General features: G+C 65.0%; 53 protein-coding genes and 1 pseudogene (1 of these 54 running past the window's edge). 32 read left to right on the top strand and 22 right to left on the bottom strand.

Translation table 11 applies throughout. The features are described from left to right. From urtD to AC07WS_RS17880, 4 genes are all read left to right on the top strand, one after another. On the top strand, positions 1 to 27 hold the 3' end of the coding sequence (gene urtD, locus AC07WS_RS17895; protein WP_494730387.1) for an urea ABC transporter ATP-binding protein UrtD. Its footprint begins 783 nt before the window's first position; the window shows 27 of its 810 coding nt (coding positions 784-810); the start codon falls outside the window, past its left edge; it ends in the stop codon at positions 25 to 27. A gap of 5 nt (positions 28 to 32) precedes the next feature. Next, positions 33 to 731, top strand: a complete 699-nt coding sequence (gene urtE, locus AC07WS_RS17890; protein WP_494730386.1) for an urea ABC transporter ATP-binding subunit UrtE — start codon at positions 33 to 35, stop codon at positions 729 to 731. 135 nt (positions 732 to 866) lie between these two features. Beyond that, a complete protein-coding gene (locus AC07WS_RS17885; RefSeq protein ID WP_494730385.1) occupies positions 867 to 1,715 on the top strand; it encodes a hypothetical protein in 849 nt (282 codons plus the stop codon). Between the two features lie 86 nt (positions 1,716 to 1,801). After that, positions 1,802 to 2,398, top strand: a complete 597-nt coding sequence (locus AC07WS_RS17880) for a trimeric intracellular cation channel family protein (protein ID WP_494730384.1) — start codon at positions 1,802 to 1,804, stop codon at positions 2,396 to 2,398. Here the strand turns inward: AC07WS_RS17880 and AC07WS_RS17875 are convergent. The 7 genes from AC07WS_RS17875 to AC07WS_RS17845 form a co-directional block, all read right to left on the bottom strand. After that, positions 2,340 to 3,293, bottom strand: coding sequence for a response regulator (locus AC07WS_RS17875; protein WP_494730383.1), 954 nt, complete (start codon positions 3,291 to 3,293; stop codon positions 2,340 to 2,342). The two genes, AC07WS_RS17880 and AC07WS_RS17875, sit on opposite strands and share 59 nt — an antisense overlap. After that, complete coding sequence (locus AC07WS_RS17870; RefSeq protein ID WP_494730382.1) at positions 3,277 to 6,693, bottom strand: hybrid sensor histidine kinase/response regulator; 3,417 nt, start codon at positions 6,691 to 6,693, stop codon at positions 3,277 to 3,279. The genes AC07WS_RS17875 and AC07WS_RS17870 overlap by 17 nt, the downstream gene beginning before the upstream one ends. A gap of 65 nt (positions 6,694 to 6,758) precedes the next feature. Continuing rightward, entirely contained in the window at positions 6,759 to 7,430 is a 672-nt protein-coding gene (locus AC07WS_RS17865; protein ID WP_494730381.1) for a flagellar brake protein, read from the bottom strand. Between the two features lie 226 nt (positions 7,431 to 7,656). Next, entirely contained in the window at positions 7,657 to 8,406 is a 750-nt protein-coding gene (locus AC07WS_RS17860; RefSeq protein WP_008449305.1) for a pseudouridine synthase, read from the bottom strand. A gap of 31 nt (positions 8,407 to 8,437) precedes the next feature. Then, positions 8,438 to 11,005, bottom strand: a complete 2,568-nt coding sequence (locus tag AC07WS_RS17855) for a [protein-PII] uridylyltransferase (RefSeq protein ID WP_494730380.1) — start codon at positions 11,003 to 11,005, stop codon at positions 8,438 to 8,440. 22 nt (positions 11,006 to 11,027) lie between these two features. Further along, complete coding sequence (gene map / locus AC07WS_RS17850; protein WP_494730379.1) at positions 11,028 to 11,849, bottom strand: type I methionyl aminopeptidase; 822 nt, start codon at positions 11,847 to 11,849, stop codon at positions 11,028 to 11,030. Positions 11,850 to 12,010: 161 nt separating this feature from the next. Beyond that, entirely contained in the window at positions 12,011 to 12,838 is an 828-nt protein-coding gene (locus tag AC07WS_RS17845; protein WP_494730378.1) for an MHFG family PEP-CTERM protein, read from the bottom strand. A gap of 367 nt (positions 12,839 to 13,205) precedes the next feature. On the opposite strand from AC07WS_RS17845, the gene rpsB reads away from it, so the two are divergent. From rpsB to AC07WS_RS17755, 18 genes and pseudogenes are all read left to right on the top strand, one after another. After that, positions 13,206 to 13,958: a 30S ribosomal protein S2 gene (gene rpsB / locus AC07WS_RS17840; RefSeq protein ID WP_117011326.1), complete on the top strand. Its 753-nt coding sequence runs from the start codon at positions 13,206 to 13,208 to the stop codon at positions 13,956 to 13,958. A 117-nt stretch (positions 13,959 to 14,075) separates the two neighbouring features. Then, complete coding sequence (tsf, locus tag AC07WS_RS17835; protein ID WP_494730377.1) at positions 14,076 to 14,987, top strand: translation elongation factor Ts; 912 nt, start codon at positions 14,076 to 14,078, stop codon at positions 14,985 to 14,987. A gap of 154 nt (positions 14,988 to 15,141) precedes the next feature. Further along, complete coding sequence (gene pyrH / locus AC07WS_RS17830) at positions 15,142 to 15,858, top strand: UMP kinase (protein WP_161091779.1); 717 nt, start codon at positions 15,142 to 15,144, stop codon at positions 15,856 to 15,858. A gap of 28 nt (positions 15,859 to 15,886) precedes the next feature. Next, the gene (gene frr / locus AC07WS_RS17825) at positions 15,887 to 16,447 is read left to right on the top strand and encodes a ribosome recycling factor (RefSeq protein ID WP_116988648.1); all 561 of its coding nucleotides are present in this window, start codon (positions 15,887 to 15,889) and stop codon (positions 16,445 to 16,447) included. Between the two features lie 115 nt (positions 16,448 to 16,562). Further along, complete coding sequence (gene uppS, locus AC07WS_RS17820; protein WP_494730376.1) at positions 16,563 to 17,315, top strand: polyprenyl diphosphate synthase; 753 nt, start codon at positions 16,563 to 16,565, stop codon at positions 17,313 to 17,315. Then, the gene (locus AC07WS_RS17815) at positions 17,315 to 18,154 is read left to right on the top strand and encodes a phosphatidate cytidylyltransferase (protein ID WP_494730375.1); all 840 of its coding nucleotides are present in this window, start codon (positions 17,315 to 17,317) and stop codon (positions 18,152 to 18,154) included. Before uppS ends, AC07WS_RS17815 begins: the two co-directional genes overlap by 1 nt. A gap of 10 nt (positions 18,155 to 18,164) precedes the next feature. Beyond that, entirely contained in the window at positions 18,165 to 19,358 is a 1,194-nt protein-coding gene (gene ispC, locus AC07WS_RS17810) for a 1-deoxy-D-xylulose-5-phosphate reductoisomerase (protein WP_494730374.1), read from the top strand. Continuing rightward, positions 19,355 to 20,746 (top strand): RIP metalloprotease RseP, encoded by a 1,392-nt coding sequence (gene rseP / locus AC07WS_RS17805; RefSeq protein ID WP_494730373.1) that lies wholly within the window; start codon positions 19,355 to 19,357, stop codon positions 20,744 to 20,746. The genes ispC and rseP overlap by 4 nt, the downstream gene beginning before the upstream one ends. Before the next feature lie 53 nt (positions 20,747 to 20,799). Continuing rightward, the gene (bamA, locus tag AC07WS_RS17800; protein ID WP_494730372.1) at positions 20,800 to 23,136 is read left to right on the top strand and encodes an outer membrane protein assembly factor BamA; all 2,337 of its coding nucleotides are present in this window, start codon (positions 20,800 to 20,802) and stop codon (positions 23,134 to 23,136) included. 48 nt (positions 23,137 to 23,184) lie between these two features. Then, positions 23,185 to 23,709 carry an OmpH/Skp family outer membrane protein gene (locus AC07WS_RS17795; protein WP_494730371.1) on the top strand — a complete coding sequence of 175 codons (525 nt, stop codon included), beginning with the start codon at positions 23,185 to 23,187 and terminating at the stop codon, positions 23,707 to 23,709. 24 nt (positions 23,710 to 23,733) lie between these two features. After that, the gene (lpxD, locus tag AC07WS_RS17790; RefSeq protein ID WP_494730370.1) at positions 23,734 to 24,789 is read left to right on the top strand and encodes a UDP-3-O-(3-hydroxymyristoyl)glucosamine N-acyltransferase; all 1,056 of its coding nucleotides are present in this window, start codon (positions 23,734 to 23,736) and stop codon (positions 24,787 to 24,789) included. 4 nt (positions 24,790 to 24,793) lie between these two features. Continuing rightward, positions 24,794 to 25,306 (top strand): 3-hydroxyacyl-ACP dehydratase FabZ, encoded by a 513-nt coding sequence (fabZ, locus tag AC07WS_RS17785; protein WP_494730369.1) that lies wholly within the window; start codon positions 24,794 to 24,796, stop codon positions 25,304 to 25,306. A gap of 2 nt (positions 25,307 to 25,308) precedes the next feature. Further along, positions 25,309 to 26,097, top strand: a complete 789-nt coding sequence (gene lpxA / locus AC07WS_RS17780) for an acyl-ACP--UDP-N-acetylglucosamine O-acyltransferase (RefSeq protein WP_494730368.1) — start codon at positions 25,309 to 25,311, stop codon at positions 26,095 to 26,097. 19 nt (positions 26,098 to 26,116) lie between these two features. Then, the gene (gene lpxB / locus AC07WS_RS17775; RefSeq protein ID WP_494730658.1) at positions 26,117 to 27,253 is read left to right on the top strand and encodes a lipid-A-disaccharide synthase; all 1,137 of its coding nucleotides are present in this window, start codon (positions 26,117 to 26,119) and stop codon (positions 27,251 to 27,253) included. Between the two features lie 10 nt (positions 27,254 to 27,263). Next, positions 27,264 to 27,905, top strand: a complete 642-nt coding sequence (gene rnhB, locus AC07WS_RS17770; RefSeq protein ID WP_176360880.1) for a ribonuclease HII — start codon at positions 27,264 to 27,266, stop codon at positions 27,903 to 27,905. Beyond that, positions 27,902 to 28,687, top strand: coding sequence for a TrmH family RNA methyltransferase (locus tag AC07WS_RS17765; RefSeq protein WP_494730367.1), 786 nt, complete (start codon positions 27,902 to 27,904; stop codon positions 28,685 to 28,687). The genes rnhB and AC07WS_RS17765 overlap by 4 nt, the downstream gene beginning before the upstream one ends. Positions 28,688 to 28,719: 32 nt before the next feature. Continuing rightward, a complete protein-coding gene (locus AC07WS_RS17760; protein WP_494730366.1) occupies positions 28,720 to 29,922 on the top strand; it encodes an EAL domain-containing response regulator in 1,203 nt (400 codons plus the stop codon). Between the two features lie 375 nt (positions 29,923 to 30,297). Continuing rightward, positions 30,298 to 30,504, top strand: a pseudogene (locus AC07WS_RS17755) (catalase); the annotation flags it as partial. 1,137 nt (positions 30,505 to 31,641) lie between these two features. On the opposite strand, the gene ppsR reads toward AC07WS_RS17755, so the two are convergent. Then, positions 31,642 to 32,490: a posphoenolpyruvate synthetase regulatory kinase/phosphorylase PpsR gene (gene ppsR / locus AC07WS_RS17750; RefSeq protein ID WP_494730365.1), complete on the bottom strand. Its 849-nt coding sequence runs from the start codon at positions 32,488 to 32,490 to the stop codon at positions 31,642 to 31,644. 154 nt (positions 32,491 to 32,644) lie between these two features. Here ppsR and ppsA point away from each other — a divergent pair, with 154 nt between their 5' ends. From ppsA to AC07WS_RS17730, 4 genes are all read left to right on the top strand, one after another. Then, entirely contained in the window at positions 32,645 to 35,074 is a 2,430-nt protein-coding gene (ppsA, locus tag AC07WS_RS17745; protein WP_494730364.1) for a phosphoenolpyruvate synthase, read from the top strand. A gap of 157 nt (positions 35,075 to 35,231) precedes the next feature. Continuing rightward, complete coding sequence (locus AC07WS_RS17740) at positions 35,232 to 35,654, top strand: NfeD family protein (RefSeq protein ID WP_494730363.1); 423 nt, start codon at positions 35,232 to 35,234, stop codon at positions 35,652 to 35,654. Positions 35,655 to 35,676: 22 nt separating this feature from the next. After that, the gene (locus AC07WS_RS17735) at positions 35,677 to 36,627 is read left to right on the top strand and encodes an SPFH domain-containing protein (RefSeq protein ID WP_494730362.1); all 951 of its coding nucleotides are present in this window, start codon (positions 35,677 to 35,679) and stop codon (positions 36,625 to 36,627) included. Positions 36,628 to 36,639: 12 nt separating this feature from the next. Then, the gene (locus AC07WS_RS17730) at positions 36,640 to 37,056 is read left to right on the top strand and encodes a DUF4259 domain-containing protein (protein ID WP_494730361.1); all 417 of its coding nucleotides are present in this window, start codon (positions 36,640 to 36,642) and stop codon (positions 37,054 to 37,056) included. A 48-nt stretch (positions 37,057 to 37,104) separates the two neighbouring features. On the opposite strand, the gene AC07WS_RS17725 is transcribed toward AC07WS_RS17730, so the two are convergent. From AC07WS_RS17725 to AC07WS_RS17700, 6 genes are all read right to left on the bottom strand, one after another. After that, a complete protein-coding gene (locus AC07WS_RS17725) occupies positions 37,105 to 37,722 on the bottom strand; it encodes a PEPxxWA-CTERM sorting domain-containing protein (protein ID WP_494730360.1) in 618 nt (205 codons plus the stop codon). Between the two features lie 132 nt (positions 37,723 to 37,854). Beyond that, the gene (locus AC07WS_RS17720) at positions 37,855 to 38,910 is read right to left on the bottom strand and encodes a TIGR03118 family protein (RefSeq protein WP_494730359.1); all 1,056 of its coding nucleotides are present in this window, start codon (positions 38,908 to 38,910) and stop codon (positions 37,855 to 37,857) included. Between the two features lie 67 nt (positions 38,911 to 38,977). Further along, positions 38,978 to 39,682 (bottom strand): TorF family putative porin, encoded by a 705-nt coding sequence (locus AC07WS_RS17715; RefSeq protein WP_494730358.1) that lies wholly within the window; start codon positions 39,680 to 39,682, stop codon positions 38,978 to 38,980. Next, complete coding sequence (locus AC07WS_RS17710; RefSeq protein ID WP_494730357.1) at positions 39,679 to 41,013, bottom strand: S8 family peptidase; 1,335 nt, start codon at positions 41,011 to 41,013, stop codon at positions 39,679 to 39,681. The genes AC07WS_RS17715 and AC07WS_RS17710 overlap by 4 nt, the downstream gene beginning before the upstream one ends. After that, positions 41,010 to 41,678 carry a zf-HC2 domain-containing protein gene (locus AC07WS_RS17705; RefSeq protein ID WP_494730356.1) on the bottom strand — a complete coding sequence of 223 codons (669 nt, stop codon included), beginning with the start codon at positions 41,676 to 41,678 and terminating at the stop codon, positions 41,010 to 41,012. Before AC07WS_RS17705 ends, AC07WS_RS17710 begins: the two co-directional genes overlap by 4 nt. 17 nt (positions 41,679 to 41,695) lie before the next feature. Continuing rightward, entirely contained in the window at positions 41,696 to 42,280 is a 585-nt protein-coding gene (locus AC07WS_RS17700; RefSeq protein WP_494730355.1) for an RNA polymerase sigma factor, read from the bottom strand. Between the two features lie 112 nt (positions 42,281 to 42,392). Here AC07WS_RS17700 and AC07WS_RS17695 point away from each other — a divergent pair, with 112 nt between their 5' ends. Further along, positions 42,393 to 43,235, top strand: a complete 843-nt coding sequence (locus AC07WS_RS17695) for an NAD-dependent protein deacetylase (RefSeq protein WP_494730354.1) — start codon at positions 42,393 to 42,395, stop codon at positions 43,233 to 43,235. Between the two features lies 1 nt (position 43,236). Here AC07WS_RS17695 and AC07WS_RS17690 read toward each other — a convergent pair whose 3' ends face one another. From AC07WS_RS17690 to smpB, 3 genes are all read right to left on the bottom strand, one after another. After that, entirely contained in the window at positions 43,237 to 43,797 is a 561-nt protein-coding gene (locus AC07WS_RS17690) for a FlgO family outer membrane protein (RefSeq protein WP_494730353.1), read from the bottom strand. Next, positions 43,797 to 44,567, bottom strand: a complete 771-nt coding sequence (locus AC07WS_RS17685) for a YajG family lipoprotein (protein ID WP_494730352.1) — start codon at positions 44,565 to 44,567, stop codon at positions 43,797 to 43,799. The genes AC07WS_RS17690 and AC07WS_RS17685 overlap by 1 nt, the downstream gene beginning before the upstream one ends. Before the next feature lie 110 nt (positions 44,568 to 44,677). Then, positions 44,678 to 45,127: an SsrA-binding protein SmpB gene (gene smpB, locus AC07WS_RS17680; RefSeq protein ID WP_494730351.1), complete on the bottom strand. Its 450-nt coding sequence runs from the start codon at positions 45,125 to 45,127 to the stop codon at positions 44,678 to 44,680. Positions 45,128 to 45,202: 75 nt separating this feature from the next. Here smpB and AC07WS_RS17675 point away from each other — a divergent pair, with 75 nt between their 5' ends. Both AC07WS_RS17675 and AC07WS_RS17670 read left to right on the top strand, forming a co-directional pair. Then, positions 45,203 to 45,637, top strand: coding sequence for a type II toxin-antitoxin system RatA family toxin (locus AC07WS_RS17675; protein ID WP_494730350.1), 435 nt, complete (start codon positions 45,203 to 45,205; stop codon positions 45,635 to 45,637). Beyond that, a complete protein-coding gene (locus AC07WS_RS17670; protein ID WP_494730349.1) occupies positions 45,627 to 45,908 on the top strand; it encodes an RnfH family protein in 282 nt (93 codons plus the stop codon). The genes AC07WS_RS17675 and AC07WS_RS17670 overlap by 11 nt, the downstream gene beginning before the upstream one ends. A gap of 3 nt (positions 45,909 to 45,911) precedes the next feature. On the opposite strand, the gene AC07WS_RS17665 is transcribed toward AC07WS_RS17670, so the two are convergent. After that, complete coding sequence (locus tag AC07WS_RS17665) at positions 45,912 to 47,138, bottom strand: esterase/lipase family protein (protein WP_494730348.1); 1,227 nt, start codon at positions 47,136 to 47,138, stop codon at positions 45,912 to 45,914. Positions 47,139 to 47,256: 118 nt separating this feature from the next. Between AC07WS_RS17665 and AC07WS_RS17660 the strand changes: the two genes are divergently transcribed. After that, complete coding sequence (locus tag AC07WS_RS17660) at positions 47,257 to 48,105, top strand: hypothetical protein (protein ID WP_494730347.1); 849 nt, start codon at positions 47,257 to 47,259, stop codon at positions 48,103 to 48,105. 6 nt (positions 48,106 to 48,111) lie between these two features. Here AC07WS_RS17660 and gntR read toward each other — a convergent pair whose 3' ends face one another. From gntR to AC07WS_RS17640, 4 genes are all read right to left on the bottom strand, one after another. Further along, positions 48,112 to 49,140 (bottom strand): HTH-type transcriptional regulator GntR, encoded by a 1,029-nt coding sequence (gntR, locus tag AC07WS_RS17655; RefSeq protein ID WP_494730346.1) that lies wholly within the window; start codon positions 49,138 to 49,140, stop codon positions 48,112 to 48,114. 64 nt (positions 49,141 to 49,204) lie between these two features. Next, the gene (locus tag AC07WS_RS17650) at positions 49,205 to 49,705 is read right to left on the bottom strand and encodes a DUF4124 domain-containing protein (RefSeq protein ID WP_494730345.1); all 501 of its coding nucleotides are present in this window, start codon (positions 49,703 to 49,705) and stop codon (positions 49,205 to 49,207) included. 121 nt (positions 49,706 to 49,826) lie between these two features. Next, a complete protein-coding gene (locus AC07WS_RS17645) occupies positions 49,827 to 51,242 on the bottom strand; it encodes a PA domain-containing protein (protein WP_494730344.1) in 1,416 nt (471 codons plus the stop codon). Further along, entirely contained in the window at positions 51,239 to 52,375 is a 1,137-nt protein-coding gene (locus AC07WS_RS17640) for a choice-of-anchor J domain-containing protein (protein ID WP_494730343.1), read from the bottom strand. The genes AC07WS_RS17645 and AC07WS_RS17640 overlap by 4 nt, the downstream gene beginning before the upstream one ends. 400 nt (positions 52,376 to 52,775) lie before the next feature. Between AC07WS_RS17640 and guaB the strand changes: the two genes are divergently transcribed. Next, positions 52,776 to 54,248, top strand: a complete 1,473-nt coding sequence (gene guaB, locus AC07WS_RS17635) for an IMP dehydrogenase (protein WP_494730342.1) — start codon at positions 52,776 to 52,778, stop codon at positions 54,246 to 54,248. 69 nt (positions 54,249 to 54,317) lie between these two features. After that, the gene (gene guaA / locus AC07WS_RS17630; protein WP_494730341.1) at positions 54,318 to 55,928 is read left to right on the top strand and encodes a glutamine-hydrolyzing GMP synthase; all 1,611 of its coding nucleotides are present in this window, start codon (positions 54,318 to 54,320) and stop codon (positions 55,926 to 55,928) included. Positions 55,929 to 56,066: the final 138 nt, after the last annotated feature.

The raw sequence follows: 56,066 nt of genomic DNA, 5'->3' as shown, positions 1-56,066 counted from the left end.
GTGATTGAAGTTTATCTGGGGCGCTGACGAATATGCTGCAAGTCGAAAAAATCAATCAGTACTACGGCTCCTCGCACACGCTGCGCGGCGTGTCGCTGGAACTGGAGCGGGGCAAGTGCATGGCGCTGTTGGGCCGCAACGGCGTGGGCAAGACCACGCTGCTCAAATGCCTGATGGGCGTTCTGCCCGTATCTGCTGGCGCGGTCAGGCTGGAAGGGCGCGACATCACGCGCATGGCGCCGCACCAGCGCGCGCGGGCCGGCATCGCCTACGTGCCGCAGGGACGCGAGATCTTCGCGCGGCTGACGGTGGAGGAGAACCTGCTGATGGGCCTCGCCACGCACAGCGGCAGGAAGGCGTCCACCATCAAGGGCGAGGTGTACGAATTGTTCCCGGTGTTGAAGGACATGCTGCACCGGCGCGGCGGCGACCTGTCCGGCGGCCAGCAGCAGCAACTGGCGATCGCGCGGGCGCTGCTGGCGGAGCCCAAGCTGATTATCCTCGACGAGCCGACCGAAGGCATCCAGCCCTCCATCATCAAGGACATCGGCAACGTGATCCGGCTGCTGCGCCAGCGCGGCGACATGGCCATCCTGCTGTGCGAGCAGTACTTCGATTTCGCCCACGAACTGGCCGACCAGTTCATCGTGCTATCGCGCGGCGAGGTGGTGGCATCCGGCCCGCAGACGGCGATGAGCGACCCGGAAGTCAAGCGCCACCTGGCTGTCTGAAGGTTGCGGGGCGTGCCTGCGCGGCGCCATTGATTGGCGTTGCCTCGGTGGGGCGTGAGACAAGCCGTGAGAAAGCGTGCATTTTGGTGCTTGTATTTTATGCTACATTTCTCGTCTTGCCACATTGAAGAAACCATGAAACCGCAACTGACGCGTTATGTATTTTTGCTGGTGCCACTCTTGCTGGTTGTGTTGTACTGGACGTCGAGTCGCCCTCCCGGCGATACGGGAGCGTTCACGCAGCGTGCGCCGGACCATGCCACACTCGCGGAGGCCCGTCCGCGCGTCCAGCAAGGCCTGCCCTCCATGCCCATGCCCGACCTGCGCCGCAGCCTCTCCCAGCAGGTGGATCAGTTGATCGCCACCGGCCGGCCAGCGGACGCCTACGACGCTTTCTGGCTGGTGCAGACCTGTATCAATTTTCAAAGCACCGGCCACACGGGCGTCCCCGACGGGGACTTCATGCGGCCGCCGAACGACGCCGAGAAGTTTGCGAAAAAACTGCTGTGCGCGGATTTGACCGAGCGGATGAAGACCGCGCGGTTGGAGCATCTGGCCGTGGCGGTCAAGGCCGGCGTCGATAGCGCGGACCTGGGCTTCCTGCAAGCCGGCCCGTTCGGCGATCCGTCGGCGTTGACGTCGCGGCCCGACGATCCCTTGGTGCTGGCGTGGAAGGCGGAGGCGCTTGGCTACCTGGAGGCTCAGGCCCAGCAGGGCCGCATCCACAGCATGATTGCGTTGGTTGGCGAGTACAAGGAGGACGCCGAACTGGCAAAGCAGCATCCGCTATCGGCGTTGCGCTTTGCGACCGCGGTACACGGCTACTATGAAAGTCTGCTTTACAGCGCTCCGGCGTCGATCGCCAATCCGCTTCCGGACGAATTCCTGCAGCAGTTGTCGCAGGGGCTGACGCCGGAACAGGTCAAACTCGCGACCGCGCAGGGCAAGCAGCTGCTTGAGCGCGTCATGAAACCGGGCCACTAGACAATCGCCCGGAATTTGGCCGCTGCTACGATTGCTGATAAAGTGTCGGTCCCTTTTTATTTGTCAGGTTTGCCGTGGAGTTGCGTTTGCTTTTTTATATCCTCGATCTGATCGGCGTTGCCGTCTTCGCCGCCAGTGGCACGCTGGCGGCGATGGCTTCCCATCTGGATTTGTTGGGAGTGATGGTGCTGGCCGCGATGACCGCCATCGGCGGCGGCACCGTGCGTGACCTGCTGCTGAACCGCCATCCGGTCTTCTGGATCGAGGACCCCAAGCCACTGCTGGTGATCGTTGGCTCGGCCATCTTCACCATCGTCTGGGTGCAGGTGCTGCCGATACCGACCGACGCCTTGCTGATCGCCGACGCACTGGGGCTGGCGCTGTTCGCCATGTCCGGCGCCAAGGTGGCGGAGGCGCAGGGCTGCCGCGCGCTGATCGTCATCCTGATGGGCACACTCACCGGCGTCGGCGGCGGTTTGGTGCGCGACATCCTGGCCGCCAAGGTGCCGTTGATACTGCGCCAGGACATCTACGCGACGGCGGCCATCGCCGGCATCCTGCTGTACATCCTGCTGAAGAAGGCCGGCATGCCGCCGCGCTGGGCCTTCGGCGCCGGCCTGGTTTCTATCGTGGTGGTGCGCCTGCTGGCGATTCAACTGGGCTTGCGTCTGCCGTCGTTCTGAGCCGCAGCTTGCCCATCGCGACCGCCGCCGCCGAGGTGCGCGTTTCCACACCCAGTTTGACGAATACGTGTTCCAGGTGCTTGTTCACGGTGCGCGGGCTGGTGCCCAGGATGTCGCCGATGTCGCGGTTGGTCTTGCCCTTGATGACCCAGTTGAGCACCTCCGATTCGCGCTGCGTCAGTTTGAAGGATGCCATCAGCTTTTCGATCTGCGCGCTGTCCGATTCCTCGCGCAGCACGATCATCCACTGCTCGTTTTCGCTGAACTCCGCGGCCGAGAAGATCAGGCGGCGGCTGGCCCGCTGCAGCGTCAGCGGCGGATGCGACTGGCCCTGGCTGTGCGCCAGCTGCGTCGCCGCCAGCCACGCCGTCAGTTCCGTGTCGACCGAATAGCCCTGCATCAGCGTGCGCGCCAGCGGCGTTTGCCAGACGATCTTGCCGTCGCGCGGCGTCATCGCGATCACCGCGTTGCCGAAGGCATCCAATGCGCTGCGGGCCTGGTCCATCAGGCGCGCCGTCTGCATGTGGGCGGCGATCCGCACCAGCACCTCGCTGGTGCGCAGCGGCTTGCTGACGTAGTCGTTGCCGCCAGCCGCGAAGGCCGCCACCACATGCTCCGCTTCCGTCAGCCCCGTCATGAACACCACCGGAATGTGGCGCGTGGCCAGGCTGGCTTTTAGATGGCGGCAGGTTTCGAAGCCGTCCATGCCAGCCATGACGGCGTCTAGCAGGATGATGTCCGGCTGCGCCTCGGCGGCGCGCTGCAGGGCCGTCTCGCCGTTGTTCGCCACCAGCACCGTGTAGCCCGATTCGTCCAGCGCGTCGTGCAGCACGGCCAGGTTTTCCGGCACGTCGTCCACCACCAGGACGACGGCGCGGTCAGTGTTGAAGTTCATCGTTCTGGTTCTTTCGGAGGTAGTCGGCCATCGCGTCCAGCTGGAAGCGGGCGGCGTAGTTGCGCATGGTTTGAGTGAAGTGCAGGTAGCGCCCATCGAGCGCGCTGATTTCATCGAGCTTGTTCTGGATGCCGCGCACGTAGCCGATGCGGACCAGCTCATTCAAGGCTTGCAGGTGTGCGGTGGGCGGCAGCACCAGCTGCTTGAGCTCCGGCGCGGTCAGGCCGCCCGCCACCTCGATGTTGATGGACGGCTGCGTGATCCATTCCAGCGACAGGCGCTGGCCTATCCAGTCCAGCAGCTCTGCCACGTTGACCGGCTTGACAATGAAGTCCGCCGCCGTGATTCCGGCCGCGTTTTCCATGCCCTTGTCGAAGGCGTTGGCGGAGACGATGGCGATCGGCACCTGCGACAGCTGGCGGCGGCGCAGGATGTAGCTGGCCTCCCAACCGTCCATCGCCGGCATGGCCAGGTCCATCAGGATCAGGTCCGGCTGGAAAGAGGCGTGCAGGTCCAGGCATTCCAGGCCGGATTCGGCCAGCGCCACCTCGAAGCCCAGCGGCTGCAGGATGTTGAGCAGCATCTCGCGGTCCACCCGCTCGTTGTCCACCACCAGGATGCGGCGCCGTGTGCCGCGATAGCCGCTGCGCTGCGCCGCCGGCTGCTCCATCTGCCGCAGCTCGCGGGCGGATGCGTGCACGCTGGGCAGGAACAGGCGGATGTGGAACACGCTGCCTTGCCGCGGCGTGCTGCGGATATTCAGTTCGCCGCCCATCAGCTGCGTGAGCATCTTGGAGATCGGCAGGCCAAGGCCGGTGCCGCTGGCGTTGGCGTGCGCGCTGGCGCTGCCGCGCGAGAAGGGCTCGAAGATATGGTCGATCTCCTCCTGCAGGATGCCGGGGCCGGAGTCCTCGATTTCGAACGAGGCCATCTCGCGCGCGTACTGCAGCCGCAGCACGATGCCGCCATCGCTGGTGAACTTGACCGCGTTGCCGAGGATGTTGATGAGGATCTGCCCGAGCCGCTTGCGGTCGGCGCGCACGATGCGCGGCAGCACGCCGGTCAGCTCGTAGCGGAAGGCCAGGCCCTTGTTGGCCGCCTGCAGTTCGAACATGCGCACGATCTGGCCGATGAAGTCGGGGAAGTTCAGCTCCTTCATGTCGAAGTTGAATTTACCGCCTTCGATGCGGGCGATGTCCAGCGTCCCTTCGATCAGCGACAGCAGGTGCTCGCCGCTGCTGCGGATCACGCGGATCGCCTGCTGGCGGTGCTCCGGTATCGACGGGTCGTTGTCCAGCAGCTGCGCGTAGCCGAGGATGGAATTGAGCGGCGTGCGGATCTCGTGGCTGATGCCGGCGATGTAGCGGCTCTTGGCCTGGTTGGCCAGGTCGGCGGTCTTCTTGGCCTGCTGCAGCTGGGCGTCGGTCTGGCCGTGCAGCTCGATCTCGCGCGTCAGCAGGCCGGTCTGGCGGTTCGACTCCTCCTGCGCCACGCGCCGGCTCTCGCTGGTCAGCACCAGCCACCAGGCCACGATGCCGCTGGTGAGCAGCAGCGCCGCGAAGATCTTGAAGAACACCAGCCGCAGTTGCGGCAGCAGCGCGGCGTCGCCGGCCGGCAGCACGGATTGTTCGTGGTAGTAGATCAGGCCGAGCAGCGCGCCGAAGAACAGCACCGTCACGATCATCAGCAGCAGGTAGTGTCCCAGCCCGCTGCTCAGGTAACGCCACAGCGATCTGGGCAGCATCGCCTTCATCGCCGCCTGCCATTGCGACGACACCTTTGCGTGCGGCTTGCAGATGTCGTTGCAGCGCGCGTCCAGGCAGCAGCACAGGGAACAGATCGAGCCTTGATAGGCGGGGCAGTGCGCCATGTCCTCGGACTCGTACTCCTTCTCGCAGATCACGCAGGTCTTGCTGTGCACGTGCACCGGCTTGCGGGCGATATAGTACTTGCCCTTGGTGGCGACGGCGATCAGCGGCGAGGCCACGAAGGCGGTCAGCAGCGCGATGAAGGCGGAGAAGGCCTGCGCCTGGTGGCCGAACAATCCCATGAACGCCGCCACCGACAGCGCGGACGCCAGCAGCATGGCCCCGACGCCGACCGGGTTGATGTCGTACAGGTAGGCGCGGCGGAACTCGATGCCCTTGGGGCTCAGGCCCAGCGGCTTGTTGACCACCAGGTCCGCCACCACCGCCGTGATCCACGAGATGGCGATGTTGGAGTACAGGCCGAGCACCTGGTCGAGCGCCTGGAACACGTCCAGCTCCATCAGCAGCACGGCGATCAGCGCGTTGAACACGGCCCACACCACGCGCCCCGGATGGCTGTGCGTGAGCCGCGCGAAGAAGTTGGACCAGGCCAGCGAGCCCGCATAGGCGTTGGTCATGTTGATCTTGACCTGCGAGATCACCACCAGCAGCGCGGTGGCCAGCAGCGCCGCCGACGGGTTGGCGAACACCTGGCCGAAGCCGGCCAGGTACATCTGCGTCGGGTTGACGGCCTGCGCCAGCGGCACCGCGCTGCTCACTGCCAGGAAGGCCAGCAGCGCGCCGCCCAGCATCTTGGCGATGCCGAGCAGTATCCAGCCCGGCCCCGCGATCAGCACGCCCATGTGCCAGCGGAAGCGGTTGGTGGCGGTCTTCTGCGGCATGAAGCGCAGGAAGTCGACCTGCTCGCCGATCTGCGTGATCAGCGCCACGCCGACCGCCGTGGCGGCGCCGAACATCAGCACGTTGAAGTGGCCGTTCTCGCCGGAGCGGCCGGCGTAGCGCAGCAGCTGCGGCAGCAACTGCGGCTGCTTGTGCAGGATGGCGATGAAGGGCAGGGCCATGAGCACCAGCCACACCGGCTGCGTGAGCATCTGGATGCGGCTGATCAGCGTGACGCCGTGCGTCACCAGCGGGATCACGATCAGCGCGCTGACCATGTAGCCGAGGTAGAGCGGCAGGTGGAAGTACAGCTCCAGCGCGTAGGCCATGATGGCCGCCTCCAGCGCGAACAGGATGAAGGTGAACGAGGCGTACACAAACGACGAGATGGTCGAGCCGATGTAGCCGAAGCCGGCGCCGCGCGTCAGCAGGTCCATGTCGACGCCGTAGGTGGCGGCGTAGTAGCTGATCGGCAGGCCGGTGAGGAAGATGATCAGGCCGACCGCCATGATGGCCCACAGCGCGTTGATGAAGCCGTAGTTGACGGTGATGGTGCCGCCGATCGCCTCCAGCACCAGGAAGGAGATCGCGCCGAAGGCCGTGTTCGAGACCCGGAACACCGACCATTTGCGGAACGCGCGCGGCGTGTAGCGCAGCGCGTAGTCCTCGATGGTTTCGCTGGCCACCCAGGTGTTGTAGTCGCGCCGGATCTTGACGATGCGTTGCGTCGGTTCGGTCTCTGTTGTTGTCATGCCGGGCCCATAAAAAAAGCAGCTGTTTAAGCTGCTTTTTTAAGCAAGTTGCATGCCCGGCAAGTTCAGCGCTGTTTGGCGTGGTTGAGTTTGTCCAGCAGGCGGGCCAGCTCTTCCTGCATCGACGGCGACAGGTTGAGGAACTGGCAGCCGATCTGCACCTGCTCGCCCAGCAGGAAGGAGCGGAAGGTGCGCGATAGGCGGATCTCCAGGTCGGCGATCATCACCGAATCCGGGCCCAGCTCCAGCCGCACGCGCTGCAGCTTGCGGCCGACGTACAGGCCGACGCAGTCGCGCGGCGGCGCCCGCATGCCGACGCCGCCGGCCGAGAAGTCGTACAGCTGCAGCTCGTAGGGCTTGCCGTTCAGGACAAACGAGGCCATGTAGTAGATGCCCAGCGGGGTTTCCAGCCGGGTCGAGGCGCGGCGGTTCAGCACCTGGCATTTGAGCGGGAACTCCAGCGGGATCAGCGTCGGCTGGCCCGGCGTGCAGGCCCAGTCCGGAGAACTGAGCTTGAACTGGATCTTGGCCGAGCGCAGCCAGGCCACGAACACGGCGTCGCCGGGCGGCAGGAATTCGCCCTCGTTCAGTTCCAGCACAAAGTAAGGGTTCTCGGGGTCGACCGACTTGATGCGCGCCATCACCACGTTGGTGGTGCTGGACGGATAAATCGAGATCGGGTCGCCGTTGTCGGCGAGCAAAGTCAGGGAATCGCCGATGTCATGCTCATCGGTCATCTCGTGCGGCTTCGAACCCGCCGGTATGGGTTCCACAGCATCTTTTAGGCTGGGCGGGCCGCGGCGAAATTCATTCGGTATAGGATCGTTCACGACGGCATATCTCTTTGGTAATGACTCTACGATGCGAGGTCGATCCACACAGTTTACAATCTATTCGCGCTCTTGGCTTGCTAAATAGCAAGAATATTTAGCTCACTGTGCGTTCTGGTCCACGCCGGCCTGATCAGAACTGTTCTTCGGGGCGCAGATAGCGCCACTGGCCCACCGGCAGGTCGCCCAGCTTGACCTTGCCGATGCGCACACGTTTCAAACCGACAACCTTGAGGCCGACCATGTCGCACATGCGGCGGATCTGGCGTTTCTTGCCTTCGCGCAGCGTGAAGCTGAGCTGGTCGTCGTTCTGCCAGCGCACCTTGGCCGGCAGCAGCGGCTTGCCGTCCATCCACAGGCCGTGGTTGAGCTTTTTCAGGTCGCTGTCCGGCAGCTTGCCCGGTTTGGTGTATTCGACGCGCACCAGGTATTCCTTGTCGACGTCGGTGGTCTCGCCGATCAGGTGTTTGGCCACGCGGCCGTCCTGGGTCAGCACCAGCAGGCCGACCGAGTCGATGTCGAGGCGGCCGGCCGGCACCAGCGAGCGCAGCTGGGTCGGGTGGAAGATCTCCGGCGACGGATCGTCCGGCCAGCGGTTCTCCGGCTTGACCAGCACCACGGCCGGCTGGTAGCCGTCCTCGGCCTGGCCGCTGACGTAGCCCATCGGTTTGTTGATCAGTACGGTGACGCGCTTGGACTGCTCGGCGGCGGCCTGGCGCTCGACGGTGACGCGCTGGCTCGGGTAGATCTTGGTGCCGAGTTCGGAGACGACCTGGCCGTCCACCCGTACCCAGCCGCGCGCTATCCACTCGTCGGCCTCACGGCGCGAGCACAGGCCCAGTTCGGACATGCGTTTGGACAGGCGTAATAATTCTTCGGACATGATGCATTTTCTATGAAAGGTGAAGCTAAGTTTATACCTTGATCGCGTCCAGCAGGTCGGTTTCGAGCTGGATCTGGCTGCGGGCGTTGTTGAGTGTGGCGCCGTCGATGAGGAACACGTCCTCGACGCGCTCGCCCAGCGTCATCACCTTGGCCGTGTGCAGGTTGATCTTGTACTTGGTGAGCACGTTGGCGATCGAATACAGCAGGCCGGTGCGGTCGTTGGCGGCCACCGACAGCAGGTAGTACTGGCCGCGCTCGTCCGGGCGCAGGTCCACCGTCGGCTGGATCGGGAAGGTGCGCGACAGCCGCGACAGCCGGCCCTTGCCCGGCGCCGGCAGCGGTTCCGGATTGGTCAGCAGCGCGCACAGCTCGTGCTCGATCAGGCTGATGATGTCGCGGTAGCTCTTGGCGAAGCTCTGCTCGGTCACCAGGAAGGTGTCGAGCGCGTAGCCGTGGCGCGTGGTGTGGATCTTGGCGTCCAGGATGCTGAAGTTCTTGCGGTCGAAGTAGCTGCAGATGCGCGCGAACAGGTCCGGCTGGTCCTTGATGTAGACCGCGATCTGCAAGCCCTCGCCAATCGGCGCCAGGCGGCACTTGACCACCGGCTTGTCGCTGGTGAAGCGGTCGTACAGCGCGCGCGTCTGCCAGGCGATGTCGGAGGCGTCGTGGCGCAGGAAATAGGCGACGTCGAGCTGCTTCCAGAACGCTTCGTGCGCGTCCGGCGGCAGGCCGTACAGGCGCAGCGTGGCCAGCGCCTCCTGCTGGCGGTTCTTCAGTTCGTGGTCGGCGCTGTGCGGCTCGCCGCCCAGCACGCGCAGCGTGATGCGGTACAGGTCTTCGAGCAGCTTGGCCTTCCACGCGTTCCACACCTTGGGGCTGGTGCCGCGGATGTCGGCCACCGTCAGCAGGTATAGCGCGGTCAGGTGGCGCTCGTCCTTGACCACCCTGGCGAAGGCGGCGATGACGTCCGGGTCCGACAGGTCCTGCTTCTGCGCCACCTGCGACATGGTCAGGTGGTTCTCGACCAGGAATACCACCAGCTCGGTGTCCTCGGCGCTCAGGCCGTGCTCGACGCAGAACTGTTCGGCGTCGACCGTGCCCAGCTTGGAGTGGTCGCCGCCGCGGCCCTTGGCGATGTCGTGGAACAGCGCGCCCAGGTACAGCAGCCACGGCTGCGGGAAGTTGGCCATCAGCTGGCTGCAGAACGGGTATTCGTGCGCGTGCTCGGCCATCGTGAAGCGGCGCATATTACGCACCACCATCAGGATGTGCTGGTCCACCGTGTAGACGTGGAACAGGTCGTGCTGCATCTGGCCGACGATCTTGCGGAAGTTGGGCAGGTAGCGGCCCAGGATGGACAGGTCGTTCATGCGGCGCAGCGCGTGGATGATGCCCACCGGCGCCTGCATGATGCGCAGGAACAGCGCGCGGTTGACCGGATCGGCGCGGAAGGCGGCGTCGATCTTGAAGCGCTCGTGCCACAGCGCGCGCATGGTGCGCGAGGTCATCCCTTGCAGCGAAGGGCGCTCGGTCATCAGCACGAAGATCTCCAGCATCGCCGACGGCGTGGTGGCGAAGGTGTCGTCGTCGCTGATGTCGATCAGGCCGTTGACGTCGTTGAAGCGCTCGTTGATGCGCACCGCCTCGCCCGACTTGGGGAACAGCCGTTCCTCGATGTTCTGCAGCAGGATGGTGTTCAGTTGCGTGACGGTCTTGGCGGCCCAGTAGTAGCGCTGCATCAGGTACTCGCTGGCGCGGCGCATGTTGACGCCGCTGCCGGTGGCCTGCAGGCCCAGCGACTCGGCGATCGCGGTCTGCACGTCGAACACCAGGCGGTCCTCGCGGCGGCCGGCGTGCAGGTGCAGGCGCACGCGGATGTCCTTGAAGGCGCGCTCCTTTTCCATCAGCTGCTTGGCCTCGGTCTGCGTGATCAGGCCGCTGGTGGCCAGCGTGCGCCACGAGTTGGCCAGGCCGGCGGCCTTGACCATCCACAGGATCACCTGCAGGTCGCGCAGGCCGCCCGGGCTTTCCTTGCAGTTCGGCTCCAGGCTGAAGGCGGTGTCCTCGTACTTGGCGTGGCGCTGGCGCATCTCCAGCACCTTGGCGTGGAAGAAGGCGCGCGGGTCCATCGCCGCCTGGTAGCGCTGCTGCAGTTGCTGGAACAGCGGCTCGTCGCCGACGATCAGGCGCGCTTCCAGCAGGCTGGTCTGCACGGTGATGTCGGCCGCCGATTCGCTCAGGCACTCGTCCACGGTGCGGATGCTGTGGCCGATCTCCAGGCCCAGGTCCCACAGCAGCTGCACCAGTTCCTCCAGCTTGGCGGTTGTGGCGGCGTCCGGCGCCTGTTCCAGCAGGATCAGCAGGTCGACGTCGGAATAGGGGAACAGCTCGCCGCGGCCGTAGCCGCCCACGCCGACCAGCGCGGTGTTGGCCGGCAGCCGGGCCTCGTGCCAGGCCGTGGTCAGCACCGCGTCCACGCTCTGGCGCAGGCTGCGCAGCAGCTTCTCCGGCATGCCGTCCGCCTGGAAGCCGGCGATGACGACCTGGCGGTCGGCCTTCAGCTGGCGCTTGAGTTGTTCGCGCAGTTCCTTCTTCATCGCCGCGGCTGGCATCCCGGACCTATGCCGCGACGGCAGCGGCGTTGGTAATGAACGCCGGCGGCGGCGGGCTGCCGGCCGACAGCGTCAGCACCTCGTAGCCGGTCTCGGTGACCAGGATGGTGTGTTCCCACTGGGCCGACAGGCTGCGGTCCTTGGTTTTGATGGTCCAGCCGTCGCCCATTTCGCGGATCTCGCGCTTGCCGGCGTTGATCATCGGCTCGATGGTGAAGATCATGCCCGGCTGCAGCTCGTCGAGCGTGCCGGGGCGGCCGTAGTGCAGCACCTGCGGTTCCTCGTGGAAGATCTTGCCGATGCCGTGGCCGCAGAACTCGCGCACCACGCTGTAGCCGGCCTTTTCCGCGTGCTGCTGGATCACGTGGCCGATGTCGCCCAGGCGGGCGCCCGGCTTGACCTTGGAGATGCCCAGCCACATGCACTCGTAGGTGATGTCGGACAGGCGCTTGGCCAGGATCGACGGTTCGCCGATGAAGAACATGCGGCTGTTGTCGCCGTGGTAGCCGTCCTTGATGACGGTGATGTCGAGGTTGACCACGTCGCCGTTCTTGAGCACCTTGTCGCCGGGGATGCCGTGGCAGATGACGTCGTTGACCGAGGTGCAGATGGCCTTGGGGTAGGGCGTGTAGCCGGGCGGGCAGTAGTTCAGCGGTGCCGGGATGGTGCCCTGCACGTTGACCATGTATTCGTGGCAGAGGCGATCCAGTTCGCCGGTGGTCACGCCGGCCTTGACGAAGGGCGTGATGTAGTCCAGCACTTCGGAGCCCAGGCGGCCGGCCACGCGCATGCCAGCGATATCTTCGGCGGATTTAATGGAAATAGACATAGTGGATCGCAATCAGCAAAGTAAACGGTAAAAACGCAGGCGGCGAGCGGATCGGATCGGCTCGCGGCGTGCAAATATGTTGAAATTATAAACGACGCGGGGCGGCCCCGCTCGGGAATGCAAGGGTGGTGCCCGGCGCGGCGCACGGGCACCCGTGGGATTCAGTCCGGTTGGCGGCGCTGGCGGCGGCGCGCGGCCACGCCCAGGATGCCCAGGCCGGCCAGCAGCATGGCCCAGGTGTCGGCTTCCGGCACGGCGGTCGGGCTCGGCGAGATGCCGTCGCCGTCGCCGCCCGGCAGGAAGGGCGGCAGCGGGCGCGGGTCGATGATGACCAGGTTGCCGTCGGGGTCGGTCTCGAATTCGAACGTTTCAGGCAGTTCATACTCTCCGACGCCCGGTTTGGCCTGCTTGGCGGCGTCCAGGGCGGCTTGGCGTTGCTGGCGAGCACGGTCGGCCAGTTCTTTTTCGGTCAATTCCTCCGGCTCGTAGGGTTCGGCGTCGACCAGGCCCAGGTCCTTGTCGCCCAGTTTGTTGCCCAGCTTGGCCACCGGAGGCGGCGCCACCACCGGCGCCTTGGCGACGGCGTCCGGCTTGCGGCTGATGCGGCTGACGTTGCCGCAAATCTTGGGCACCAGGATGCAGTGCTGGTCGACGCAGTAGACCGCGCCCGGTTCCTGGCGCTGCGCGCTCCATTTGCTGCGGGTGACGGTGGCGCACACCGAGGCGGCGCCGAAGTGCATGTCGCGGATGGCCGGATCGTACTTGTTCTTGCCGTTGATGCCGTCGCGGGTGATGGTGACCTGGTCGTCGGACTGGCCTTCTTCCATGCGGCGCTTGAGCGTGCTGCGCACGGCGGCCGGGATGTCGGTGTAGCGGTCGATGGCGGCGGAGGTCTGGCCGGTGTAGGGGTTGACACCCGGATGATCCCAGGAGCAACTAGGCTGGACAGTGGAGGCTGCGGCAAGCGTCACGGCTAACAGGATGGACATGGGGTTGCTCCTTCATCAAGGATTTGAGTCTTGCAAATCAATATCTATTAATCATATGTAATTTTAGTTTTCAGCATGATATTACAAAATCATTACTTATGCTCAAAAATTTAAGCTTGGAAATTGATATGCAACAAGCGGGTGCAAAATTTTGGCGTGGCGCACCGATTTGGGGCGCGAGGGCGGCGCAGGCGTGTGGTGCTTGCCTAAGTGGCTGTTTTCAGGGTAGAATCTCGGGTTGCTTGAATTCGGTTTGAGCAATGTTGCAAAATCAAGTTGTTAATTTTTATTAATAAACGCGAATCCGGTCGACAAGGGTGCCTCTATGGTGACTGATCGGATTCCAGACCCAACCCTGGAGTTTAATATGTCCGTAACTATGCGCGAAATGCTGGAAGCCGGTGTCCACTTCGGTCACCAAACCCGTTTCTGGAACCCAAAGATGGCTCCGTTCATCTTCGGTCACCGTAACAAGATCCATATCATCAACTTGGAAAAGACGATGGGTATGTATCAAGAAGCGATGAAACACGTGAAACAGGTCGCTTCGAACCGTGGCACCATCCTGATGGTCGGCACCAAGCGTCAAGCCCGCGAAATCATTGCTGCCGAAGCGGCACGCGCAGGCGTTCCTTTCGTCGACCAGCGTTGGCTGGGCGGCATGCTGACCAACTTCAAGACCATCAAGACCTCGATCAAGCGCCTGAAAGACATGGAAGCCTCGATCGAAGACGGTTCGGTTGAGAAGCTGTCGAAGAAAGAAGCGCTGATGTTCCAACGCGAAATGATCAAGCTGCAAAAATCGATCGGCGGCATCAAGGACATGGGCGGCGTTCCTGACGCAATCTTCGTCGTTGACGTTGGCTACCATAAAGGCGCCATCACCGAAGCCGCAAAACTGGGCATCCCAGTTATCGGCGTGGTCGATACCAACCACTCGCCAGAAGGCGTTCAGTTCGTCATTCCAGGCAACGACGACTCGTCGAAAGCCATCACTCTGTACGCCCGCGGCGTCGCAGATGCGATCCTGGAAGGCCGTGCTGCTGCCGGTAACGAAGTAGTTGAAATGGTTAAAGCTGCAGCTGGCGACGAATTCGTCGAAGTTTCCGAACAGGCTTAATTGTTCGTAACAAGCTGTAAGGAAAAAGGGGTGGCCAACAGCTCCCCCTTTTTTTTAACGTAAATGGTTAGAGCAGCGCTCACCATCCCACCCGAACACCGAATACAGGAGAATCACATGGCAGCTATTACTGCAGCAATGGTAGGCGAACTGCGCGCGAAGACTGACGCGCCTATGATGGAATGCAAAAAAGCACTGACCGAAGCCGAAGGCGACATGGGTCGTGCTGAAGAGATCCTGCGCGTCAAGCTGGGCGGCAAGGCCTCGAAAGCATCGGCACGCATCACCGCCGAAGGCGTTGTTGCCACCTTCATCGCCGGCGGCGTAGGCGCGCTGGTTGAAGTCAACTCCGAAACCGACTTCGTCGCCAAGAACGACGACTTCCTGGCCCTGGCGAACAACGCCGCGCGCCTGGTCGTGGAACACAACCCAGCCGACGTCGCCGCCCTGCTGGCGCTGCCGCTGGACGGCAAGACCCTGGACGAAGTGCGCGCAGCACTGATCGGCAAAATCGGCGAGAACATGTCGATCCGCCGCTTCCAGCGTTTCGAAACCACCGGCAAGCTGGCTTCCTACCTGCACGGTTCGCGCATCGGCGTGATCGTCGACTTCGACGGCGCCGACGAGCAAGTTGGTAAAGACGTGGCCATGCACATCGCCGCGATGAAGCCAGTGTCGCTGTCGTCCGAGCAGGTTCCAGCGGAACTGATCGAAAAAGAGCGTTCGGTTGCAAAACTGAAGGCCGAAGAAGACGCAGCCAAGGCCGCCGCCGAAGGCAAGCCAGCGCAATCGCCGGAAATCCTGGCCAAGCGTCTGGAAGGCTCGGTACAGAAGTTCCTGAAAGAAGTGTCGCTGCTGAACCAGGCTTTCGTGAAGAACGACAAGCAATCGATCGAGCAGATGCTGAAAGAGAAAGCGACCACCGTCAAAGCCTTCACCATGTACGTGGTGGGCGAGGGCATCGAGAAGAAGGTGGACGACTTCGCCGCAGAGGTAGCCGCACAGATGGCTGCTTCCAAAGGAGCGTAATACCAAAGAAAACGGGCCGAGAGGCCCGTTTTTTTAGCCCGACCAAAGTTTTACCCGCAGTAGCAGAAGTCATTCAGTCGTTCCCGGCGCCGACCAAGGTATCATAGGCGCCGGCAGCCTTACCCGAATAAACCCAACTTAGGAGCCTCGTCTCATGTCAAAACCAGCCTACAAGCGCGTCCTCCTCAAATTGTCCGGCGAAGCCCTGATGGGCGATGATCCTTACGGCATCAACCGCGGCACGATCGAACGGATGGTCGCCGATGTGGCAGAGGTCGCGAAACTGGGCGTGGAACTGGCGATCGTCATTGGCGGCGGCAACATCTTCCGTGGCGTCGCCCCCGGTGCGCAGGGCATGGACCGCGCCACCGCCGACTACATGGGCATGCTGGCCACCGTCATGAACGCGCTGGCCCTGGCCGACGCGATGCGCCATGTCGGCATCACCGCCCGCGTGATGTCGGCGATCGGCATCGAACAGGTGGTCGAGCCGTATGTGCGCCCGAAAGCCTTGCAGTATCTGGAGGAAGGCAAGGTCGTCGTGTTCGCGGCCGGCACCGGCAACCCGTTCTTCACCACCGACACCGCGGCGGCATTGCGCGGCTCGGAGATGAGCGCGGAGATCGTGCTCAAGGCCACCAAGGTCGACGGCGTGTACACCGCCGATCCGAAGAAGGACCCGAACGCCACGCTGTACAGCTCCATCACCTTCGACGAAGCCATCGCCAAGCATCTGCAAGTCATGGACGCCACCGCCTTCGCGCTGTGCCGCGACCAGAAACTGCCGATCAAAGTGTTCTCCATCACCAAGCCGGGCGCGCTGATGCGCGTTGTCATGGGCGAGGATGAGGGTACACTGGTTCACGTTTAAACACTATCCCGATTACAGGAGAGCAGCAATGTCCGTAGCTGACGTTAAAAAGAGTGCGCAAGAACGCATGATCAAATCGCTGGAAACCTTGCGCGCCGATCTGGCCAAGGTTCGCACCGGCCGCGCCCACACCGGCATCCTGGACCACGTACAGGTCGAGTACTACGGTTCGCCGACCGCGCTGACCCAGGTCGCCAACGTGACCCTGATCGACGCCCGCACCATCGGTGTGCAGCCGTTCGAGAAGAAGATGGCCGCCACCATCGAGAAAGCCATCCGCGACGCCGACCTGGGCCTGAACCCGTCGGCGCAGGGCGACATGATCCGCGTGCCGACCCCGCCGCTGACCGAGGAACGCCGCAAGGAGATGGTCAAGCTGGTCAAGAGCGAGGCGGAAGACGCGAAAATCGCCGTCCGCAACATCCGCCGCGATGCCAATGAAGGCATGAAAAAGCTGGTCAAGGACAAGGCGATCTCGGAAGACGACGAGCGCCGCGGCACCGACGAAGTGCAGAAGCTGACCGACAAGTTCATCGTCGACATCGACAAGATGGTCGCCGAGAAGGAAAAAGAAGTTCTGACGGTTTAACACCCGCCGGCGCCAGCAGCCGACCTTGCTCCGGTATGCCGGGATGGGGTCGCTCTGGCGTCTTGTCTTTTTGCGTCACACCTGCAATACTTTATACTTTGGCACCAAAGTTTTCATGAAATATACGAGTTCGACTACTGAGGTTCCAGACGCGCCGTCCGTGCCGCGCCATGTCGCGATCATCATGGATGGCAACGGCCGCTGGGCGACCAAGCGCTTCCTGCCGCGCGTGGCGGGCCACGTCAAGGGCGTGGACGCGGTGCGCACCGTGGTCGAGGCCTGCGCCCGCCGCGGCGTCGAGTACCTGACCCTGTTCGCCTTCAGCTCCGAAAACTGGCGCCGTCCGGAAGAGGAAGTGTCGCTGCTGATGCGCCTGTTCGTGACGGCGCTCGAACGCGAAGTCTCCAAGCTGCACGCCAATAACATCCGCCTGCGCGTGGTCGGCGAGCTCGGTCGGGCCGACGAAAAGCTGCGCGGCATGATCGCCGCCGCCGAGCGCAAGACCGCCAACAACACCCGCATGACCCTGACCGTCTGCTTCAACTATGGCGGCCGCTGGGACATCATGCAGGCGGTCGGCCAGATGGTGCAAGCCCACCCCGGCGCCGCCAACTTCACGGAAGAGCAGCTGGCGCCGCACCTGGCGATGGCCTACGCGCCCGAGCCCGACCTGTTCATCCGCACCGGCGGCGAGCAGCGCATCTCCAATTTCCTGCTGTGGCAGCTCGCCTACACCGAGCTGTTCTTCACCGACACCTACTGGCCCGATTTCTCGATCGAGAGCCTCGACGAGGCGATCGCCTCCTACCAGCACCGGGAGCGGCGCTTCGGCCGCACCGGCGCGCAACTGGCAGAAAAGACAAGCTGATGCTGAAAACTAGGATTATTACCGCTGTGGTCTTGCTGGCGGTGCTGCTGCCGGTCCTGTTCTTCAACTATTTCCCAGCATTCGCCGTCGTCGCCACGCTGTTCCTGGGCGCGGCGATGTGGGAGGCGGCGCGCCTGTTCGGCCTGTCGACCATGCGCGCCCGCGTGGTCGGCGTGGCCGCCGCCGTGCTGTTCGTGTTCCTGCTGCAGCACTCGGGCAAGCCGGGCGCGCTGACCGCGCTGTACGGCGCGGCCTGCCTGCTGTGGCTGATCCGTTACGCGCCGTCGCTGGGCCTGGGCCTGCCGCCGCTGGCCGGTGCGGCCAACTGGTCGCTGGCGATCACGTTCAGCTTCGCCATCTTCGCCTGCTTCTTCGCCATCGTCGGCCTGTACCGGCACTCCGCGCTGTACCTGCTGTCGGTGATGGTGCTGGTGTGGATCGCCGACATCGGCGCCTACTTCTCCGGCAAGGCCTTCGGCAAGCGCAAGCTGGCGCCGTCGATCTCGCCGGGCAAATCGTGGGAGGGCGCCATCGGCGGCGGCATCGCCGTGCTGGCCATCGCCTCGATCAGCGTGCTGCTGGCCTCCGCCCAGCCATGGTTGCAGGACACCTTCGCCTTCCAATTGCAGGCGCGCTTCGGCTGGCCGCTGGCCTTGCTGGTGCTGCTGCTGATCGTCGCCGCGTCGGTGATCGGCGACCTGTTCGAATCCCAACTCAAGCGCCGCGCCGCCATCAAGGACAGCAGCAACCTGCTGCCGGGCCACGGCGGCGTGCTTGACCGTATTGACGCCTTGATCCCGGTCCTGCCGATGGCCGCGCTGATCGGCTCCTGGTTCTGAAAGAATAACTATGCAACGCATCACCATCCTTGGCGCCACCGGTTCGATCGGCGTGTCCACGCTGGACGTGCTCGCCCGTCATCCCGAGCGCTACGGCGTCTACGCGCTGTCGGCGCATAGCCGCGTCGAAGAACTGGCGGCCCAGTGCATCCAGTTCCGCCCCGCGCGCGCGGTGGTCGGCACGGCGGCCGGCGCCAGCCAGCTGAGCGCGCTGCTACGCGCCGCCGGCGTCAACACCGAAGTGGAATATGGCGAGGCGGCCCTGTGCAGCATCGCCAGCGCGCCCGAAGTCGACACTGTGATGGCCGCCATCGTCGGCGCGGCCGGCTTGGCGCCGACGCTGGCCGCGGCCCGCGCCGGCAAGAAGGTCCTGCTGGCCAACAAGGAGGCGCTGGTGATGTCCGGCCAGCTGTTCATCGACGCCGCCCAGCAGGCGGGCGCGGTGCTGCTGCCGATCGACAGCGAACACAATGCCATCTTCCAATGCATGCCGCAGTTCGGCGGCCGCGTGCCGGCGGTGCGCGACGAGGCGGCCGGCATCGCCAAGATTCTGCTGACCGCTTCCGGCGGCCCGTTCCTCACGCGCGACGTCGCTACGCTGGACGCGGTCACGCCGGAGCAGGCCTGCAAGCACCCCAACTGGTCGATGGGCCGCAAGATATCGGTCGATTCGGCCACGATGATGAACAAGGGCCTGGAGGTGATCGAGGCGCACTGGTTGTTCGGGGCGCCGGCCGAGCGCATCGAGGTCGTCATCCATCCGCAATCGGTGATCCATTCGATGGTGTCATACATGGACGGCTCCGTGCTGGCGCAGCTGGGCAATCCCGACATGCGCACGCCGATCGCCCACGCGCTGGCCTACCCGGAGCGCATCGCCTCCGGCGTGGCGCAGCTGGACCTGACGCAGATCGCCACGCTGCAGTTCGAGCGTCCCGACTTCCAGCGCTTCCCCTGCCTGGCGCTGGCGTTCGACGCGCTCAAGGCCGGCGGCACCGCGCCGGCGCTGCTGAACGCTGCCAACGAGGTCGCGGTGCAAGCCTTCCTCGATTTGAAGATCGGCTTCCGCCAGATCGACCGCGTGATCGCGCACGTGGTGGAGGCGCTGCCGCACGGCGCCGCCGACAGCATCGCGGCCGTGATGGCGCAGGACGCCGCCGCGCGCGCCGCCGCCCAAACCTATATCGCCGGACTGGCAAAATGAACTTCCTCCAAACCGCGCTGGCCTTCGCCGTCTGCCTGGGCTCCCTGATCATCTTCCACGAACTGGGGCACTATCTGGTGGCGCGCTGGTGCGGGGTGAAGGTGCTGCGCTTCTCGGTCGGCATGGGCAAGGTGGTGTGGTCGCGCCGTTTCGGCCGCGACCAGACCGAATGGGCTGTGTCGGCGCTGCCGCTGGGCGGCTACGTCAAGATGCTGGACGCCCGCGAGGGCGACCTGGGCGACCTGCCGGCCGAAGACCTGAAGCGCGAATTCACGCGCCAGAACGTGTGGAAGCGCATTGCCATCGTGGCCGCCGGCCCGCTGGCCAACTTCCTGCTCGCCATCGTGCTGTACGCGGGCTTGTACCTGCACGGCGTGGAAGAACCGACCAGCAAGATCAGCGTGCGCGCCACGGAGACGGCGACCGCCGCTGCCGCCGCAACCACGCCCACCGCCGCATGGAGCGCCGGCCTGCGCAGCGGCGACGTGGTCACCGCCGTCAACGAACAGCCGGTGGCCGTGTGGTCGGAGCTGCGCTGGAACCTGATGCAGGCCGCCATCGATAAGGCCGAGGCCCGCATCGCCGTCGAGCGCGCGGGGCAGGGCCGTTTCACCTTCGTGCTGCCGGCCGCCGCGCTGGCGGCGCAGGATCTGGAGGGCGACGTGCCGGGCAAGCTGGGACTGGGCGTGTCCCGTCCGGCGCCGGTGGTGGAGGACGTGATCGCCGGCGGTCCCGCCGCGCGCGCCGGCCTGCAAAAGGGCGACCTGCTGCTGTCGGTGGACGGCGTGCCGGTGGCCGACGGCATCGCCTTCATCGAGGTCATTCGCGGCGCCGCCGGCAAGACGGTACGGGTGGCGGTGCGCCGCGCCGGCCGGCAGCTGGTGCTGGACATGGTGCCGCAGGCCGAGCAGGCAAAGACCGGTAAGGGAACTGTAACAGTCGGTAAGATCAGCGCTTACATCGCGCAGCAGCCGGATATGATCACCGTGCCATCGTCCCTGATTGCGGCCGTCGGCAAGGCGGTGGCGCGGGTGTGGGACACCAGCGTCATGTCGGTCAAGATGATCGGCAAAATGATCACCGGCGAGGTCTCGCTGAAGAACGTCACCGGCCCGATCACCATCGCCGATTACGCCGGGCAGACCGCGCGCATGGGGGCGGCCAGCTATCTGAGCTTCATCGCCTTCATCAGCATCAGTTTGGGGGTGATGAATTTGCTACCGATTCCGGTTCTAGATGGGGGGCATTTGCTGTATTATTCGCTGGAAGTTTTAACTGGGCGTTCTGTGCCGGAGCGTTTTGGAGAGATTGCACAGCGCCTGGGCATAGGCTTGTTACTGACGCTGATGCTGCTGGCGGTGTTTAACGACGTCGCGCGGCTGCTGTAGCAGGTTCGCTTTGTATATGAGTAGTTCGTTGATTTAGCCATTGAATAACCCCAATGAAATTATATTCTGACCGTATTACTTCATCTTCCTTTCGCCGCAGCCTGATCGGCGCCGCTGTCCTGGCGCTGTGCGCCGGCAGCGCCATGGCCATCGAGCCCTTCGTCATCAAAGACATCCGCGTCGAAGGGATACAGCGCACGGAAGCCGGTACGGTCTTCAGCTACCTGCCGGTGCGTGTCGGCGAAACCTTCAACGACGACAAATCGATCACCGCCATCAAGGCGCTGTACGCCACCGGCTTCTTCAAGGACGTCAAGCTGGAAGCGGACGGCAACGTGCTGGTGGTGCTGGTCGAGGAGCGTCCGGCCATCGCCAAGGTGGAGTTCACCGGCACCAAGGAATTTGAGAAGGACACGCTGGTCAAGGCGCTCAAGGACATCGGCGTCGGCGAGACCAAGATTTTCGACAAGGCCTCGGTCGACCGCGCCGAGCAGGAGCTCAAGCGCCAGTACCTGTCGCACGGCCTGTATGGCGTGAAGATCGTCACCACCGTCACGCCGATCGAGCGTAACCGCGTCAACATCACCTTCGCGGTGGACGAGGGCGATATCGCCAAGATCAAGCAGATCAACATCGTCGGCAACAAGGTCTTCTCGGACAAGGAACTGAAGGACCAGCTGGCGTTGAACACCGGCGGCTGGTTCAGCTGGTACACCAAGGCCGACCAGTATTCCAAGACCAAGCTGACCGGCGACATCGAGTCGCTCAAGTCCTACTATCTGAACCGCGGCTACATCGAGATGCAGATCGATTCGACCCAGGTGTCGATCACGCCGGACAAGAAGGACATCTACATCACGATCAACATCACCGAGGGCGAGAAGTACAAGGTCTCCGGCATCAAGTTCGAGGGCGAGACCTTCGGCCGCGAAGAGGAACTGCGCTCGCTGGTGCTGCTGCGCCCGGGCGAAACGTATTCCGGCGAGCGCCTGACCGCCACCAACAAGCTGATCTCCGACCGCCTGGGCACCTTCGGCTATGCCTTCGCCAACGTCAACGCCAACCCGGAGATCGACCAGCAGAAGCGCGAAGTGGCGTTCACCTTCTTCATCGATCCGGGCAAGCGCGCCTACGTGCGCCACATGAACATCGCCGGCAACACCACCACCCGCGACGAAGTGATACGCCGCGAGTTCCGCCAGTTCGAGTCGTCGTGGTACGACGCCAACAAGATCAAGCTGTCGCGCGACCGCGTCGACCGCCTGGGCTACTTCAAGGACGTGACCATCGACACGCCGGAAGCGCAGGGCACCTCCGACCAGGTCGACGTCAACCTGACCGTGGTCGAGAAGCCGACCGGTAACTTCCAGATCGGCGGCGCGTTCTCGCAGTCCGAGAAGTTCACCTTCCAGGCGGCGATCCAGCAGGCCAACTTCGCCGGTTCGGGCACCACCGTCGGCATCGAGTTCAACACCTCGAAGTACAGCCGCACGCTGTCGTTCTCGCAGACCGACCCGTACTACACCGACGACGGCATCTCGCGTTCGTACGAGGTCTACCTGCGCACGCAGCAGCCGCCGGCGCTCAACATCGGCAGCTACACCATCCGCCAGCAGGGCGGCCGCATCAGCTACGGCGTGCCGTTCTCTGAAGTGGACACGGTGTTCTTCGGGATCGGCGTGGAGCGCTCGCGCATCACCACCGACGCCACCTCGCCGGTGCGCTTCAAGGACTACGTCACCACCATCACCGGCAACAAGGACGGCATCGGCACCGCCACCACCAACGCCGTGCCGCTGACGGCGGCGTGGGCGCGCGACAGCCGCGACTCGGCGCTGACGCCGACCGTGGGCCGCTACCAGCGCTTCAACTTCGAGCTGGACGTGGTCGGCCGCCAGAAATACTACCGCGCCGTGTATGAGCACAACTGGTTCAAGCCATTGACCTCGAAGATCACCCTGGCGCTGAAGGGCGAGTTCGATTACGGCCATGGCTTGGGCAATAGCAGCTATCCGGTGTTCAAGAACTTCTACGGCGGCGGCATCGGTTCGGTGCGCGGCTACCTGAGCTCCTCGCTGGGCGCGGTCGACCAGGTGTACGGCGACGCGCTGGGCGGCGCCTCGCGCATGCTCGGCGCGGCCGAACTGCAGCTGCCGTTCCCCGGCTCGGGCCAGGACCGCAGCCTGCGCTGGTTCGGTTTCGTCGACACCGGCCAGGTCTACCAGGAAGGCCAGAAGATGCGCGCTTCCGAGCTGCGCTACTCGTCGGGTCTGGGCATCAGCTGGATTTCGCCGGTCGGCCCGCTCAAGTTGAGTTATGCTAAGCCCTTGAACGCCAAGCCGGGCGACCGCCTGGAACGCTTCCAGTTCCAGATGGGGACCGGCTTCTAAGGCGGGCCTGGTGCTAATGAGTAATAAAATTTACATCGGAGAAATAAGTTGAAGACTGTGTCCGCTACCCTGAGCAAATCTCTCGCCGTGCTGGCACTGGGCTGGTGTGCATTGGCGCCGGCGCAGGCCCAGACCTCGGCCTCGCGCATCGCCTGGCTCAGTCCCGAGCGCATCTACAACGAGTCCAAGCTGGCCAAGCTGGCCGGCGAGAAGCTGCAGGAAGAGTTCAAGAGCCGCGAGAAAGCCATGCAGGATATGGCCGGGCGCCTGAAGGCGGCGTCGGAAAAGCTGGAGAAGGACGTGCCGACGCTGGCCGAGGCCGACCGCGTCAAGCGCCAGCGCGACGTGTTCGAGCTCGATAAGGAATACCAGCGCCGCCAGCGCGAGTTCCGCGAGGACCTGAACCAGCGCACCAACGAGGAACGCCAGGCGATCTCGGAAAAAGCCACCAAGATCATCAAGCAGATGGCGGCGGTGGAAGGCTTCGACATCGTGCTGCAGGATGCGGTCTGGGCCAGCCCGCGCATCGACATCACCGACAAGGTGCTGGCCGCGCTGGACAAAGACAAGTAAAACACATCAAGATTGGATCACCCGATGGGCACTCGACTAGGGCAATTGGTCGAACGCCTCGGCGGGCAGTTGGTGGGGGACGCGAACCTGGAAGTGACCGGGATCGCGCCACTGACGGACGCCGGCGTTTCGCACATCAGCTTTCTCAGCAATAGCAAACTGCGCGCGCAGGCGCTGCAAAGCCAGGCGGCGGCGCTGATCGTGTCGGCCGCCGACGACGCTTTTATCGCCGCCGGCTATGGCGGCGCGCGCATCGTCACCAATAACCCGTACGTGTATTTCGCCCGCGCGGCGCAGTATTTCGAATCGTTGACGGCCATCGTGCCGGCGCCCGGCGTGCACGCCAGCGCGGTGGTGGCGGACGACGCCCGCATCGACGCCAGCGCCCACGTGGGCGCGCGCGTGGTGATCGAGAGCGGCGCCGTGATCGGCGCGCGCGCGGTGATCGACGCCGGCTGCTACATCGGCCGCGACGCGGTCATCGGCGAGGACACGCACTTGTTCGCCAACGTGACCTTCCAGGCGCGCTGCGTGATCGGCAAGCGCGGCATCATCCATTCGGGCGCCGTGATCGGCACCGACGGCTTCGGATTCGCCAACGAGGGCGGCGTCTACATCAAGATTCCGCAAACCGGGCGGGTGGTGATCGGCGACGATGTGGACATCGGCGCCAACACCACCATCGACCGTGGCGCCTTGGCCGACACGATACTGGAGGACGGCGTGAAGCTGGACAACCAGATCCAGATCGGCCACAACTGCCATATCGGCGCGCACACGGCGATGGCCGGCTGCGTCGGCGTGGCCGGCAGCGCGAAGATCGGCAAGTATTGCACCTTCGGCGGCGCCGCCATGGTGCTGGGCCATCTGACCATCGCCGACAAGGTGCACGTGGGCTCGGGCAGCATGGTGTCGCGCTCGATCCTGGAGCCGGGGCAGTACACGGGCTTTTATCCGCTGGCCAAAAACAGCGAGTGGGAAAAATCGGCCGCCATCGTCCGCAATCTGTCGACGATGCGCGATAAAATCCGCGCGCTGGAAAAAACAATTAAAACATTGACGAATCAAGACGAGAACTAAAATCATGACCACAACCACCCCTGTCACCTCCGAATCCACCTGCACCAAGAAGTGCCTGGATATCCACGCCATCAAGCAGTACCTGCCGCACCGCTACCCCATGCTGCTGGTGGACCGCGTGCTGGACTGGGAGTCGGGCAAGACCATCACGGCGATCAAGAACGTCACCGTCAACGAGGAGTTCTTCAACGGCCACTTCCCGCACAAGCCGGTGATGCCGGGCGTGCTGATGATCGAGGCGATGGCGCAGACCGCGGCCATCCTGTCGTTCCTGACCATGGACATCAAGCCGGACGAGAATTCGGTGGTGTACTTCGTCGGCATCGACAACGCGCGCTTCAAGCGTCCGGTGGAGCCGGGCGACCAGCTGGTGATGAACGTCGAGATCCTGCGCGTGGCGCGCGGCATCTGGAAGTACAAGGCGGTCGGCTCGGTCGACGGCCAGACCGCGGTCGAGGCGGAACTGATGTGCACCATCCGCAGCGCGGCCGACGCCAGCCAGCCAGCCGGGAAGTAATCATGGCCAAGATTCACGCCACCGCCATCGTCGATCCGAAGGCGCAGCTCGACGAATCCGTCGAGGTGGGGCCGTATTCGGTGATCGGCCCGAACGTGGTGATCGGCGCGCGCACCGTGGTCGGCCCGCACGTGGTCATCGAGGGCAACACGACCATCGGCAGCGACAACAAGTTCTTCCAGTTCTCGTCGATCGGCGCCGCGCCGCAGGACAAGAAGTGGAACGGCGAGCCGACCCGCCTGACCATCGGCGACCGCAACACCATCCGCGAGTTCTGCACCTTCAACACCGGCACGGTGCAGGACAAGGGCGTGACCTCGCTGGGCAACGACAACTGGATCTCGGCCTACGTCCACCTGGCGCACGACTGCCAGGTCGGCAGCAACACCATCTTCTCGAACAACGCGCAGATCGCCGGCCACGTCGAAATCGGCGACTGGGTGATCATGAGCGGCTTCGCCAATGTGCACCAGTTCTGCAAGATCGGCGCGCACGCCTTCGTCGGCATGAGCACCTCGCTGACCCAGGACGTGCCGCCCTTCGTTCTGTTGAACGGCAATCCGGCGCAGGCGCACGGCGTCAACATCGAGGGCCTGAAGCGGCGCGGCTTTACGCGCGAACAGATCAACGGCATCCGCACCGCGTACAAGCTGATCTACCGCTCCGGCCTGACGCTGGAGGAGGCCAAGGTCGCATTGCAGGCCGAAGAGGATGCGATGCCGGCGGCGGCGGAGCAGATCCGCTCGATGCGCGAATTCCTCAACATCGCCAGCCGTGGCATCGTCCGCTGAGCTGATGGCCGGGTCGCCCATGTCGGTGGCGCTGGTGGCGGGCGAGCCGTCGGGCGACCTGCTGGCGGCGCGGCTGTTGTCCGGCCTGCGTCCGCATCTGCCGGGCGCGCGCTTCCACGGCATCGGCGGCGAGCACATGATCGCGCAGGGCTTCGAATCGCACTGGCCGATGGACAAGCTGACCGTGCGCGGGCTGCTGGCCGTGATCCCGCGCTACCGCGAGATCAAGGGCATCCAGAACCAGCTGCGCGACCAGCTGCTGGCCGAGCGGCCGGCGGCCTTCATCGGCGCCGACTATCCGGGCTTTAACCTCGGGCTGGAAGAGCAGCTCAAGGCGGCCGGGATTCCGACCATCCACTACATCGGGCCGCAGATCTGGGCCTGGCGCGGTGGACGCATCAAGAAGATCATCCGGGCGGTGTCGCACATGCTGGTGGTGTTTCCCTTCGAGGAGGAGATCTACCGCCAGGCCGGCGTGCCGGTCAGCTATGTCGGCCATCCGCTGGCGGAGCTGATCCCGATGGCGCCGGACGTGGCGGGCGCGCGGCGCGCGCTGGGCATGCCGGAGGACGCCAATGTGGTGGCCATCATGCCGGGCAGCCGCATGTCGGAGATCAAGTACAACACGGTGGCCTTCATCACCGCGGCGCGCCTGCTCAAACAGCGCGACCGGTCGCTGCGTTTCGTGGCGCCGATGGCGGGCGAACGGCAGCGCAAATACTTCCTCGAACTGGTGGCGCAGGCCGGCCTGCAGGACGTCGAGGTGCAGCTGCTCGACGGCCAGTCGCACACGGCGATCGCGGCGGCCGACGCGGTGCTGGTGGCGTCGGGCACGGCGTCGCTGGAGGTGGCGCTGTTCAAGAAGCCGATGGTGATAGCCTATCGGATGGCGGAGCTGGAATGGCAGATCCTGCGCCACTTCAACTACCAGCCTTGGATCGGCTTGCCGAACATCCTGGCGCGCGAGTTCCTGGTGCCGGAGCTGTTGCAGAACGCGGCCAATCCCGAGGCGCTGGCGGAGGCCATGTGGAAGCAGCTGAGCGACGCGCCGCACCGCCTGCGGCTGGCCGAACGCTTCACCGACATGCATCACAGCCTGCTGCGCAACAGCGCGGTGGAGAGCGCGGCCGCCGTGCTAAAAGTAATCAAAGCTTAAGAGTCTCAACGTGAAAAACCCAACCCCCGGCCTGTTCGACTTCCTGCCCGACTCGCCCGATGAAATCATTTGCGGCGTCGACGAGGCGGGCCGTGGCCCGCTGGCCGGCCCGGTGTACGCGGCGGCCGTAATCCTGGACGTCTCGCGCCCCATCGAAGGCCTGCGCGACTCCAAGAAGCTGACCGAGGCCAAGCGCGACATGCTGGCCCCGCTGATCAAGGCCAACGCGCTGGCGTGGGCCATCGCCGAGGCGTCCGAAGAGGAAATCGACAAGCTCAATATCCTGCAGGCGTCGATGCTGGCGATGCGGCGCGCGGTGGAGGCGCTGAGCACCGTGCCGACGCTGGCCCTGATCGATGGCAACCGCTGCCCGGTGATGAAGATCCAGAGCATCGCCGTGATCGGCGGCGACGACAAGGTCGATGCCATCTCGGCCGCCTCTATCCTGGCCAAGACCGCGCGCGACGCCGCGCTGGTCACCCTGCACGCGCAATATCCGCAGTACTGCTTCGACCAGCACAAGGGCTACGGCACCGCGCTGCACCTGGAGCGCCTGCGCGAGCATGGCGCCTCGCCGGTGCACCGCCGCTCGTTCGCGCCGGTGCGCAAGGTATTGGAAGAATTCGCGCTGCGCGCCGGGGGAACCGCATGAAGACCATCACCTCGCGCGACAACGCGCAATACAAGGAGCTGGTCAAGCTGGCCGGCAGTTCGCAGGCGCGCCGCAAGTCCGGCCGCACGCTGCTCGACGGCGTGCATCTGTGCCAGGCCTATTTGCAGCTGCGGGGCCTGCCGGAGCAGTGCATCGTCAGCGAAACCGCGCTGCACAATCCGGAAGTGATGGAGATCGTCGGCCAGCTGGAGGCGCAGCACGCGCACGTGCTGGGATTGCCCGACGCGCTGTACAACGCCGTCAGCCAGGTCGAACACGGCGTCGGCGTGATGTTCATGATCGAGACGCCGGAGCGCGCCGTGACCGAGCCGCTGGCCGTGTCGGCGGTGCTGCTCGATAACGTGCAGGACCCCGGCAACGTCGGCTCCATCCTGCGCAGCGCGGCGGCGGCCGGCATCACCCAGGTGTACTGCAGCGCCGGATCGGCGTTCTGCTGGTCGCCCAAGGTGCTGCGCGCGGCCATGGGCGCGCACTTTGTGCTCGACATTTTCGAGAACGTCGACCTGGCGCAGCTGGTCGCGGCCTCCAAGGTGACCTCGCTGGCCACCAGCGGCTACGCCACCCAGCGCCTGTACGACGTCGACCTGCGCCAGCCGGTGGCGTGGCTGTTTGGCCACGAAGGGCAGGGCGTGGCGGACGACCTGCTGTCCATGGCGACCCATCAGGTGGTGATTCCCCACCTGGGCCAGGTGGAGTCGCTGAACGTGGCCGCATGCGCGGCAGTATGCTTTTTCGAGCAAGTCAGGCAGAATCAAGCTTAATTGCTCACTTGGCAGCCTTATTGGAGCCGTATATGGATATCGCGCAGTTGCACTTTCTGGTAGCCGAAGGGGATCAGGTACAACGCCACGCGCTGGCCGATATCCTGGTGCACCTGGGCGTGGGCCGGATCACGCAGGCGCCCGACGGCCACACGGCGCTGCGCCACTTCAGCGCCGGCATCACGCCGCCGGTGGACATCGCCATCATCGACCTGGCGCTGCCGGGCATGGACGCGCTGGAGCTGATACGCCGCCTGTCCGAAGCCAAATCGCGCGTTGGTGTGGTGGTGGTGGGCGCGCAGTCGAACGCGGTGCTGTTTTCCGTGGAGACCATGGCGGCGGCCTACGGCATCAACATGCTGGGCGCGATCGGCAAGCCGGTGATCGGCAGCCGGCTGGAGGCGATCATCGCCGACTATCTGCAGCCCTCGGAGGCGCGCGCCGCCGCGCGTGAGCAGGTGCCGCACATCTCCTTCGCCGAAGTGGGGCAGGGCTTGCAGATGCGCGAGTTCGATCCCTACTTCCAGCCCAAGATCGAGCTGGAGACGGGGCAGGTCAAGGGGCTGGAGATGTTCGCGCGCTGGCGCCATCCGCTGTACGGCGTGCTCGGGCCGGCGTCGTTCATGCAGGCGCTGGAGGATAACCGCCGCATCGATTTCCTCGACTGGAGCATGATCGAAAAATCGGTGGCGGCCTGCCGCACCCTGCACGACCAGGGCATACCGATTTCGTTCTCCATCAATGTCGACCAGAGCACGCTGGCGCACCCGCAGTTCATGGAGCAGATCGCGGCCTGTCTGGACCGCCACCGCATCATGGCCGACTACATCACCTTCGAGATGACCGAATCGGCGGTGCTGACCACCGACCCGCATTTCCTCGAACGGCTGCTGCGCCTGCGCATGAAGGGCTTCGGCCTGGCCATCGACGACTACGGCACGGGGCGCAGCAATCTGCAGCTGCTGGCGCGCATACCATTCTCCGAACTGAAGATAGACCGCAGCTTTGTCGACGGCGCCTCCAAGCGGCAGGCCATCGGCACGGTGCTGCGCTCCTGCCTCGGGCTGGCGCGCAACCTGGACCGGCGCTCGGTAGCGGTCGGCGTCGAGACCAAGCAGGATTGGGATTTCCTGCAGGGGCTGGGCTGCACCTACGCCCAGGGCTACTACATCGCCAAGCCGATGCCGGTCGAGGAATTCCCGGCCTGGCTGGCCGACTGGCAGCACTTCTTCTGAAGCGCGGTGGCTCGGCGGCGCGACGCCGGCGAGCTACATGGACACGTTCGTGGTGTCTCCACTACCGCGACAACGACCAGACGCTGGATCTACAACCCTCGGTTTTTCGCCTGATCACGGTATGCCGGCTCCGCCGAGCCGCCGCATCCCTCGCGGCTCGGCCCTCCGAACCCGGTCGCCGAGCAGTTGCTGGACAAAGTGACCAGCGACGAGCAGATGGCTGCCGCGATGCCGTTCAACGAAACCAAGCCTCTGGAATACGGCGACGCCGCCTTCACGCCGCACGCGGGCGAGATCCGTCCGCCGTCGAGCGCCTTCGCCACCGCCAGCACCAGGTCCGAGACGGTGGCCTCACCCAAGGCCGGCGACGGCCACCCGGACCTTATCCACTCGGTCAAGCCGGAGCCGCACAGCGGCATACTGCAGGCGGCCAGCGCGCACGACACTTTCTGGGACTTCGCCTCGCTCAGCCCCGAGATCACCCACATGCTGATGTGGCACCTGTCGGATCGCGCGATCCCGCGCAGCTACCGCATTATGCCGGGCTTCGGCGTGCATACCTTCCGGGTGGTGAACGCGCAGCGACGGCATGCACCGGCAGTCGGTCAACCGCGGGCGGGTGAGTCACGAGCCCAATTCGCTGGCCGGCGGCTGTCCGTTCCAGGCCGGCGCCAGGGGCTTCGTCAGTTTCCCCGAGCCGCAGCAGGCCAGCAAGGTGCGCGGCAAGCCGGAGCTGTCCGCCGACCCGGGCGGCACGCCGCTCAACCGGGACGTCGCGGCGCTGAAGTTTGTGCGGTTGCGATATCGGCACGACAAGCCGATGTTGGCCGTCGGCAATGGCGCGCAGCTGCTGTACGCGGCCGGTATCCCGGCATCACATCGTCGAGCGCGGCGAGGATCCGATGGCGCTGGTGCAGTTCGAGGCGGCGCTGTCGCGTCACCGCACCTACGCCTGCGAGACCGATCCGCCTATCGTTTGATTTGCCCAGCAGTATTCCCGCCAATTAAGTTGATCAGAGTATTGGGGAGGGGGGAGGTTACGCGGTCATTCTAGCAAACCTCCTATTTTCTCCCCTGTTTTTTTCGGCTTTTCCATATTTTTTCCGAAAATCCGGGAATAGTTTAAATTTTGAAAAATTCGAAGAAAATAGAAGAGAAAATCGAGGTTTTGCTAGAAGGAGCTGGGTGGAGTGCCCGATATGCATCCTCTTAAGGATTGGTGAACACGGAGAGTCCTTGAATAGCCGCTAATTCTGCACTCGCTCCACGCTAGACATGCTAGGCATGTGAGATACGGGTTTCCGCTTGTGCGAAAAGTCGTTGATAGCGGCGGGGATGTGTATTTCTATTTTCTTTATAAAGGGCGAGGCTTTAAATCCGCAGGAATGAAGGTGAGGAATCGGGTTGCTAGCGTGCAGATTTTTAGCCTGTTTATGCCATTAGTTGGCATGGGAAAAGGGTAAGCGTCGGCCTAAGACATTGTCAGGTTGCAGAGGGGGCGAGCTGAATCGAGGTTTCAGGATACTTCGATGAGTTGAAGTCGCTATTGCGGACGCGTTATTTTTGCGGCGGGGGGATAAGTAAAACCAACAGCTGTTATGCCTAATTTAAAAAAAGCTCCTTCCGCCGACGGTTGGCAATTTGTTGCCATTCAATGCTTTCGCCTCAACTAAGAATTGGTGGAAGGAGGTCTTGGTCCGGTTAACTTATTGAGTTAATTTAATATTCCCGCCGATTAGGCTTAATCTCTTGCAGAATAGTGGTGGAGATTTCTTCGATCGATTTGGTGGTCGAAGATAACCAGCGGATGCCTTCGCGCTTCATCATCATCTCGGCCTCGTTGACCTCGTAGCGGCAATTCTCCAGCGCCGCGTATTTGCTGCCGGCGCGCCGCTCGTTGCGGATCTCGGACAGGCGCTCCGGCGTGATGGTCAGGCCGAATATCTTGGACTTGAACTCGTACAGCGACGACGGCAGCCTGCCGCGTTCGAAATCGTCCGGGATCAGCGGATAGTTGGCCGCCTTGATGCCGTACTGCATCGCCAGGTACAAGCTGGTCGGCGTCTTGCCCGAGCGCGACACGCCCACCAGGATCACGTCCGCCGACGACAGGTTCTTGTGCGACTGGCCGTCATCGTGCGCCAGCGAGAAATTGATCGCCTCGATGCGGTTCTTGTACTCCTCGCTGTCGACGATGTTGTGCGAACGGCCGATGGTGTGGGTCGACTTGGCGCCCAACTCTTGTTCCAATGGCGCAACAAAAGTCTGGAACATGTCCATGTACATGCCTTTGCACTGGCGGATCACATCCGACAGCTCGGTCTTGACCAGGGTCGAAAAGATAATCGGGCGTTGACCGTCGGTTTCAAACGCCTCGTTGATCTTGCGCACCGCGTCGTGCGCTTTATCAAGTGTGTCGATGAAGGGCAGCCGGATCTGGCGGAAACGCAGCTCGAATTGGGTCAGCACCGAGTGACCAAAGGTTTCTGCCGTGATGCCGGTGCCGTCCGAAACGAAGAAGACCGTGCGGGCCGCCGAGGGCAGAGGAGGACGTTGTTCTTGTGTCATGTAAAGTTGGCCAGTCATTATTGTGAATCGTCAATTTGGGCCGCAGGCTGTAGAATGGGCGCCATAGGTAAGATTGTGCTGCACGACGACCAGAATAACAAGAAACAAAGTCTGCGCCTCGCTGGAAGATTTCTATCATCAAAAAGGTGTCATTATGTCCAACGCAGCATTGAAGGAGCAGAGTAACGGAGCGGTATACGTCGCATCGTTCGAACATTTACGCATGACGGACGTTGAATCCGTCGGCGGTAAAAACGCCTCATTAGGCGAGATGATCAGCCAGCTGGCCGGCGCCGGCGTGCGGGTTCCGGGCGGCTTCGCCACCACGGCCCAGGCTTTCCGCGACTTCCTGTCGCACAGCGTCGACGGCGGCAAGCCGCTGGCCGACCGCATCGCCGACCGCCTCGCCGATCTGAACATCGACGACGTGCGCGCGCTGGCGCAAGCGGGCGCCGAGATCCGTCAATGGATCGTCGAAACCCCGTTCCAGCCGCGCCTGCAGCAGGAAATCGAGACCTTCTACCACCAGTTGGTCGCCGATTCCAGCACCGAGATGTCGTTCGCCGTGCGCTCCTCGGCCACCGCCGAAGACTTGCCGGACGCTTCCTTCGCCGGCCAGCAGGAAACCTTCCTCAACGTGGTCGGCATCGACAACGTGCTCGACGCGATGAAACACGTGTTCGCCTCGCTGTACAACGACCGCGCCATCTCCTACCGCGTGCACAAGGGCTTCACGCACGCCGAAGTGGCCCTGTCGGCCGGCGTGCAGCGCATGGTCCGCTCCGACCTGGGCGCGGCCGGCGTGATGTTCACCATCGACACCGAGTCCGGCTTCAAGGACGTGGTGTTCGTCACCTCCAGCTACGGCCTGGGCGAGACGGTGGTGCAGGGCGCGGTCAATCCGGACGAATTCTACGTCCACAAGCCGATGCTGGAAAAAGGCAAGTCGCCCGTCATCCGCCGCAACATCGGCTCCAAGCTGCTGAAGATGGAGTTCACCAACGAAGCCAAGGCCGGCCGCTCGGTCAAGACCGTGGACGTGCCGGTCGAACTGCGCAACCGCTATTCGCTGAACGACGCCGAAGTGGTGGAACTGGCCAAGTACGCCGTCATCATCGAGAACCACTACGGCCGTCCGATGGACATCGAGTGGGGCAAGGACGGCCGCGACGGCAAGCTGTACATCCTGCAGGCGCGTCCCGAGACCGTCAAGTCGCAGCAGAAGACGACCGACGTGCAGCAGCGCTTCAAGCTGAAGTCCTCCGGCACGGTGCTGGCCGCCGGCCGCGCCATCGGCCAGAAGATCGGCGCCGGCCCGGTGCGCGTGATCCACGACCCGGCCGACATGGAACGCGTGCAGCCTGGCGACGTGCTGGTCGCCGACATGACCGACCCGAACTGGGAACCGGTGATGAAGCGCGCCTCGGCCATCGTCACCAACCGCGGCGGCCGCACCTGCCACGCGGCGATCATCGCCCGTGAACTGGGCGTGCCGGCGGTGGTCGGCTGCGGCGACGCCACCGAAGTGCTCAAGGACGGCACCTTCGTCACCGTGTCCTGCGCCGAAGGCGACGAGGGCAAGATCTACGACGGCCTGCTGGAAACGGAAATCTCCGAAGTGTCGCGTGGCGAGCTGCCCAAGCTGGCGACCAAGATCATGCTCAACGTCGGCAATCCGCAGCTGGCCTTCGACTTCCAGTCGGTGCCAAACGCCGGAGTCGGCCTGGCCCGTCTTGAGTTCATCATCAACAACAACATCGGCGTGCACCCGAAGGCGATCCTGGAATATCCGAACATCGACGCCGACCTGAAAAAGGCCGTGGAGTCGGTCGCGCGCGGCCACGCCTCGCCGAAAGCCTTCTACGTCGATAAGCTGGCCGAGGGCGTGGCGACCATCGCCGCCGCCTTCTGGCCCAAGCCGGTCATCGTGCGCCTGTCGGACTTCAAGTCCAACGAGTACAAGAAGCTGATCGGCGGTTCGCGCTACGAGCCGGACGAGGAAAACCCGATGCTGGGCTTCCGCGGCGCGGCGCGCTACCTGGCGGCCGACTTTGCCGGCGCGTTCGAAATGGAATGCCAGGCCATGAAGCGCGTGCGTAACGACATGGGCCTGACCAACGTCGAGATCATGGTGCCGTTCGTGCGCACGCTGGGCCAGGCCGAGAAGGTCGTCGACCTGCTGGCCAAGAACGGCCTGGTGCGCGGCGAGAACGAGCTGCGCCTGATCATGATGTGCGAAGTGCCGTCGAACGCGCTGCTGGCCGACCAGTTCCTCGACCACTTCGACGGCTTCTCCATCGGTTCCAACGACCTGACCCAGCTGACCCTGGGCCTGGACCGCGATTCCGGCATGGCCTTGCTGGCGGCCGACTTCGACGAGCGCGATCCGGCCGTCAAAGCGCTGCTGTCGATGGCGATCAAGGCTTGCCGCGCGCGCGGCAAGTACATCGGCATCTGCGGCCAGGGGCCTTCCGACCATCCGGACTTCGCGGTCTGGCTGATGGAGCAGGGCATCGAGTCGATGTCGCTGAACCCGGACTCGGTGATCGACACCTGGCAGAAGCTGGCGGCTTTGCAAAAGTAATAAAGTGTTGACGCAGGCGTAAATTGGTTTAGACTGGGGTTATCGAATTGAGTAGCAAATAACACTATCAATACCAACGCACCTTGCAGCAAGAACCCTCGCAGCCCGCACCGGGAAGCGGGGGTTTTTGCATTTTCAAACCTGAGAGGAGTGCATCATGGCTGACTGGAGTTTTTGGTTGATGGCCGCGGGCGTTACCGTGATCCTGGAACTGTTCAGCGGCACGTTCTATCTTTTGATGATCGCCATCGGCCTGGTGTCGGGCGCGCTGGCGGCGCTGCTGGGCTTCGGCATGGCGCTGCAGACCTTGTTCGCCGCCGTGGTGGGCATAGGCGCCACCGTGCTGCTGCGGCGCAGCCGCTTCGGCAAGCTGGTCAACCGCACCCGCCCCGAGCACGACCCCAACGTCAACATGGACATCGGCCAGACCGTGCACGTGCCGGCCTGGCAGGACGGCGTGGCGCGCGTGATGTACCGCGGCGCGTTGTGGGACGTGGAGCTGGCGCCGGGCGCGGCGGCGGTGCCGGGGCCCTACAAGATTCGTGAAGTACGCGGCAGCTGCCTGATCGTGGCGGCTTGAGATCTACCCACTGGAGAGTTTTATGGATATCAGTTTCGGCAACGTCACCTTCATCATTTTCATCCTGGCCCTGGTGTTCGTCTTCAAGACCATCAACGTCGTGCCGCAGCAGCACGCCTGGGTGGTCGAGCGGCTCGGCAAATACCACGCCACGCTGGGCCCCGGCCTGAACATCGTGATCCCCTTCGTCGACCGCGTCGCCTACAAGCATGTGCTCAAGGAGATCCCGCTCGACGTGCCGCCGCAGGTCTGCATCACCAAGGACAACACGCAGCTGCAGGTGGACGGCATCCTGTACTTCCAGATCACCGACGCCATGCGCGCCTCGTACGGCTCGTCCAACTACATCTCCGCCATCACGCAACTGGCGCAGACCACGCTGCGCTCGGTGATCGGCCGCATGGAGCTCGACAAGACCTTCGAGGAGCGCGACCATATCAACACCGCCATCGTCAACGCCATCGACGAATCGGCCGCCAACTGGGGCGTCAAGGTGCTGCGCTACGAGATCAAGGACTTGACGCCGCCGAAGGAAATCCTGCACGCGATGCAGGCGCAGATCACGGCCGAACGCGAGAAGCGCGCGCTGATCGCCGCCTCCGAGGGCCGCAAGCAGGAGCAGATCAACATCGCCAGCGGCGAGCGCGAGGCGCAGATCGCCCGCTCCGAGGGCGACAAGCAGGCCGCCATCAACCGCGCCCAGGGCCAGGCCGCCGCCATCGTCGCGCTGGCCGAGGCCAACGCCGCCGCGCTGCGCCAGGTGGGCGCGGCGATCCGCGAGCCGGGCGGCGAGGACGCGGTCAACCTCAAGGTGGCCGAGCAGTACGTGGGCGCCTTCTCTCAGCTGGCCAAGACCAACAACTCCATCATCATCCCGGCCAACCTGGGCGAGATGAGCGGCTTGATCGCCACCGCCATGCAGGTGGTCAGATCGCAGAAGGACGCGCCGCTGGTCAAGCCGGCCAAGGCATAAGGAGGCGCGGCGATGGGTACATGGGCGGTGGACGCGTTCGGCAACGACTACGCGCAGGATTGGGCGGAAGACCTGGCGCAGACCAGCAATCTGGAGGCGGTGGAAAACACGCTGGACGTGGCGCTGGAACATCCGGGCGAAATGCTGGAGGCGCCGTTCGCGGCCGAGGCGCTGGTGGCGGTGGAAGTGCTGGCGCGGCTGCAGGGCAAGGGCGGCGAGCGCAGCGAGGACAGCGCGGCGGTCGACGCCTGGGTGGATGCGCGCAAGGCCAAGGCCCGGGTGCGCGCCGACCTGGCCGACAAGGCCGGCCGCGCCATCGAGCGCATCCTGTCGGAACAGTCGGAATTGCGCGAACTGTGGGCCGACAGCGAACATTACGCGGACTGGCGCGCCGCGGTCGAAGCGTTGCGGGCACGCATCGCCGCCTGAAACGACAAAACGCCCCGGAGGGCGTTTTTTGTTGGGCGCGTGCCCGGATTACTTGGCGGCCTTGCGGCGGCGCGCGGCCACGCCGACCAGGCCCAGGCCCGCCAGCAGCATGGCATAGGTTTCCGGCTCAGGCACGGTGGTGGTCAGCGAGACATTGTCCAGCGAGGTGCCCAGGCTGTCGTCGCGGCCGATGGCGGTGAACGTCAGGTCCATCGCCGAACCGTTGCCAGTCAGCGTGTAGGTGCGGGTTTCCCAGCCGCCGCCCAGCGAGTTGTTGACGCTGTCGACAGCGCCGCCGCCCCAGCTCACCGCCAGGCCCTGCGACGCGCTGTCCACGCCGGCGCGGTCCTGGAACTGGAAGCTCAGCGTGTATTGCTGGCCGAGGTTGGTCAGCACGGTGTGGCTAAGGCTGCTGTTGTGGTAGGTGTCCAGCTCGACGAAGTTGACGCCGTCGGCGGCCACGCCAGCCACATTGTTGCGCAGTTCGATGCCGTAGGGGCCGCCGGTCCAGTCGGTCAGGTTGGCGTAGTTGCCCCAGGTGCCAGCGGGTTGCAGATCGGCCTCAAAGCTGCCGTTCAGCAACAGCTCGACCGGCGCGGCAAAGGCGCTGCCGGTGGACAGCAGGGCGGCGAGCGCGGCGGATTTGATCAGATTCATGGTTTTCATTGTTGTTATCCCCTCGGTGTTGTTTATTGGAAACTGAATTTCAAATATGACAATGAGTAGTGTAATTCATGAATCGCTTTTCAGCCAGCACTTTTTTACCGAAAGTGGCTGGAAACCCGCATGGTTGTGGCGTTAGCGCATATCGACGCGGCCGTATAGCCCTTGCGTTTCGTCGCCCGGCCCGGCGGCGAAGAACAGCGTGTTGGTGGGCTGGCTGTTGACGCCCGGGCCGAAGGCGATGCCCCACAGGCCGTCGATCACGATGGCGCTGCCGTCGGCCTTGGACAGGGTGCCGGCCATGGCGCCGCTGGCGGGATCGTAGGCGTTGATCTTGCCGTCGCCGAAGTTTCCGACCAATAATTTGCCGCTGTAGCTGCCGAAGTTGGACGGCGCCAGCGCCATGCCCCAGGGCGCGTTGAGCGCGCCGCCCATCGCCAGTTGCTTGAGCAGGTTGCCGGCGGTGTCGAACACGTCGACCGCGCCCAGGCCGGCGCCGGCCACCTCGTCGTCGCCGCCGCTCTCGCGCTGGGCGTAGGCGACGTAGATGCGGTCGCCGATGGCCTGGATGCCGAACGGCGCGTAGTTGGCCGGCAGCGACGGGTCGCGGAAGGCGCCGGCCAGCGTCACCTTGTTGAAGGCGGCGTCGAAGACGTCGACGCGGTTGTTATGGAAATCCGCCGCGTACAGATAGTTGGCGTTGTTCCAGGTGGCGATGGCCAGGCCCTTGTAGACCGCCTGCGCGGCGGCGCCGTCCACCACGGCCGGGGCGTTGTTGCGGTCGGTCGCGGGCGACCAGGCGGCGATCTTGCCGCTCTCGGTGGCGAACAGGAAGGGGCTGGCGCGGAAGTCGGCGCTGCCGTTGTAGACGATGCCGGTGGGCGCCGGCGGCGTGGCCACCACCAGCGACTGCGGCACGCCGTTGCCGTCGTACAGCGTCGAGCTGGAACTGCCGTTGTTGGCGACCCAGACGAAGCCGGCCGGATTGAAGGCGATGCCCCAGGCGTTGACCAGCCGGGCGTCGGTCTGGGCGGCGGCGCCGGCGGTGTCGGCCACCAGCTTGGTGACGTTGAACAGGGTGGCGGCCGGCGGCATCACGACTGGCGGCGGCGCCATGGGTGTGTCGTAGCCGCCGCCTCCGCAGGCGGACAGGGCCAGCGCGGCCATGGCGGTGAGAGTACGGGTATGCATGGCGGCTCCTTTCGGGAACGGGGTTGTGATCCCGTGGATTCCCGTTGGCCGGCGCGCGGTTCTCCGCCTAGAACGCGTAGGTGGCGCCCAGCACCCAGGCCTGGTTGGGCCGCTGCGGCACGTAGTTGTAGACGATGCCGTCGTCGCGCGTGTGCTCGCGGGCCAGCTGCACCGTCCAGTTGCCGTACGGGACGCTGGCGCCCAGCCGGAAGTCGTAGCGCGAACTGGTCGGCGTGACCGGCCACTCGCGCCCGCGCAGCGTGCGCAGCACGCCCGCGTGGGCGATCAGGTTGACGCTGGGATGGACCGGATAGAACAGGTTGGCCTCGCCGTACACGGCGCGCGCCGGGCCGCCGAAATAGCGCGGCGCGTAGTACAGCCGCGCGGTCAGGCGCTCGCCCGAGGCGCCGGCGTAGCACTCGTTGTAGTCGGCCGAGTGCAGCTGGGTGTAGGTGGCGCGGCTGCAGCCGGCCTCCACGCTCCAGCCCGAGCGCAGCCGCAGCGCGTAGCCGCCATAGGCCTGCAGCTTGGCGCCGCGCTGCCCGTCGATCGAGGTGCCGCTGGCGAACGCGCCGCCGTACCAGCCGCTGGCGTCGTCGAGGTTGACGGTGAGCTGCGGCGCCGGCCGGCCGTCGCCGAGCGACTGGCCGCGGTAGCGGTAATCCGATTGCAGCGCGACGCTGCCGCTGAAATCGGTTTGCGCCGCGGCGGGCCGCCACGGCAGCAGGGGCAGTAAGGCAAGACAGGCGAGGGCGGCGGCACGCGGCGTCACGGACCCACGCCACGTTGCGTGAGATTGGCGGCGGCGCAGGAGCAACTGCAATGGCGAAGCAAGCGGGAAATAGTGGCGCATGCGTCAATATTAACAGCGTTCAGCCCATCGCCCGGTTGCAGCAGCCGCCGCAACTGCGCCGGCGTGGCCCTGGGCTGCAGCTGCGCCATCAGCGCCAGCATGCCGCTGACGTGGGCCGCCGCGTACGAGCTGCCGCTGACGAAGGACCAGCGCCCGCCGGGCGCCGTGGTCGGGACGTCGTCGCCGGGCGCGAGCAGCGCGGGATCGCCGTCGATGCCGGACGCCGGCGCGGCCTTGCCGCCGACCGGCTGCGAGGCCACCGCGAGCACGCCGCGATGGCTGGCCGGAAAGGCCGGCCCGGCGGCCCTGGCGTCGACGGCGCCGACCACGCCGATGCCCCGTTCCAGCGCCACGTCCAGCAGCCGGTCCAGCAGGCGGTCGGGCGGGCCGGCCAGGCTGAGGTTGATGACCTGGGCGCCGTTGACGATCGCGTAGTTGATCGCCTTGCCGAGCGTGAAGCTGTTGCAGCGCGTGGCCAGGTCGGGCTGCTGCCAGCAGGCGCGCAAGCCCATCAGCCGGGCCTGCGGCGCCACGCCGACGATGCCGCCGTTGCCGGCGCGCGCCGCGATGATGCCGGCCACGGCGGTGCCGTGGTTTTCCGCCGGCGTGGCGCCGCCGTCCACGAAGTTGGCGTTGACCGTCAGCTGGCCCAGCAGGTCGGGATGGCTGGCGTCGATGCCGCTGTCGACCACGGCCACCTTGATGTCGCGCCCGGTGGTCTCGCGGTGCAGCTCGGCCACATGCCAGTAGCGGGCGGCCGGCTGCACCGGATACAGCGCGTCGGCCTCGGCCGGGGGAGCGGCGGCCGCCATGCCGTCGAAGCTGGCCACCGGCTGCGCCCATTCCACCTGCGGATCGCGCGCCAGCCTGGCGATGACCTGCGCGGCCGACTCCTGGTCGGGGTAGCGCATCACATAGCAGTCGAGGCCCAGCACCGGCATCGGCCAGTCGTCCACCAGCGTCAGGCCGTTCTGGCGCGCCAAGTCCTCGGCGCGGCGGCGGCGCGCCGCGCGGCCGCTGTCGTCGATGTAGCGGCCGCCGTAGCTGGCGTCCGGACGGAAGTGGGTGGCGGGCAGGCGCAGCATCACCAGCAGCTGATGCTCGCCGGGATCGCGGCTGGCCGCCGGCACCGGCCGCAGCGTTTCGTCGCCGGCCGGCGGCGCCGCCTGCGCGCAGGCGGCCAGCGGCATGCCCGCCAGTCCGGCCAGGCAAGCGAGCAGCGCGCCGACACGGGGCCAGAAGGTGTTCAAGGCGGAGTACCTCCGTCCAGCGCCTCGGCCAGTTTGACGGCGGGCTCGGCGTGCAGCGCCGCCAGCGCGCGCTCGCGGGCCGCGGGCGGCACGTGCAGCAGGTAGGCGTCGGTGACGGTCGGGCCGTCGACCACGCGCGCGCCCTGCGCCTGCAGGATGCGGCGCAGTTCGCGTTCGCTGGTGCTGGGCTGGAAGATCACCACCAGGTTGCCGCCGCCGCTGACGCTCGAGCCCAGCACGCGGTAGGGCGCCGGGTCCGCGTCGGGGCGCAGCAGCAGGGCGCCCAGGCCGACGATCAGCACCCATTGCGCCGCCACGGTCCAGCGCAGCCAGGACGGCTGGTTGGCCGCCGCCGTGCGCCACCACGATACGCGTTGTGCCGGCCCGGCCGCGGTAGGCGCCGCTGCCGGTCCAGGCGCGGCCTGCTCCTGCGCGCCCAGCGCCGGCATCAGCCGGGCCAGGGCGCTTTCCATGTCCACGCCATCCGGCACGGCGTTCGACGCGGCGGCCTCGGCCCGCATGCCGTGCTCCCATTCCAGATCCTGGCGGCATTGCGGGCAGGCCTGCAGATGCTCCCGCACCCGCTGCGCCTCGTCCGGCGCCAGCTGCGCGCTGGCATACCAGGGCAGCAATTCCTGCACCGCCTGGTGGACCGGGATATCCATTCTGAAGATGCGCCCGTTCATTGGCTGCTCTCTCTTTCGTTCCACAACAAGTCCTTCAATCTGTGCCGCGCATGAAACATGCGGGTCTTCACCGTGTTCAGCGGACACTCCACCACCTCGGCGATATCGCTGTAGGCCATGTCGTGGTAGTAGGTTAGCACCATCACCGCGCGTTGCGCGGCGGGCAGCTGGTCCAGCGCATCGGCCACGGTCTGTTGCAATTGCTGTCGGTTCAAGGTCTGCTCCGGCTGGTTGCCGCGCTCGTCCTCGTACAGCGAGGCGTCCGCTTCCACCGGCTCGTCGCTGGCCTTCAAGCCCTTCAGGGTCTTGCGGTAGGCGATGGCAAACACCCAGGTCGACACCTTGCAGCTGCCGTCGAAACTGGCGGCCTTTTGCCATACCACCAACATGGTGTCGTTGACCACCTCCTCGATCAGCGCCGCGTTGCGCGCCATGCGGCCGATAAAGCGCGACAGGCGCGGGAAATACATCCGGTACAAGGCCTCGAAGGCGAGCTTGTCCCCGGCCGCTATCCTGGCCACCAGCCGCACCTCGTCCGCTTCCGGGTTCGGGCCGCCCATCCGGCCCCGTTCTTGCTGCATCCGCCATCCTCCATTTTCCCCGTTAATGCCTTGCCGAGCGAAAACGGTTCTACGAGTTGGGAAATTTTATGGTCCCATGCTACCACCGCGATTCTCGGTTAACATGGCGCACATGAACCTGAACCAACAAGTTGACCACCTGGCCGGTTTCCTGCAACAGCACCGGCGCGTGCTGGTGCTGACCGGCGCCGGGCTGAGCACCGCCTCCGGCATCCCCGACTACCGCGACAAGGACGGCGTGCGCCGCGGCCGCACGCCCATCCAGGGCCCGGACTTCCGCAAGTCCGAGGCGGTGCGCCGCCGCTACTGGGCGCGCAGCATGGCCGGCTGGCCGACGCTGGCCCAGACCGCGCCCAACGCCGGCCACCAGGCGCTGGCCCGGCTGGAGGCGGCCGGCCGCATCGACGCCCTGGTCACCCAGAACGTCGACGGCCTGCACCAGCGCGCCGGCACCAGCAAATTGATCGAACTGCACGGCAATATCCACGGCGTGGTCTGCCTGGACTGCCGCGCGCTGCACCGCCGCGCCGACATCCAGGCCTGGCTGACGGCGGCCAATCCCGCGCTGGCCAACGCCGGCGCCGGGGCGGGCGGCGAGATCGTGCCCGAGGCGCGCCCCGACGGCGACGCCGAGATCGAACTCGACGCCTTGCAGGATTTTCGCATGCCCAGCTGCGACGCCTGCGGCGGCACGCTGCAGCCGGACGTGATCTTCTTCGGCGATAACATCCCACCCGCGCGCACGGCCGCCGCGCTGGACCTGATGGAACAGGCCGACGCCTTGCTGGTGGTGGGCTCGTCGCTGATGGTGTTTTCCGGCTACCGCTTCTGCAAGCTGGCCGCCGCGACGGGCAAGCCGATCGCCGCCGTCAACCTGGGCAAGACCCGGGCGGACGAGCTGATCGGCCTGAAGGTGGAGGCGACGGCCAGCGAAGTGCTGCCGCGCCTGCTGTAGGTCAATTCCGCTGCAGCATCGAGCGGACGATGGCTTCCTTGGCCAGCACATAGTCCTGGCCGGCCAGCACGAAGTTGGTGTTCGGCTGGATCACCTTGATGTTGATGAACACCATGTCCGACGTCTCCGCGTACGAGCCGACCACGATGGCCTGCGCGTTGTGGGCCGTGGCCACCTCGCCGATCTCGCGGGTGAGCATCAGCTCGCCCTGGTTGCGCTTCAGGTAGACGCTGTTGCGCAGCTTCATCTCCAGCATGCTCAGGCCGCCCTGCGCCAGGCGCGTGGACAGCTGCTCCGACACCAGGCGGCCCAGCGTGGTGGTCTGCTCCAGCGCGTCGATGTTGACGATGGTGGCCATGATCAGCGGCTTGTCGGCGGTCAGCTTGCCGCTGAGCTGGTGCATCAGCGAATCGGCCGCCTTGTAGTTGGCGTCGATGAACTGGTTGGAGGAGATGGTCGAATAATTGCCTTCGTCCTTGGTGGGCGTGGAGGAGCAGGCGCCCAGCAGCAGCGGCAGCGCCAGCAGGCAGGCGCGGGCCAGGGTCGGAACGTGGTTCGGCATTACATGTCTCCGCGGACTTTGAACAGTCGGGTCAATTTGGGTTCGTCCGGCTCGGGATCGACGATGCCGTACAGGATGCGGTCGCTGTCGGCCACGTAATAGGCCGAGGTGCTGCGCGCCACGTAGCGGAACTGGTCGGACACCGAGACGGTGACGATGATTTCGGTGCGCGGCGTCGCGCCCGGGGCGAACTGGGCGTTGAACCAGTCGTAGGAATCCCAGGCCGCGGCGCCGGCCGCCACGCCGCCCAGCAGCGGCGCTTCGATCTCGCTGAGCACCCAGACCCCGCTGGCCAGCGCGGCGCGCTCGCCGTGGTAGCGGTATTGCGGACGGTTGGCGGTGAAGGTCACGGCCTGCACGTCCATGTCGATCTTGAGCGAGCCGGCCGGCGAGCGCGTCACCACGTAGCCGTCGTTCACCAGCGAGGTGGTCAGCTGGGTGGTCAGCGCGCGCTGGAACGGGCTCGGCTCGCGCGGCTCGTTCAGGTACACCGGACGCGGCGGGCTCTTCTTGAGTTCGGCCACGATGCTTTTTTCGATATTGTCGGAGATGACACCCCAGTGGTAGGCCGCCTGCAGCTTGGCCTGCTTGGTGGTGGGGAAGTTCGTTGCCTGCGGGGTCGGCGTGTAGCGCGACGCGCAGCCTGCGAGCAAGATACCGGCTGCCAGAGCCATTGCAGTTTTCAGCGCCATCATTGCCTCGTCGTCAAAAGTCTGGTCGGGTTCGCGGCGCGCGCAATCGGCAAGCGCCAGCCGCGAATGTAAAATCATTCTTCTGCCAGTTTAGCATGGGTGTTTCTAATTAGAAACTCGTCGGGCAATAAAAAACCCGGTACGGGACCGGGTTCTGTACAGGGCGCGCAACAGTGCGGCGGGGAATGTCAGCGGCGGTTGGTCTTCATGGCGGCCGCCACCTCGCGCTTGCCGTCGCGGTCTTTCTCGGTGGCACGCTTGTCGTGCATCTTCTTACCTTTGGCCAGGCCGATTTCACATTTGACGCGGCCGCCCTTGTAGTGCAGGTTGAGCGGCACCAGCGTGTAGCCGGCGCGCTCGACCTTGCTGATCAGCTTGTCCATTTCCTGGCGGTGCAGCAGCAGCTTGCGGGTGCGCACCGCTTCCGGGTGGATGTGGGTGGACGCGGTCGGCAGCGCGCTGATGTGGGCGCCGAACAGGAACAGCTCGTCGCCCTTGATGGTGACGTAGGCTTCCTTGATCTGCACGCGGGCGTCGCGGATGGCCTTCACTTCCCAGCCCTCAAGGACGATGCCCGCTTCGTAGCGGTCTTCGATGAAGTAGTCAAAAAAGGCTTTTTTGTTATCGGCTATGGTCATGGGATGGTATCGGTTAAACTACTGCTTCGCGCACAGAAACGCGAATAATTCAACATCATAGCAAATGGTTAGCCAATGGCAGTAGTGCACAAATCAGTTTTCCTCGGATACAGCGCGCAGCAGATGTTCGATCTGGTCGCCGCGATCGAGGACTATCCCAAGTTTCTGCCGTGGTGCGGTGGTGTCGAAATACGCGAGCGCGATGGCAACACGGTGACGGCCAGCGTCGGCATCAACTACCACGGCGTGCGGCAAAGCTTCACCACCTCCAACGAAAACACGCCGTCGACCGCGATCAAGATGAAGCTGGTGGACGGTCCTTTCAAGTGCCTGGACGGCGTGTGGACCTTCAAGGCGCTGCGCGAGGACGCCTGCAAGATCGAGCTGGACCTGCATTACGAATTCTCCAGCACCTTGCTGGCGAAACTGGTGGGGCCGGTGTTCGGCGTGATCGCCAACAGCATGGTCGATTCCTTCTGCAAGCGGGCGGAAACAGTGTATGGCGGCTGAAACCTTCAACATCGAAGTGTGCTACGCCAGCGATGCGGTGCAGTTCCTGCGCGCGCTGCGGGTGGCGGCCGGCACCACCATCGAGCAGGCCATCGTCCTCAGCGGCGTGCTGCAGGAGGCGCCGGAAGTCGACCTGGCCAGCATGCAGGTCGGCGTCTACGCCAAGAAGAAAACGCTCGACACCGTGCTGCGCGAACACGACCGGGTCGAAATCTACCGTCCGCTGATCGCCGATCCCAAGCACGCCCGCCGGCGGCGCAAGGCCGCCTGACGCTCAGGCTGCGCGCTCGATCAGGAACTGGCGCAGCATCGGCTGCTTGAAAAATTCGGTATGCCAGACTTCCGATTGCTTGAGCTGCGGCGTGCCAAAGCTCAGCATGCGCGCCTCGGCCACCTGCGCCTCGGGCAGCAGCACGCCGTCGTACGGAACCACCACGTCGTTATCGGTTTGCAGCAGCATGCGGTTGATCAGCGTGCCGGCCTGCTCCAGCAGCGAGTGGCCGAAATCGAAGTCGGCGCGCGCGTAGTAGGTGCTGGCGCCGGTGAGCAGGCTCTCGCTCTTGGCGAGCTGCCCGATCAGCGCCGAGCCGCTTGCCAGCGCCTCCACGCTGGGCAGCTCGAAGCCCAGCGACAGCGCCATCCGCGCCAGCCCGATCACCAGATCCAGCGCCATGCCGCCGCTGAACGAAGCCAGCATGGCCGCCACGTTGAGGAAGTGCTGGATCTCCTCCGGCGAGGCCAGCGCCGACCCCTGATTGGCCGCCGCCACAAAGAACACCTTGCCCACGCTGGCGATACGGCCGGCGCGCTGCTTGCCGAGCGCGGCCAGGACGGCATCGTCCGCGTCCGGCGCGGTAGACAGCAGCGAACGCACCACCAGCCCGCCGCGGCTGTGGCAGACGAGGTCGACGTCCCAGCCGGCGTCGGCCGGCAGCCGCGCCAGCAAGTCCAGGGCGTTTTGCTGCGGCGTCTTGGCGATGGTCCAGTGGTCGTAGCCGAACACCTGGTTGTCGTAGCGCGCCAGCAGCTGCTGCATGGTGCCGTCCGCCGCGAGGTCGCCGAACGCGCCTTCGATGGAACTGAAGATGCCATGCACGAACAGCAGCACCTTGCGTCCGCGCGAGGCCGCCAGTTCGGCCGCCGTCGCCGGCTGATGCCAGCCGTGGCGCAGGCTCAGCAGCGCTTCCGGTTTGTTGTGGGCTTCGATGGCTTCGGCCATCTGTTGCGTCATGCGCTCGCGCACGCGCAGGGCGGCCTGCACGATCCAGTCCATGCGGCCCGCGGCCGGATGCATGGGCGCCAGCAGCGTCGGCGCGGCGTCGGTCGGGAACACGAACTGGATGCAGCCGCTGTCCTTGTGGCGCACGATGTTCAGGTGCTCATCCGCGATCTCGGCGGACGGCAGCGGCGTTGCCGGCAGCAGCGTTAAGGGCGGCGCAACGATCTCCGGCGCGGCGTCGGCCAGAGCGCGTTGCAGTTCAGCGTGCTTAGTGAATTGCATGGCGATCTCCTGATGGTTTTGACGCCAGTGTACGATGCGCCGGCCGATCGCCGCGCCAGTTTGCGCAAGCACATCGGGCTCGGCTACACTGCTCGTCCCAACCCACTGTGGAGCGATGTTGAACCAGCCCGATTATTCCAAGTACGACCAAGAACAGTTGCGGCAAATCCGCCGCAGCATCGATGCCGACCGTTTCCCCGAGCGCGTCGCGCAGATCGAGGCGCGGCTGGCGGAATTGGCCGCGCAGCCGGCCGCACCGGCCGCGACGGCTGCCGTGGCCGACGCAGCCGGGGTCCGCGCCGATCCCGCCAGCTACCGGCCCGTCATGCGCCGCGCCGCCAAGGGGATGGCCTGCGTGGTGGCGGCCGATGTCGCCGTCGCCATCTGGAATGCCAGGCACGGGACGGGATCGCAGTTCAACGCCGACGTGTCGTCGTTGATCACGGTGCTGCTGCTGGCGTTCGGCGGACTGCGGGTGGCGATCGTGCTGCGCTGGTTGGCGGTGCTGGGTCTGCCCATGCTGGTGCTGGCGCCGCTGATGATGTTCGCACAGCCGCTGGACTTGACGCTGAGGCAGCTTGCGCTGGATCCGTCCGCGTACCTGATCGCCGTCCTGCTGCCGATCTTCAAGAGCGCCATGTCCTTGTGGATGCTGTGGTTGTTGAGCGGCCCGGCGATCCGGCAGGCGCGCGCCTTCGAGGGCCGCGAACGCTACGACATGCGGGTGCCGCTGGCGCTGGGCGCCTTGCTCACGGCGGCGTTCGGCCTGTTCCTCTTCACGCAGATACTGGGTGAGCGCGGCCGCCACGCGGAGCAGCTGGCGGCGCGGCAGGAGGGCGCCAAGTATCGCTATCACGTCAACAACATTCACGTGATGGACAACAACAAGGGCACTGTTGTCCATGCGACGGTGGTGGTCTGGAACGACCGGATGGTCGGCAATATGGACGTCAGCTGGGAAGAATAGCGCGCCTCAGGCGCTCTCGCGCGCCATCAGCGTGAAGCCCAGGTCGATCTGCTTGTTGGCCGGGTCTTCGCCCTTGATGACCGCGCGCAGCAACCTGGCCGCTTCGTAGCCGATGCGGTAGCGCGGCGTGGCGATGGTCGTCAGCGACGGATTCATCCACGCCGACGCGGGCAGGTCGTTGAAGCCGCAGATGGCCAGCTGCGACGGCACGGCGATGCCGCGCCGCTGGCACTGGTAGACCGCGCCGTGGGCCAGGTCGTCGTTGCAGCAGAAGATGGCGTCGCAGTCGGGCGCCTGCGCCAGCATGCGGCCCAGCAGCTCGGCCCCCAGCGCGATGGTGGACGGTTCGCCCACCATCACCTCCAGCTTGCTGTCGAGCAGGCCGGCGTCGCGCATCGCCTGGCGATAGCCTTCGGCGCGGCGCAGCGTGCGCTCGTCCAGCTGCGCGGCGAGGAAGCCGATGCGCTTGTGGCCCTTGTCAATCAGGTAGCGCGTCATCGCGTAGCCGGCCTGCACCTGCGAGAAGCCCACCGTGAACTGCGACGGGTCGGTGGACATGTCCATCATCGACACCACCGGCACGCGCGAGTTGGTCAGGATCTGCTGCACGCGCGGGCTGTGGCTCAGGCCGGAAAGCAGCATGCCGTCGGGATTCGACTGCAGGTAGGTGCCGATCAGCTTTTCCTCTTCCTGGTCGGAATAGCGGGTATTGCCGATCAGGATCTGGTAGTCGTCCGCGTCCAGCGCATCCTGGATGCCGGCCAGCACTTCGGTGAACACCGCGTTCGACAGCGACGGCACCAGCACCGCGATCACCTTCGACTGCGACGAGGCCAGCGCGCGTGCGGCGCGGTTGGGCACGTAGCCCAGCTCGACGACCGCCTTGTCCACCCGGTCGCGCAGCGCCTGCGACACCATGTCCGGCTGGGTGATGGCGCGCGAGGCGGTCATGGTTGCCACGCCGGCGTGCGCCGCCACCATCGCCAGGGTGATGCGGCCGCTGGCGCGGCTCTTGATCGCTGCTGTCTTGCTCATATTGGACCGGGAAGAATCGCTGATAGCGATATCATACGGCAGCGGGGCAGCCCGACGACAGGGTCTATTTGCATCCGGCCAACACTTTTTGATTCTTTTTCGCCATTTCGGCGCGTTCGGCGTCGCCCATGATGCCGCGTTCGCCGTTGCTGTCGTAGTTGCTCATGCGTACGCCGTCGGCCAGCGCCTGCAGATTCTTGCGGGCGGCGTCGCAGTTGGCGGCGAGATCGGCTTTTTGCTGGGCCTCGGCCGCGGCCTTTTTGGCGGCTGCGGCGGCCTCGTCTTTACGCTTGTTGAAGTCGGCGTTGCGCTCGGCCAGCGTGGGCGGGCGCTTGGCGGCGTCCGGCGCCGGCTCGGCGGCCGGCGCTTCGGCCTCGGTGCTGGGATTGAACGGCGCCTTGCCGGGCGCCTTCAGGATGCGGCTTTCCGGCACCGACGGCGGCGGCGGACGATCCGACAATTGCTTGACGCCCTTGTCGTCGATCCAGATGTATTGGGCCATGGCCAGCGAACAAGCTGCCAGCAGCAGGGCGCCGGCCAGGCCGTGCAGGGTGCGGTAAGTCATGGTGACGCTCCAGTTAGGCGAACTCCGATTTCGCCATGATACGCCGCCACGCTCAACCGCAAAGAAAAAGCCCGTCGTCCAGAGGGCGACGGGCTGCCGGTAGCGGATGCCGCCGGGGTGCTTACCAGCCTACATCACGCAGCAGCGGGAAGGACAGGTCGAACGGCGGCGTGACTTCGTGGGTCAGGTCGTTGTTGATCGCCGGTTCCATCAGCAGGTTGGGGAAGGCGCTGACGTCGTAGTGCGACACCGACGAACCGCCCTGGTACGGGTTGGGCGCGAACATCTGCAGGCGTCCGGCCGCATCGGCGCCGGCGCGCAGCGCCAGATTCACGCCCAGGTTGGCGAACACATTGGAGTGCAGGCGGGTGCGCTTGGCCAGGGCCGCTTTCAGGGCGATGCCGTCTTCCTGCGAAATGCGCACCGCTGGAATGGTGACGCTAGGATCGGCGCCGCCCAGGCCGGGCGGAGGCGAACCTGGCGTATTGTCGGCCACGATCATGCCGATTGCGCCGGCGTCCTGCACCGCCTTGGCCTTGATGGTGAAGGCGCACACGCCGCGGTCCACCAGGGCGATCTTGCCGTTGACCGCGGCGGCGTTGAGCGCCGACAGCGGGCCGCAGGCCAGGCCGAGGTTGGGGGCGGTGTCGACCACCGGCATGATTTCGCCGGTGCGGCCAGGGCTGCTCAGCGCCGGGCCGAAGCTGGCGGTGCCGACCTGCACCACGCCGGCGATGTTGGCCGGGCTGATCAGCGTGAGCGCGGGCGCGCCTTGCTGCAGCACGGTGTTGACGTAGCTGTTGGCGATCGGGCCGGTCCAGACCAGCTTGCCGGTCTTGAGCGACGAGGCGGCGCGCTCGGCGTCCGTCATGTCCTTCCACAGCTTGTTGGTGGTGCTGTCCTTCAGGTAGAAGTCCCACACGCTGGGGAAGCCGCCCAGCTGCGCGCCGGTCGAACCGTTGGTGTAGGTCTGGAAGCCCAGGCCGTGGCCGAATTCGTGGGTCAGCACGGTCACCAGGTCGACGGCGTTGCCGTGGTTGGCGTCCAGGCCCAGGTAGAACGGCGAGCCGGCCAGGCAGGTGGGCGTGCCCAGGTTGATGTTGAAGCGGGCGCGGATGTCGGCGACCGAGGAGTCCGGATCGGAGCCGGTCAGCTTGGCGGTCTGGGCCTTGCCGAACCAGGCGCCGGCCTGCGGCGCGCCGGCGAAGTCGTGGAAGATTTCGGTGGCGCCTGCGCTGCCCAGCACAGCCGAGGTGGCGGTGCAGGTCAGCGCTTCCCAGGTGGCCAGCACGCGGATCGGGGTGGCGCTGGTGAGCGTGGCGCCCCATTTGTTGGCGGCGGCCTGGAACGCGTTCAGGCGCTGCACGCCCAGCGTGGTGCCGGCGTTGCCGCCGACCGGAGCGACCACGGTCGGGTCATTGAAGCCGACGTTGGCCGGGTCGCCGTTGACGATCACGATGGTGGCGGCGGCCCAGCTGGACGAGGCCAGCAGGCAGGCGGCCGCAGCGGCGATGGCTTTCAGGGTGAGGCGCTTCATTGTTGTTCTCCTTTCACGGCTTGCAGGCTAGGGCCGTGCGCCAGGTGGTGGGCGACATCTTCGCCGGGGACGCAGGACTCGACCAGCTGGCCGTCGGCATCCTTGTGGATCACGGCGTAGCTGGCGGTGGAGTCGTCGAGCCTGAGGCCGACGCCGCCGCGCGCGGTGGTCAGCGGCGCGACGCGGGCGCCCATCGCCACGCGGCCGCCTGCCTTGGCGCTGATGGCCGGCACGGCTGCGGCGGCCAGTTCGGCAGCCTGTTCGGCCGACGGGCCGACCAGTTGGCCGGTGGCCGGATCTTTGTAGGCCACCATGCCGGCGCCGGCCGGCGCGGCGGTCGCGGCCAGCTCAGGCTGCACGGCGACGCGCGCGTTCGGGAAGCTCATCAGGCCATTGGCGCCGGTTTGCGGCTCGGCCGCCTGCGCCACCAGGGTGCTGGCGGACAGGCCGGCCAGCGCCAGCAGGCGCAGCTTCTTGCGGCTGAACGCCACCACGCCCAGGCCCAGCAGCAGCATCAGCGCGGTGGTCGGTTCAGGCACGGCGCTGATGTTGACCGAGTCGATGCCGATGTGGTCGCCGTTGAGGGCGGTGTTGTCCACCAGATAGCGGAAGGCGTAGCGGCCGCTGGTGGCGCCGGACAGGCCGGACAGGGTCAGCGAGTTGTTGGTCCAGCCGGTGTCGGCGGACGCGCTGTAAGTGCCCAGCAGCTGGAAGTCGCCGGTCGAGGCGGTGGTGTTGCCGACATTGCTGCTGGCGCCCGCGGTGCTGTAATAGACTTGAACGGTATCGACCACGCCTTCCGCCAGCAGACGCAGCGAGAAGTTCAGCTGCTCGCCGTTGGCCATGGCCACTTCCGGCGTGATCAGCCAGTTGCTGACGGCGCCACCGTAGACCGCGTTGTTGAAGTTGGCCGCGATGTAGGAATTGTTCGCGCCGGCCGCGGCGTGGAACAGGGACTCGTCGCCCTGGAACCAGTTGGTCGAGCCGACCGCGCTGCTGTTGTTGGTCATTACCCAGCCGCTGGCGCCGAGGGTGCTGATGTCGTTGAATCCCTCGGATAACAAGGGACTGGCGAAGGCGGAGCTGGTAGCGACCGAGGCTACGAGTCCGATCAGGTATTTATTCAAGTTCATGATGCCCCAATGGTATTGTTTTGCCTGCCTAGCAAGCGAGCGTGTTGAACATGTCAGATAGCAACGTGTGCGTGCATCTGGCCCAAATGACTACCTTTAATAAAGTACAGCAATTTTTCTTGGCTATCTATATATATTATTTATAAAATATCCACGAATATTCGGTTGGAAACGCCGCCACGCCTGATGTTGGCGAGCACAACCGTAGTTTGCGCCCCGCACAATTAGAGTCCGGAGTCGAGGCTTTTTTGCAACATGGTCAGGAGTGCATGCTGGAAGGAAAGTAAATTTTCAAAGATGCGGGCGGCCGCTGCCGGGGCCTTCCCGGGCGGTTTGCAGAAGTTTCGGACAAAACATGCCCGTTTCTGTATAATCTGCTTTTGCGCCTATAGGAAATGCTATGCGTCTACTCCAAAAAGCACTCACGTTTGATGACGTGCTTCTCGTCCCAGCGTACTCGAATGTTCTGCCTGCCGATACGTCCCTCAAAACTCGCCTGACCCGCAACATCAGCCTGAACATCCCCTTGCTGTCCGCAGCGATGGACACGGTCACCGAAGCCCGCCTGGCGATCGCCATGGCACAAGAGGGCGGCATAGGCATCATCCACAAGAACCTGAATCCGAAGGACCAGGCTCGCGAAGTGGCGCGCGTCAAGCGCTTCGAGGCCGGCGTGCTGCGTGATCCGATCACCATCCCGCCGACCATGAAGATCCGCGACGTCATCAAGCTGACCGAGCAATATGGCATTTCCGGCTTCCCTGTCGTCGAAGGCAAGGAAGTGGTGGGCATCATCACCAACCGCGACCTGCGTTTCGAACAGGAGCTCGACGCCGAAGCCCGCGCCAAGATGACCCCGCGCGAAAAGCTTGTGTTCGTCAAGGAAGGCGTGGAAGGCGCGGATCGCGACGAAGCCAAGCGCCTGATGAACAAGCACCGCCTCGAGCGCGTGCTGGTGGTCAACGACGCGTTCGAACTGCGCGGCCTGATCACCGTCAAGGACATCCAGAAATCCACCGAGCACCCGCTGGCGTCGAAAGACTCGCAGGGCAAGCTGCTGGTTGGCGCGGCCGTCGGTGTCGGCGCCAAGGATGAAGAGCGGATCGAACTGCTGGTCGCCGCCGGCGTCGACGTGCTGGTGGTCGACACCGCCCACGGCCACTCGCAAGGCATCCTGGACCGTGTGAAATGGATCAAGACCAAGTTCCCGCAGGTCGACGTCATCGGCGGCAACATCGCCACCGCGGCCGCCGCCAAGGCGCTGGTCGAGCACGGCGCGGACGCGGTCAAGGTCGGCATCGGCCCTGGCTCGATCTGCACCACCCGCATCGTGGCCGGCGTCGGCGTGCCGCAGATCACCGCCATCTCCAACGTGGCCGAGGCGCTGGAAGGCACCGGCGTGCCGTGCATCGCCGACGGCGGCATCCGCTTCTCGGGCGACATCTCCAAGGCCCTGGCGGCCGGCGCGTCGACCGTGATGATGGGCTCCATGTTCGCTGGCACCGAAGAGGCGCCGGGCGAAGTGATCCTGTACCAGGGCCGTTCGTACAAATCGTATCGCGGCATGGGCTCGCTGGGCGCCATGTCCGACGGTTCGGCCGACCGCTACTTCCAGGACGCCACCATGAAGGCCGACAAGTTCGTGCCCGAGGGGATCGAGGGTCGCGTGGCCTACAAGGGCAGCGTGCTGGCGATCATCTTCCAGCTGGTGGGCGGCGTGCGTCAATCGATGGGTTACTGCGGTTGCGCCACCATCGACGAACTGCGCAGCAAAGCCGAGTTCGTCGAGATCACCTCGGCCGGCATGCGCGAATCGCATGTGCACGACGTGCAGATCACCAAGGAAGCGCCGAACTACCGTTCCGGCGACTAAACCGTCCTTGCAACGCCGGCTTAGCAAAGCCGGCGTTTTTCTATTCTTTACCTCTCCAGTACATTACTCATGCACTCAAAAATCCTCATCCTCGATTTCGGCTCCCAAGTCACCCAGCTGATCGCGCGCCGCGTGCGCGACTCCGGCGTGTTCTCGGAAGTGTACCCGTACGACGTCAGCGACGAATTCGTGCGCAACTACGGCGCCGCCGGCGTGATCCTGTCGGGCAGCCACAGCTCGACGCTGGAAGGCGACGCCCCGCGCGCGCCGGACGCCGTGTTCGAGCTGGGCGTGCCGGTGCTGGGGATCTGCTATGGCATGCAAACCATGGCCGCGCAGCTGGGCGGCAAGGTCGAGAACGGCCTGGTGCGTGAATTCGGCTACGCCGAGGTGCGCGCCCGCAGCCACACCAAGCTGCTCGACGGCATCAACGACTTCGTCACCGACGAAGGCCACGGCATGCTGAAAGTGTGGATGAGCCACGGCGACAAGGTGCTGGAGATGCCACCGGGCTTCGTCCTGATGGGCAACACCCCGAGCTGCCCGATCGCCGCCATGGCCAACGAGGAGAAGCGGTTCTACGGCGTGCAGTGGCATCCGGAAGTGACCCACACGGTGCAGGGCAAGGCCATGCTGGGCCGCTTCGTGCACGAGATCTGCGGCTGCAAGTCGGACTGGAACATGCCGGACTACATCTCGGAAGCGGTCGAGAAGATCCGCGCCCAGGTCGGCACCGACGAGGTGATCCTGGGCCTGTCCGGCGGCGTCGATTCGTCGGTGGCCGCCGCGCTGATCCACCGCGCCATCGGCGACCAGCTGACCTGCGTGTTCGTCGACCACGGCCTGCTGCGTCTGGACGAGGGCAAGATGGTGATGGACATGTTCGCCAAGAACCTGGGCGTCAAGGTGATCCGCATCGACGCCGAAGACCAGTTCATGGGCCACCTGGCCGGCGTGGCCGATCCCGAGCAGAAGCGCAAGATCATCGGCCGCGAATTCGTCGAAGTGTTCAACGCCGAGTCGGGCAAGCTGGTCAACGCCAAGTGGCTGGCGCAGGGCACCATCTACCCGGACGTGATCGAATCGGCCGGCAAGGGCAAGAAGGGCCAGACCATCAAGAGCCACCACAACGTGGGCGGCCTGCCGGAGCACATGAAGCTGTCGCTGCTGGAGCCGCTGCGCGAACTGTTCAAGGACGAGGTGCGCAAGCTGGGCGTGGCGCTGGGCCTGCCGCATGACATGGTCTACCGCCATCCGTTCCCAGGCCCAGGCCTGGGCGTGCGCATCCTGGGCGAAGTGAAGAAGGAATTCGCCGACCTGCTGCGCCGCGCCGACGCCATCTTCATCGAAGAGCTGCGCAACACGCCGTACGAGCCGGTGGTGGTGCCGGGCTTCGACCAGGACAGCGTGCCTGCCAACTGGTACGAGGCGACCTCGCAGGCGTTCGCGGTGTTCCTGCCGGTGAAGTCGGTGGGCGTGATGGGCGACGGCCGCACCTACGAATACGTGGTGGCCTTGCGCGCCGTGCAGACGCAGGACTTCATGACCGCGCACTGGGCGCACCTGCCGCACGCGCTGCTGGGCAAGGTGTCCAACCGCATCATCAACGAAGTGCGCGGCATCAACCGTGTCGTGTATGACATTTCCGGAAAGCCACCTGCGACCATCGAGTGGGAGTGATGCCGTAGCCGGCAGCCGCTGGCGCTGCCTGGCAAACGGATGAGACCAAGCCCCTGATTTTTGAACTGACCCCAAATAGTTGGACGGTATAGTTTGCTAAGCAGCCAAGGGCTGAGTTCTGTATTGCACAGGACTCAG

The sequence above is a fragment of the Duganella sp. GW821-FHT01E12 genome, from assembly GCF_059422325.1.
This window is presented reverse-complemented; position numbering and strand designations above follow the sequence as displayed.

Excerpts from the sequence above, each read along its gene's own strand:
- urtE (WP_494730386.1), top strand. The coding sequence starts at position 33 with ATGCTGCAAGTCGAAAAAATCAATCAGTACTACGGCTCCTCGCACACG.
- AC07WS_RS17885 (WP_494730385.1), top strand. The coding sequence starts at position 867 with ATGAAACCGCAACTGACGCGTTATGTATTTTTGCTGGTGCCACTCTTG.
- AC07WS_RS17875 (WP_494730383.1), bottom strand. The coding sequence starts at position 3,293 with ATGAACTTCAACACTGACCGCGCCGTCGTCCTGGTGGTGGACGACGTG.
- AC07WS_RS17870 (WP_494730382.1), bottom strand. The coding sequence starts at position 6,693 with ATGACAACAACAGAGACCGAACCGACGCAACGCATCGTCAAGATCCGG.
- AC07WS_RS17865 (WP_494730381.1), bottom strand. The coding sequence starts at position 7,430 with ATGACCGATGAGCATGACATCGGCGATTCCCTGACTTTGCTCGCCGAC.
- AC07WS_RS17860 (WP_008449305.1), bottom strand. The coding sequence starts at position 8,406 with ATGTCCGAAGAATTATTACGCCTGTCCAAACGCATGTCCGAACTGGGC.
- AC07WS_RS17855 (WP_494730380.1), bottom strand. The coding sequence starts at position 11,005 with ATGAAGAAGGAACTGCGCGAACAACTCAAGCGCCAGCTGAAGGCCGAC.
- map (WP_494730379.1), bottom strand. The coding sequence starts at position 11,849 with ATGTCTATTTCCATTAAATCCGCCGAAGATATCGCTGGCATGCGCGTG.
- AC07WS_RS17845 (WP_494730378.1), bottom strand. The coding sequence starts at position 12,838 with ATGTCCATCCTGTTAGCCGTGACGCTTGCCGCAGCCTCCACTGTCCAG.
- rpsB (WP_117011326.1), top strand. The coding sequence starts at position 13,206 with ATGTCCGTAACTATGCGCGAAATGCTGGAAGCCGGTGTCCACTTCGGT.
- tsf (WP_494730377.1), top strand. The coding sequence starts at position 14,076 with ATGGCAGCTATTACTGCAGCAATGGTAGGCGAACTGCGCGCGAAGACT.
- pyrH (WP_161091779.1), top strand. The coding sequence starts at position 15,142 with ATGTCAAAACCAGCCTACAAGCGCGTCCTCCTCAAATTGTCCGGCGAA.
- frr (WP_116988648.1), top strand. The coding sequence starts at position 15,887 with ATGTCCGTAGCTGACGTTAAAAAGAGTGCGCAAGAACGCATGATCAAA.
- uppS (WP_494730376.1), top strand. The coding sequence starts at position 16,563 with ATGAAATATACGAGTTCGACTACTGAGGTTCCAGACGCGCCGTCCGTG.
- AC07WS_RS17815 (WP_494730375.1), top strand. The coding sequence starts at position 17,315 with ATGCTGAAAACTAGGATTATTACCGCTGTGGTCTTGCTGGCGGTGCTG.
- ispC (WP_494730374.1), top strand. The coding sequence starts at position 18,165 with ATGCAACGCATCACCATCCTTGGCGCCACCGGTTCGATCGGCGTGTCC.
- rseP (WP_494730373.1), top strand. The coding sequence starts at position 19,355 with ATGAACTTCCTCCAAACCGCGCTGGCCTTCGCCGTCTGCCTGGGCTCC.
- bamA (WP_494730372.1), top strand. The coding sequence starts at position 20,800 with ATGAAATTATATTCTGACCGTATTACTTCATCTTCCTTTCGCCGCAGC.
- lpxD (WP_494730370.1), top strand. The coding sequence starts at position 23,734 with ATGGGCACTCGACTAGGGCAATTGGTCGAACGCCTCGGCGGGCAGTTG.
- fabZ (WP_494730369.1), top strand. The coding sequence starts at position 24,794 with ATGACCACAACCACCCCTGTCACCTCCGAATCCACCTGCACCAAGAAG.
- lpxA (WP_494730368.1), top strand. The coding sequence starts at position 25,309 with ATGGCCAAGATTCACGCCACCGCCATCGTCGATCCGAAGGCGCAGCTC.
- lpxB (WP_494730658.1), top strand. The coding sequence starts at position 26,117 with ATGTCGGTGGCGCTGGTGGCGGGCGAGCCGTCGGGCGACCTGCTGGCG.
- AC07WS_RS17765 (WP_494730367.1), top strand. The coding sequence starts at position 27,902 with ATGAAGACCATCACCTCGCGCGACAACGCGCAATACAAGGAGCTGGTC.
- AC07WS_RS17760 (WP_494730366.1), top strand. The coding sequence starts at position 28,720 with ATGGATATCGCGCAGTTGCACTTTCTGGTAGCCGAAGGGGATCAGGTA.
- ppsR (WP_494730365.1), bottom strand. The coding sequence starts at position 32,490 with ATGACACAAGAACAACGTCCTCCTCTGCCCTCGGCGGCCCGCACGGTC.
- ppsA (WP_494730364.1), top strand. The coding sequence starts at position 32,645 with ATGTCCAACGCAGCATTGAAGGAGCAGAGTAACGGAGCGGTATACGTC.
- AC07WS_RS17740 (WP_494730363.1), top strand. The coding sequence starts at position 35,232 with ATGGCTGACTGGAGTTTTTGGTTGATGGCCGCGGGCGTTACCGTGATC.
- AC07WS_RS17735 (WP_494730362.1), top strand. The coding sequence starts at position 35,677 with ATGGATATCAGTTTCGGCAACGTCACCTTCATCATTTTCATCCTGGCC.
- AC07WS_RS17730 (WP_494730361.1), top strand. The coding sequence starts at position 36,640 with ATGGGTACATGGGCGGTGGACGCGTTCGGCAACGACTACGCGCAGGAT.
- AC07WS_RS17725 (WP_494730360.1), bottom strand. The coding sequence starts at position 37,722 with ATGAAAACCATGAATCTGATCAAATCCGCCGCGCTCGCCGCCCTGCTG.
- AC07WS_RS17720 (WP_494730359.1), bottom strand. The coding sequence starts at position 38,910 with ATGCATACCCGTACTCTCACCGCCATGGCCGCGCTGGCCCTGTCCGCC.
- AC07WS_RS17705 (WP_494730356.1), bottom strand. The coding sequence starts at position 41,678 with ATGGATATCCCGGTCCACCAGGCGGTGCAGGAATTGCTGCCCTGGTAT.
- AC07WS_RS17700 (WP_494730355.1), bottom strand. The coding sequence starts at position 42,280 with ATGCAGCAAGAACGGGGCCGGATGGGCGGCCCGAACCCGGAAGCGGAC.
- AC07WS_RS17695 (WP_494730354.1), top strand. The coding sequence starts at position 42,393 with ATGAACCTGAACCAACAAGTTGACCACCTGGCCGGTTTCCTGCAACAG.
- AC07WS_RS17690 (WP_494730353.1), bottom strand. The coding sequence starts at position 43,797 with ATGCCGAACCACGTTCCGACCCTGGCCCGCGCCTGCCTGCTGGCGCTG.
- AC07WS_RS17685 (WP_494730352.1), bottom strand. The coding sequence starts at position 44,567 with ATGATTTTACATTCGCGGCTGGCGCTTGCCGATTGCGCGCGCCGCGAA.
- smpB (WP_494730351.1), bottom strand. The coding sequence starts at position 45,127 with ATGACCATAGCCGATAACAAAAAAGCCTTTTTTGACTACTTCATCGAA.
- AC07WS_RS17675 (WP_494730350.1), top strand. The coding sequence starts at position 45,203 with ATGGCAGTAGTGCACAAATCAGTTTTCCTCGGATACAGCGCGCAGCAG.
- AC07WS_RS17670 (WP_494730349.1), top strand. The coding sequence starts at position 45,627 with ATGGCGGCTGAAACCTTCAACATCGAAGTGTGCTACGCCAGCGATGCG.
- AC07WS_RS17665 (WP_494730348.1), bottom strand. The coding sequence starts at position 47,138 with ATGCAATTCACTAAGCACGCTGAACTGCAACGCGCTCTGGCCGACGCC.
- gntR (WP_494730346.1), bottom strand. The coding sequence starts at position 49,140 with ATGAGCAAGACAGCAGCGATCAAGAGCCGCGCCAGCGGCCGCATCACC.
- AC07WS_RS17650 (WP_494730345.1), bottom strand. The coding sequence starts at position 49,705 with ATGACTTACCGCACCCTGCACGGCCTGGCCGGCGCCCTGCTGCTGGCA.
- AC07WS_RS17645 (WP_494730344.1), bottom strand. The coding sequence starts at position 51,242 with ATGAAGCGCCTCACCCTGAAAGCCATCGCCGCTGCGGCCGCCTGCCTG.
- AC07WS_RS17640 (WP_494730343.1), bottom strand. The coding sequence starts at position 52,375 with ATGAACTTGAATAAATACCTGATCGGACTCGTAGCCTCGGTCGCTACC.
- guaB (WP_494730342.1), top strand. The coding sequence starts at position 52,776 with ATGCGTCTACTCCAAAAAGCACTCACGTTTGATGACGTGCTTCTCGTC.
- guaA (WP_494730341.1), top strand. The coding sequence starts at position 54,318 with ATGCACTCAAAAATCCTCATCCTCGATTTCGGCTCCCAAGTCACCCAG.